43 protein-coding genes, 1 tRNA gene and 8 pseudogenes (1 of these 52 running past the window's edge) are annotated in these 57671 nt (G+C 69.6%); 26 read left to right on the forward strand and 26 right to left on the reverse strand.

Annotated features, from left to right (window positions below; translation table 11 throughout):
- Window positions 1-86: 86 nt before the first annotated feature.
- Genes FPZ47_RS03945 through FPZ47_RS03955 form a run of 3 tightly spaced genes read left to right on the forward strand, consistent with a single transcriptional unit; the run spans window position 87 to window position 2821 of the window.
- A complete protein-coding gene (locus FPZ47_RS03945) occupies window positions 87-1337 on the forward strand; it encodes an MlaD family protein (RefSeq protein ID WP_144947629.1) in 1251 nt (416 codons plus the stop codon).
- A 25-nt stretch (window positions 1338-1362) separates the two neighbouring features.
- Complete coding sequence (locus FPZ47_RS03950; protein WP_425461734.1) at window positions 1363-2037, forward strand: DUF3329 domain-containing protein; 675 nt, start codon at window positions 1363-1365, stop codon at window positions 2035-2037.
- A 16-nt stretch (window positions 2038-2053) separates the two neighbouring features.
- The gene (locus FPZ47_RS03955; RefSeq protein ID WP_144947624.1) at window positions 2054-2821 is read left to right on the forward strand and encodes a mannan-binding family protein; all 768 of its coding nucleotides are present in this window, start codon (window positions 2054-2056) and stop codon (window positions 2819-2821) included.
- Window position 2822: 1 nt separating this feature from the next.
- On the opposite strand, the gene FPZ47_RS03960 is transcribed toward FPZ47_RS03955, so the two are convergent.
- Window positions 2823-4019: a L,D-transpeptidase gene (locus FPZ47_RS03960; protein WP_144947621.1), complete on the reverse strand. Its 1197-nt coding sequence runs from the start codon at window positions 4017-4019 to the stop codon at window positions 2823-2825.
- Between the two features lie 262 nt (window positions 4020-4281).
- Between FPZ47_RS03960 and FPZ47_RS03965 the strand changes: the two genes are divergently transcribed.
- Both FPZ47_RS03965 and FPZ47_RS03970 read left to right on the forward strand, forming a co-directional pair.
- A tRNA-Lys gene (locus FPZ47_RS03965) sits at window positions 4282-4357 on the forward strand.
- A gap of 78 nt (window positions 4358-4435) precedes the next feature.
- Complete coding sequence (locus FPZ47_RS03970; RefSeq protein WP_144947619.1) at window positions 4436-4831, forward strand: DUF732 domain-containing protein; 396 nt, start codon at window positions 4436-4438, stop codon at window positions 4829-4831.
- Between the two features lie 38 nt (window positions 4832-4869).
- Here FPZ47_RS03970 and FPZ47_RS03975 read toward each other — a convergent pair whose 3' ends face one another.
- Window positions 4870-5097 carry a DUF3618 domain-containing protein gene (locus tag FPZ47_RS03975; RefSeq protein WP_144947697.1) on the reverse strand — a complete coding sequence of 76 codons (228 nt, stop codon included), beginning with the start codon at window positions 5095-5097 and terminating at the stop codon, window positions 4870-4872.
- Between the two features lie 96 nt (window positions 5098-5193).
- Here FPZ47_RS03975 and bcp point away from each other — a divergent pair, with 96 nt between their 5' ends.
- The gene (gene bcp / locus FPZ47_RS03980; protein WP_144947616.1) at window positions 5194-5667 is read left to right on the forward strand and encodes a thioredoxin-dependent thiol peroxidase; all 474 of its coding nucleotides are present in this window, start codon (window positions 5194-5196) and stop codon (window positions 5665-5667) included.
- Here the strand turns inward: bcp and FPZ47_RS03985 are convergent.
- The 5 genes and pseudogenes from FPZ47_RS03985 to FPZ47_RS04005 form a co-directional block, all read right to left on the reverse strand.
- Window positions 5618-7002, reverse strand: a pseudogene (locus FPZ47_RS03985) (M20/M25/M40 family metallo-hydrolase). The gene bcp and the pseudogene FPZ47_RS03985 sit on opposite strands and share 50 nt — an antisense overlap.
- 81 nt (window positions 7003-7083) lie before the next feature.
- On the reverse strand, window positions 7084-7476 hold the full coding sequence (acpS, locus tag FPZ47_RS03990) for a holo-ACP synthase AcpS (RefSeq protein ID WP_144947611.1): 393 nt from the start codon (window positions 7474-7476) through the stop codon (window positions 7084-7086).
- 28 nt (window positions 7477-7504) lie between these two features.
- A complete protein-coding gene (locus FPZ47_RS03995; RefSeq protein WP_144947608.1) occupies window positions 7505-16765 on the reverse strand; it encodes a type I polyketide synthase in 9261 nt (3086 codons plus the stop codon).
- A gap of 435 nt (window positions 16766-17200) precedes the next feature.
- Window positions 17201-17920, reverse strand: a complete 720-nt coding sequence (locus tag FPZ47_RS04000) for a DUF1906 domain-containing protein (RefSeq protein ID WP_144947606.1) — start codon at window positions 17918-17920, stop codon at window positions 17201-17203.
- 160 nt (window positions 17921-18080) lie between these two features.
- The gene (locus FPZ47_RS04005; RefSeq protein WP_144947604.1) at window positions 18081-19424 is read right to left on the reverse strand and encodes a lipocalin family protein; all 1344 of its coding nucleotides are present in this window, start codon (window positions 19422-19424) and stop codon (window positions 18081-18083) included.
- A gap of 52 nt (window positions 19425-19476) precedes the next feature.
- On the opposite strand from FPZ47_RS04005, the pseudogene FPZ47_RS04010 reads away from it, so the two are divergent.
- Window positions 19477-20948 (forward strand): annotated as a pseudogene (locus FPZ47_RS04010) (aldehyde dehydrogenase).
- 3 nt (window positions 20949-20951) lie between these two features.
- Here FPZ47_RS04010 and FPZ47_RS04015 read toward each other — a convergent pair.
- From FPZ47_RS04015 to FPZ47_RS04035, 5 genes are all read right to left on the reverse strand, one after another.
- Window positions 20952-21398 (reverse strand): MaoC family dehydratase, encoded by a 447-nt coding sequence (locus FPZ47_RS04015; RefSeq protein WP_144947602.1) that lies wholly within the window; start codon window positions 21396-21398, stop codon window positions 20952-20954.
- On the reverse strand, window positions 21395-21874 hold the full coding sequence (locus tag FPZ47_RS04020) for an FAS1-like dehydratase domain-containing protein (protein ID WP_144947694.1): 480 nt from the start codon (window positions 21872-21874) through the stop codon (window positions 21395-21397). The genes FPZ47_RS04015 and FPZ47_RS04020 overlap by 4 nt, the downstream gene beginning before the upstream one ends.
- 44 nt (window positions 21875-21918) lie before the next feature.
- Window positions 21919-22344 (reverse strand): nuclear transport factor 2 family protein, encoded by a 426-nt coding sequence (locus FPZ47_RS04025; protein ID WP_144947600.1) that lies wholly within the window; start codon window positions 22342-22344, stop codon window positions 21919-21921.
- A gap of 64 nt (window positions 22345-22408) precedes the next feature.
- Window positions 22409-23974: an AMP-binding protein gene (locus FPZ47_RS04030; RefSeq protein ID WP_144947598.1), complete on the reverse strand. Its 1566-nt coding sequence runs from the start codon at window positions 23972-23974 to the stop codon at window positions 22409-22411.
- Complete coding sequence (locus FPZ47_RS04035; RefSeq protein ID WP_210419829.1) at window positions 23974-25089, reverse strand: aromatic ring-hydroxylating oxygenase subunit alpha; 1116 nt, start codon at window positions 25087-25089, stop codon at window positions 23974-23976. The genes FPZ47_RS04030 and FPZ47_RS04035 overlap by 1 nt, the downstream gene beginning before the upstream one ends.
- A gap of 115 nt (window positions 25090-25204) precedes the next feature.
- On the opposite strand from FPZ47_RS04035, the gene FPZ47_RS04040 reads away from it, so the two are divergent.
- A complete protein-coding gene (locus tag FPZ47_RS04040) occupies window positions 25205-26455 on the forward strand; it encodes a cytochrome P450 (RefSeq protein WP_144947592.1) in 1251 nt (416 codons plus the stop codon).
- A gap of 1 nt (window position 26456) precedes the next feature.
- Here the strand turns inward: FPZ47_RS04040 and FPZ47_RS04045 are convergent, their stop codons facing one another.
- Window positions 26457-26648, reverse strand: a complete 192-nt coding sequence (locus FPZ47_RS04045; protein ID WP_144947589.1) for a ferredoxin — start codon at window positions 26646-26648, stop codon at window positions 26457-26459.
- A gap of 16 nt (window positions 26649-26664) precedes the next feature.
- Window positions 26665-29061: a CaiB/BaiF CoA-transferase family protein gene (locus tag FPZ47_RS04050; RefSeq protein WP_144947691.1), complete on the reverse strand. Its 2397-nt coding sequence runs from the start codon at window positions 29059-29061 to the stop codon at window positions 26665-26667.
- A gap of 55 nt (window positions 29062-29116) precedes the next feature.
- Between FPZ47_RS04050 and FPZ47_RS04055 the strand changes: the two genes are divergently transcribed.
- From FPZ47_RS04055 to FPZ47_RS04100, 10 genes and pseudogenes are all read left to right on the forward strand, one after another.
- Window positions 29117-29950 carry a FadR/GntR family transcriptional regulator gene (locus tag FPZ47_RS04055; protein WP_144947586.1) on the forward strand — a complete coding sequence of 278 codons (834 nt, stop codon included), beginning with the start codon at window positions 29117-29119 and terminating at the stop codon, window positions 29948-29950.
- Between the two features lie 11 nt (window positions 29951-29961).
- Complete coding sequence (locus FPZ47_RS04060) at window positions 29962-30690, forward strand: SDR family oxidoreductase (RefSeq protein ID WP_144947583.1); 729 nt, start codon at window positions 29962-29964, stop codon at window positions 30688-30690.
- A gap of 29 nt (window positions 30691-30719) precedes the next feature.
- Window positions 30720-31781, forward strand: a complete 1062-nt coding sequence (locus FPZ47_RS04065) for an acyl-CoA dehydrogenase family protein (RefSeq protein ID WP_144947580.1) — start codon at window positions 30720-30722, stop codon at window positions 31779-31781.
- Window positions 31778-32872, forward strand: a complete 1095-nt coding sequence (locus FPZ47_RS04070; protein WP_144947577.1) for an acyl-CoA dehydrogenase family protein — start codon at window positions 31778-31780, stop codon at window positions 32870-32872. Before FPZ47_RS04065 ends, FPZ47_RS04070 begins: the two co-directional genes overlap by 4 nt.
- Window positions 32869-34026 (forward strand): acyl-CoA dehydrogenase family protein, encoded by a 1158-nt coding sequence (locus FPZ47_RS04075; protein WP_210419830.1) that lies wholly within the window; start codon window positions 32869-32871, stop codon window positions 34024-34026. Before FPZ47_RS04070 ends, FPZ47_RS04075 begins: the two co-directional genes overlap by 4 nt.
- On the forward strand, window positions 34023-34958 hold the full coding sequence (locus FPZ47_RS04080) for an acyl-CoA dehydrogenase family protein (RefSeq protein WP_144947571.1): 936 nt from the start codon (window positions 34023-34025) through the stop codon (window positions 34956-34958). Before FPZ47_RS04075 ends, FPZ47_RS04080 begins: the two co-directional genes overlap by 4 nt.
- Window positions 34955-36454 carry a class I adenylate-forming enzyme family protein gene (locus tag FPZ47_RS04085; RefSeq protein WP_144947568.1) on the forward strand — a complete coding sequence of 500 codons (1500 nt, stop codon included), beginning with the start codon at window positions 34955-34957 and terminating at the stop codon, window positions 36452-36454. Before FPZ47_RS04080 ends, FPZ47_RS04085 begins: the two co-directional genes overlap by 4 nt.
- A gap of 50 nt (window positions 36455-36504) precedes the next feature.
- A pseudogene (locus tag FPZ47_RS04090) lies at window positions 36505-36723 on the forward strand (hypothetical protein); the annotation flags it as partial.
- Window positions 36724-36854: 131 nt separating this feature from the next.
- Window positions 36855-37892 (forward strand): hotdog fold thioesterase, encoded by a 1038-nt coding sequence (locus tag FPZ47_RS04095; protein ID WP_144947565.1) that lies wholly within the window; start codon window positions 36855-36857, stop codon window positions 37890-37892.
- Between the two features lie 89 nt (window positions 37893-37981).
- On the forward strand, window positions 37982-39190 hold the full coding sequence (locus FPZ47_RS04100; protein ID WP_144947562.1) for an amidohydrolase family protein: 1209 nt from the start codon (window positions 37982-37984) through the stop codon (window positions 39188-39190).
- 11 nt (window positions 39191-39201) lie between these two features.
- Here the strand turns inward: FPZ47_RS04100 and FPZ47_RS04105 are convergent, their stop codons facing one another.
- Complete coding sequence (locus FPZ47_RS04105; RefSeq protein WP_144947559.1) at window positions 39202-39723, reverse strand: DUF421 domain-containing protein; 522 nt, start codon at window positions 39721-39723, stop codon at window positions 39202-39204.
- 487 nt (window positions 39724-40210) lie between these two features.
- Here FPZ47_RS04105 and FPZ47_RS04110 point away from each other — a divergent pair, with 487 nt between their 5' ends.
- Both FPZ47_RS04110 and FPZ47_RS04115 read left to right on the forward strand, forming a co-directional pair.
- The gene (locus FPZ47_RS04110; protein ID WP_144947556.1) at window positions 40211-41155 is read left to right on the forward strand and encodes a nitrilase-related carbon-nitrogen hydrolase; all 945 of its coding nucleotides are present in this window, start codon (window positions 40211-40213) and stop codon (window positions 41153-41155) included.
- Window positions 41156-41426: 271 nt separating this feature from the next.
- Window positions 41427-43418 (forward strand): SpoIIE family protein phosphatase, encoded by a 1992-nt coding sequence (locus FPZ47_RS04115; protein WP_144947552.1) that lies wholly within the window; start codon window positions 41427-41429, stop codon window positions 43416-43418.
- On the opposite strand, the gene FPZ47_RS04120 is transcribed toward FPZ47_RS04115, so the two are convergent.
- A complete protein-coding gene (locus tag FPZ47_RS04120) occupies window positions 43415-44650 on the reverse strand; it encodes an acyl-CoA dehydrogenase family protein (RefSeq protein ID WP_144947549.1) in 1236 nt (411 codons plus the stop codon). The two genes, FPZ47_RS04115 and FPZ47_RS04120, sit on opposite strands and share 4 nt — an antisense overlap.
- Window positions 44647-45798 (reverse strand): acyl-CoA dehydrogenase family protein, encoded by a 1152-nt coding sequence (locus FPZ47_RS04125; RefSeq protein WP_144947546.1) that lies wholly within the window; start codon window positions 45796-45798, stop codon window positions 44647-44649. The genes FPZ47_RS04120 and FPZ47_RS04125 overlap by 4 nt, the downstream gene beginning before the upstream one ends.
- A 204-nt stretch (window positions 45799-46002) precedes the next feature.
- Between FPZ47_RS04125 and FPZ47_RS04130 the strand changes: the two genes are divergently transcribed.
- The 4 genes and pseudogenes from FPZ47_RS04130 to FPZ47_RS04150 form a co-directional block, all read left to right on the forward strand.
- Window positions 46003-46884, forward strand: coding sequence for a hypothetical protein (locus FPZ47_RS04130; RefSeq protein WP_246133244.1), 882 nt, complete (start codon window positions 46003-46005; stop codon window positions 46882-46884).
- Entirely contained in the window at window positions 46881-47525 is a 645-nt protein-coding gene (locus tag FPZ47_RS04135) for a hypothetical protein (RefSeq protein WP_425461733.1), read from the forward strand. The genes FPZ47_RS04130 and FPZ47_RS04135 overlap by 4 nt, the downstream gene beginning before the upstream one ends.
- Before the next feature lie 269 nt (window positions 47526-47794).
- Window positions 47795-49006: a cytochrome P450 gene (locus FPZ47_RS04145; protein WP_144947543.1), complete on the forward strand. Its 1212-nt coding sequence runs from the start codon at window positions 47795-47797 to the stop codon at window positions 49004-49006.
- Window positions 49003-49535, forward strand: a pseudogene (locus FPZ47_RS04150) (alcohol dehydrogenase catalytic domain-containing protein); the annotation flags it as partial. The gene FPZ47_RS04145 and the pseudogene FPZ47_RS04150, both read left to right, overlap by 4 nt.
- On the opposite strand, the gene FPZ47_RS04155 reads toward FPZ47_RS04150, so the two are convergent.
- From FPZ47_RS04155 to FPZ47_RS30575, 6 genes and pseudogenes are all read right to left on the reverse strand, one after another.
- Complete coding sequence (locus FPZ47_RS04155; protein WP_144947541.1) at window positions 49521-50255, reverse strand: SDR family NAD(P)-dependent oxidoreductase; 735 nt, start codon at window positions 50253-50255, stop codon at window positions 49521-49523. The pseudogene FPZ47_RS04150 and the gene FPZ47_RS04155 overlap by 15 nt on opposite strands.
- Window positions 50252-50623 carry a VOC family protein gene (locus FPZ47_RS04160; protein WP_144947539.1) on the reverse strand — a complete coding sequence of 124 codons (372 nt, stop codon included), beginning with the start codon at window positions 50621-50623 and terminating at the stop codon, window positions 50252-50254. Before FPZ47_RS04160 ends, FPZ47_RS04155 begins: the two co-directional genes overlap by 4 nt.
- 28 nt (window positions 50624-50651) lie before the next feature.
- Window positions 50652-50900: a dsRBD fold-containing protein gene (locus tag FPZ47_RS04165; protein WP_144947536.1), complete on the reverse strand. Its 249-nt coding sequence runs from the start codon at window positions 50898-50900 to the stop codon at window positions 50652-50654.
- 47 nt (window positions 50901-50947) lie between these two features.
- Window positions 50948-51516, reverse strand: a pseudogene (locus tag FPZ47_RS04170) (Rossmann-fold NAD(P)-binding domain-containing protein).
- Window positions 51476-52696, reverse strand: coding sequence for a cytochrome P450 (locus FPZ47_RS04175; protein ID WP_144947682.1), 1221 nt, complete (start codon window positions 52694-52696; stop codon window positions 51476-51478). The pseudogene FPZ47_RS04170 and the gene FPZ47_RS04175 overlap by 41 nt, the downstream one beginning before the upstream one ends.
- Window positions 52697-52887: 191 nt before the next feature.
- Window positions 52888-53177 (reverse strand): annotated as a pseudogene (locus FPZ47_RS30575) (LLM class flavin-dependent oxidoreductase); the annotation flags it as partial.
- 86 nt (window positions 53178-53263) lie between these two features.
- Here FPZ47_RS30575 and FPZ47_RS04185 point away from each other — a divergent pair.
- Window positions 53264-54760, forward strand: a complete 1497-nt coding sequence (locus tag FPZ47_RS04185) for an acyl-CoA carboxylase subunit beta (RefSeq protein WP_144947530.1) — start codon at window positions 53264-53266, stop codon at window positions 54758-54760.
- Between the two features lie 82 nt (window positions 54761-54842).
- On the opposite strand, the gene FPZ47_RS28865 is transcribed toward FPZ47_RS04185, so the two are convergent.
- The 3 genes and pseudogenes from FPZ47_RS28865 to FPZ47_RS04200 all read right to left on the reverse strand — a co-directional run bounded on the left by FPZ47_RS28865 (window position 54843) and on the right by FPZ47_RS04200 (window position 57380).
- Window positions 54843-55889 (reverse strand): TIGR03857 family LLM class F420-dependent oxidoreductase, encoded by a 1047-nt coding sequence (locus FPZ47_RS28865; protein WP_210419831.1) that lies wholly within the window; start codon window positions 55887-55889, stop codon window positions 54843-54845.
- Window positions 55888-56259: pseudogene (locus tag FPZ47_RS28870) on the reverse strand (nuclear transport factor 2 family protein); the annotation flags it as partial. The gene FPZ47_RS28865 and the pseudogene FPZ47_RS28870, both read right to left, overlap by 2 nt.
- Window positions 56259-57380 carry an alpha/beta fold hydrolase gene (locus tag FPZ47_RS04200; protein WP_144947524.1) on the reverse strand — a complete coding sequence of 374 codons (1122 nt, stop codon included), beginning with the start codon at window positions 57378-57380 and terminating at the stop codon, window positions 56259-56261. The pseudogene FPZ47_RS28870 and the gene FPZ47_RS04200, both read right to left, overlap by 1 nt.
- 239 nt (window positions 57381-57619) lie before the next feature.
- Here FPZ47_RS04200 and FPZ47_RS04205 point away from each other — a divergent pair.
- Window positions 57620-57671, forward strand: a pseudogene (locus tag FPZ47_RS04205) (PaaI family thioesterase) (its annotated part continues 116 nt past the right edge of the window); the annotation flags it as partial.

Here is a 57671-nt window from a genome sequence, read left to right on the forward strand (position 1 = left end):
GTCCCTGCCCCTGTCCCTGTCCCTGTCCCTGTCCCTGTCCCTGTCCCTGTCCCGGCCCTATCTGCCCCCGGCCCGGGACCACAGCGGTGATCGCCACGACCGCCGACGCCCTCGTCCGCCTGGTGCGGGCGGGGCACCGGCGGCAGACGTGGCTCTCGGTGGCCGGCCTGGCGCTGACCCTGGTCCTCGCGACCGCCTACCTGCTGGCCGGCGCACTGCGGGTGACGCCGTTCGCGTCGTCTTATCGGGTCACCGTGCAGTTGCCGGAATCCGGTGGGCTGCTGCCCAATCAGGACGTCGCGCTGCGCGGGGTGCGCATCGGGCACGTCCAGTCGCTGCAGCTCACCGACCGAGGCGCCGATGCCGTGGCCACCATCACCTCGGACGTGCAGATCCCGGCGTCCAGCGTCGTCCACGTGGCGGAGCTGTCCGCCGGCGGCGAGCAATCGCTGAACTTCGAGGCCGAATCCGACGCCGGACCGTATCTGCACGACGGCAGTGTCATCGGGCTGGACCGCACCACCGTTCCGCTGAGCATGGCGCGGTTGCTCGCCGACGCCGACGGCATGCTGGCGCAGGTCGATCCCCGCAAGATGGAGCTGATCAAGAAGGAACTCAGCCTGACCAAACAGGGCCCGCGCAAGTTGGCCGACATCGTCGACGGCGGCACGTTCCTGCTGTCGACGCTCGATTCCGTGCTGCCCGAAACCACCAGCATCATCAAGACCAGCCGGGTGGTGCTGACCCTGGCGGCCGACAAGAACGCCGGCCTGGCCGCGGCCACGACGGGCCTGGACCGCACACTGGCCGGCGTCGCCCGGATGCAGGGCGGATACCGCCGTTTGATCCAGCGGGCGCCGCACGCCCTCTCGGCCGTCGACAACCTGTTCGCCGACAACTCCGACACGATGGTGCAACTGCTGGCCAGCGCGGCCAGCAGTGCGCAGCTTCTCTACCTGCGGGTACCGGCGCTCAACGCGCTTTTCCCCGATTATCGCGGGTCGCTGCTGGACGCCCTGGCCAGCACGATGCACGACCACGGCATCTGGGCGACGGCCGACTGGTACCCCCGCTACGCGTGCGACTACGGCACGCCGGCGTTCGCGCCCTCCAACGCCGACTACCCCGAGCCGTTCATGTACACCTACTGCCGCGACGACGATCCCGCCGTCGAGATCCGCGGAGCCAAGAACGCGCCGCGGCCGGCCGGCGACGACACCGCGGGCCCGCCGCCGGGCGCGGACCTGGGTCGCAGAACCGATCCGACGCCGAAGGGCCGCTACACGATTCCCACCCCGTACGGCGGCCCGGTTCTGCCGATAGAGCCGCCGCACTGAGACCGACACCCGTCCAGCCAAGGAGATGACGATGGCCACGACGACCGAGAACGAACTCGACACCGATACCGGGGAGGAAAAGCCCGAGCCCGCAGCCGAAGACACCGAGCCGGGCAAGGCCGGAGCCGAGGCCGCCGAGCCCGGCGATGAGGGCGACGACGAGCCCGTCCCGCCCAAACGTGACGGCGCCAAACGTGACGGCGCCAACCGGCGCAGGCGACCGTGGCGCCACTACCTGCGCCGCGGCGCGCTCCCGCTGTTGCTCGTCGCCTCGCTTGCGATGTCCGGTTTCCTCGGCTGGAAACAATGGCAGGAGCACCAGGTGCACCAGGCCGGCCAGCAGGCCCTGCAGGCGGCTCTCAAGTACGCGCAGGTGTTGACGAGCATCGACTCCACCAACGTCGACCAGAACTTCAAGGACGTGCTCGACGGCGCCACCGGCGAGTTCAAGGACATGTACAGCCAGTCCAGCGTCCAGCTTCGGCAGCTGCTGATCGACAACAAGGCCACCGCACACGGCGTCGTGGTGGACTCCGCGATCCAGTCCGAATCCACCGGCAAGGTTGTGGTCCTGGTCTTCATCGACCAGACGGTCACCAACATGGCGGTACCCGATCCGCGGATCGACCGCAGCCGGATCAAGATGACCATGGAAAAGGTCGACGGTCGCTGGCGGGCAAGCAAAGTCCAGCTCCTCTGACCGGCCAGGCCGTCGAATGATCATCAGAACACTGATCGCGCTGTCCGCATTGGTCACCGCCGCAACGGTTCCCGGCGCGGCCACCGCGCGGGCCTCGGCGCCGTCCTTCTGCGGCGAGCTGGGCGGCGACTGGGACGGTCAGTACTGCCACACCACGGTCGTCTCCGAACGCCAGGCCGTCCGGGACATCAAGGTGGCCGTGCCCGGCGATCTCGTCGACAACCCCACCGCGGGTCCGGTGGTGCGCGACTATCTGCGCACCCTGGTCAACAACTGGAAGACCGTCGGCGCCCACATGGTCGCGGACAGCTACGGCGAGGAGAACTACCAGGTCTCCCGGCACGGCAACCTGCTCAGTGCGGTGTTCCACGAGGACTACCACGCCGACGGGCCCAAGCCCAACAACGCCTATCGGACGTTCACCTTCGACATGGCGCGCGGCCGGCGACTGGCGCTGTCGGACGTGGCATCCGATCCACTCACGACGATCCCTTCGCTGGGTCAGCCGTTCATCGAGGCCGCGCTCAATGCGGCCCCGCCGCCGCATGATCCGGGGACCTACCCGTTCACCGCCGACCGGTGGACCCCGGACAAGGTCTATTCCGGCGCCTACAAGGCGTGGGCGCTGACCCCCGACGAGTTGGTCCTCTACCTGCCCGACTACCCGGTGGGCCACGACGAACCGGTCAACTTCACGCCGGGCGCGTTGCAGTGGTTCATGGACGGCGGCACCGTCGAAGCCCACATCCCGCTGTCGGCGCTGGGATCGGTGCTGCGCGTCTGAGTCAGGTGTTGGCGTTGCCGGCCTTCCACACCGGCCAGGGAATGTTCCAGTCGCCCAGGCCCTCGGTGCCGGGCAGCGTCGGGCCCACGGTGTTGACGACCTCGACGATGTCGCCGCGCTTGATGTGGTCGTAGAACCACTCGGCGTTGGCGGGGCTCACGTTGAGGCAGCCGTGGCTGGTGTTGGTGTGGCCCTGGGCACCCACCGACCACGGCGCGGAGTGCACGAACACCCCGCTGTAGGACATCTGCGTGGCCCAGTCCACCTCGGTGCGATATCCGTTGGGCGAGTTGACGGGAACCCCGTAGGTCGAGGAGTCCATGATGATGTGCTTGAACCGCGAGCCGACGATGTAGATGCCGTTGGCCGTCGGAGCGCTGTCCTTGCCCATCGACGTCGGCATGGTCTTGACGACGTCGCCGTTGACCCGCACGGTGATCATCTTGGTGCTGTCGTCGGCGGTCGCGACCACCTCATCGCCGACGGTGAAGTGGGTCTTGACGTTGTCCTCGCCGAACATCCCGTCACCCAGGTCGACGCCGTAGGTGTTGACCGCCACGTCGATGGCCGTGCCGGGCTTCCAGAAATGCTCTGGGCGCCAACGCACCTCGCGGTTGTTCAGCCAGTAGAACGCGCCCTCCACGGGTGGGTCGGTGGTGATGGTGATGGCCTTCTGGGCCGCGGCGCGGTTGGCGATGTTCTCGTCGAAGCGGATCGCCACCGGCTCGCCGATGCCCACCACCTCGCCGTCGCCCGGGTAGACGTAGGGCATGGTCAGGTGAGCGGGCGAACTCGTCTGGAACGTCATCTGCCGGGTCGCCGCGCCGCCCAGGCCCAGCGCCCGGGCGGTCAGCGTGTAGCGCCGGTTGTACCCGAGCGGCTCGGTGGTCGACCAGCGCAGCCCGTCGGGGGTGAGCCGGCCGCTGATGGATCTGCCGTTCTCGTTGACCATGGTGACCGACGCCAGCACGCCGTCGGCGACGGTGACCGCCACCGGCGCGTCCACGGTCACACCGACCGCGCCGTCGGTCACCGAGGCGGTGAGCTTGGGGACCAGCAGATCGGCGAACGGCGTGCCCTTGTCGACGATGACGTTCGCCGGCGCAGCCCGGTGGCCGCCGCTGCAGCCGGCGCCGAACACAGCAATCGTAAGCGCCAGCGCGACCAGCCACGATCGGCGTATCCGCAAAGCCGCCATCGAGTGACCTTTCACATCATCCTGCCTGCTCCGGTCACCACTGACCCGCATGGTTGCAAGCATTCTAAGGGGTTCGCCGGCACCGCAGTGACGACCCGAAGGCGGCGATTTCGGGCACAAGTCGGTCACCTCCGGGACCCATCGCGGGTCCGCGCCGACACCGGGCGCCCGCCGCCGTTGCGCTAGCCTGGGAACATCCGGCAATTTCGCCCCGCGGCGGGATGCCTGTTATTGTCGCAAACGCGGTCGTGACCGACCGAAAGCGCCGTTAGCTCAGTTGGTAGAGCAGCTGACTCTTAATCAGCGGGTCCGGGGTTCGAAACCCTGACGGCGCACCACATCGCGTATCGCCTTCGGCGGGTTCGGCCGTCCCGCTTACCGGACACGTGCTCAACGCGTTCGCGTACAGTTCTCGCATGAGCAATCTCGGTCATCCGACCTTCGTCGGGCCGATATCCCGGTTCTCATGCCAGCCGCACGTCCCCGCCGGAAGCCTCCAGCCGCTGCTGAGGCGGATGCTACCGACGGCGATCGCCATCGTCGGCGCGGCGACGATCACCGCAGCCCCACCGGCGCACGCCGACGAGAGCAACTTCATCCCGGACCTGCAGGCGCGGGGCGTGCCGATCATCGGCTTCAACGCCCCCCAGGTCATGACCGGCCGGGGCTACACCATCTGCGCCCAGCTGCGCAACGGCGAGTCGCCAGAGACCGCCGCCGGCGAGTTCGGGCTCTATTTCTGGGGCCCGACGCTGGTCGAGGTGGCCCAGCAGGACCTGTGCCCGGACACATTGCATTCGACGTCTCACTGAAACAGATTCTGCTACAGCGTCTTTCGCTGGCTCCGCGGTCAGCGGTCCCTGATTCTGCGGATCACCACGACCATGACGACCGATGAGACACCAACCAGGGAAACGATCACCACCGGCTTCTTCACGAATTCGATCGCCCGGGCTTTGATGTCGTCGGCGAGGCGGCGGGGGTTGGCGCGCTCGGCGAGCGAATCGACGGTGGCCGCCAGCTGGTCGCGCGCGCGGTCGATCTCCTGCTTGATGACCTCGGGATCCCGATCCGCCACGTCTCTGTCCTCCACGTCCGCTTGGTGCACGTCAGGCACTACCCTAGATCAGCTGGCGCCGATGCCGACGCGGCGGTGAACAGAAAGGGAAGAACCTTGACCGAGACCACGCGGCTGGCGCCGGGTGACAAAGCGCCCGCCTTCAGCCTGCCCGATGCCGACGGCAACACGGTGTCGCTGTCCGACTACCAGGGACGGCGCGTCATCGTGTACTTCTACCCGGCCGCCTCCACACCGGGATGCACCAAAGAGGCCTGCGACTTCCGCGACAGCCTGCGCGAGCTGAACGAAGCGGGCCTCGACGTCGTCGGCGTCTCCCCCGACACCCCGGCCAAACTCGCGAAGTTCCGGGACGCCGAGAACCTGACGTTCCCGCTGCTGTCCGACCCCGACCGCACGGTGCTGACCGCCTGGGGCGCCTACGGCGAGAAGCAGATGTACGGCAAGACCGTCCGGGGCGTGATCCGGTCCACCTTCGTCGTCGACGAAAAGGGGAAGATCGCGGTCGCCCAGTACAACGTCAAGGCCACCGGCCACGTCGCCAAGCTGCGCCGCGACCTGTCGGTCTGATCAGGCCAGGCTCTCCAGCAGCAGCGCCTCGGCGATCGCCGCGCGTTCCAGCACACCCAGATGCAGGCTTTCGTTGATGCTGTGCGCCTGGGTGCCGGGATCCTCGACGCCGGTCACCAGGATCTTGGCCTGCGGGAACGCCGCGGCGAACTCGGCGATGAAGGGAATCGAGCCGCCCATGCCCATGTCGATCGGGTCGGCGCCCCAGGCCCGCCGGAACGCCGCTCGCGCGGCGTCATAGACCGCGCCGCTGGGCTCGATGGAGTAGGGCTGCCCGACGTCGCCGGGCGTGACGCTGACGTGTGCACCCCACGGGGCGTGCCGTCTCAGGTGCGCGGTCAACGCGTCCAGGTGCGCCGCGGCGTCGCCGCCGGGGGCGACGCGCATGCTGATCTTGGCCCGGGCCCGCGGGATCAGCGTGTTGGACGCGGCGGCCACCGGTGTGGTGTCGATGCCGATCACCGTGATGGCGGGTTTGGCCCACATCCGCTGCGGCACGGAGCCCGAGCCGATCTCACAGACACCGTCGAGCAGGCCGGAGTCGGCGCGGACCCGCTCGGCCGGGTACTCGGGGTAGTTCAGCGAGGCGACATCGGTCTGGTGCAGGCCTTGCACGGCCACGTTGCCGTCGTCGTCGTGCAGGCCGGCCAGCAGCCGCACCAGCACGCTGAGCGCGTCGGGAACCACCCCGCCCCACAGCCCCGAGTGCAGTCCGTGGTCCAGGGTGGCCACCTCCACCACGCAGTCGACGAGCCCGCGCAGCGACACCGTCAGCGACGGGATCTCGGTGCTCCAGTTGTCCGAATCCGCGATGACGATCACGTCGGCGGCCAGCGCGTCGCGGTGTGCGCCCAGCAACGCGCCCAGCGACGGCGAACCGGATTCCTCCTCGCCCTCGACGAAGACCGTCACCCCCACCGGCGGCCGCCCGCCGTGTGCCCGGAACGCTGCCAGATGCGTTGCGATACCGGCCTTGTCGTCGGCGCTGCCGCGGCCGTACAGGCGGCCATCGCGCTCGGTGGGCTCGAACGGCGGCGATGACCACTGGCCGCGGTCGCCCTCGGGCTGGACGTCGTGGTGGGCGTAGAGCAGCACGGTCGGTGCGCCCGGCGGCGCCGGATGCCGGGCGATGACCGCCGGCGCGCCGCCCTCGCTGACGATGCGCACGTCGCCGAAACCGGCCTGCGAAAACAGATCCGCGACCGCCCGGGCGCTGCGGTGCACCTCGGGCCGCCGCTCGGGATCGGCCCACACGGACTCGATGCGCACTAGGTCCTCGAGATCGCCCCGCACCGACGGCAACACGTCGCGCACGCGCTGAACCAGATCGCCCATGGTCTCCCCTTTCTTCGCGAGCAGACGGAAAGACCCCTCGTTCCCGGCGTGTCGCGGCACGTTTGCGTCTGCTCGCCGGGACTACGGCGCCTCCAGGATGGCGACCGCGGCCGCGGTGTCGCCCTCGTGGGTCAGCGACACGTGGATCGTCACGTCGGCCAGGTGCATGGCGATGTCGCCGGTCAACCGGACCCGCGGGCGTCCCCACATGTCGGTGACCACCTCGATGTCGCGGTGGATGGCCTCCGGCAACACCGGCCGCTGGGCGAACCGCGACCCCGACCAGGCCTTGATCACCGCTTCCTTCGCGGCCCAGCGGGCCGCCAGGTGCCGCGCCGCCGACGAACTCTTGTCCGAGGCGTCGCGGCGCTCACCGGGGGTGAAGGTCTCCGAGAAGATCGTTCCGGGCTGGTCGACCTGCTCGGCGAAATCAGGAATGGAAACCAGGTCGATCCCCACACCGACGATGCCCATGGATCGCCAGGCTAACGGATGGGCCGGGTCATCCCGCGGACACCTGGTACGCCCCGTCGTCACCCAGCCGGGCGGCCGGGTTCAGCAGCATCGCCGCCTCCTGGCGCTTCTCCGGCGCGTGCTGGTCGAAGCGGCGGTCCGGCGGCCGCTGGTACATCGGCTCGCCGCCGGCGATGGCCGAGACCAGCCGGCGCTGGCCGGCCAACAGGCGCGCGTCCGCGCGACGCTGGTAGTCGGCGCGCTGCCCGGGATCCAGCGACGCGATGAACGCCTGCGGGTGCACCAGCGCCACCAGGCCGGAGACGTGCCCGAAGCCCAGGCTGGTCAGCAAGCCCGCCTTGAGCGGGAACCTCTCGCCGAGCCGCAGCGTGTCGCGCACCCACACGAAGTGGGCCGAGCCGGCCAACTCGTCGTCGACGCAGTCCAGGCTGCGGTTGGGCGGGATCACCCCGTCGCGCAGCATCTGGCACAGGCCCATCATCTGGAACACGGCCGCACCGCCCTTGGCATGGCCCGTCAGGCTCTTCTGCGACACCACGAACAGCGGGGCGCCCGGGGAGCGGCCCAGCGCGTCCGCCAGCCGCTCGTGCAGCTCGGTTTCGTTGGGGTCGTTGGCCAGCGTCGAGGTGTCGTGCTTGGAGATCACCGCGACGTCGTCGGCGCCCACGCCCAGCTTGGCCAGCGCACGCGCCAGCGGCGAGTCCTTGCCGCCGCGGCCCGCGCCCAGCGCGCCCAGGCCCGGCGCCGGGATCGAGGTGTGCACGCCGTCGCCGAACGACTGCGCGTAGGCCACCACCGCCAGCACCGGCAGCCCCATCTTCAGGGCCAGGTCGCCGCGGGCGAGCAGGATGGTCCCGCCGCCCTGGGCCTCCACGAAGCCCAGCCGCCGCCGGTCGTTGGGGCGGGAGAACTTCGAGTCGGCGATACCGCGGCCGCGCATCATCGAGGTGTCGGCGGTGGCCGCCATGTCACCGAAGCCGATGATGGCCTCCAACGTCAGGTCGTCCAGGCCGCCGGCCACCACCAGTTCGGCCTTACCCAGCCGGATCTTGTCGACACCCTCCTCGACCGACACCGCGGCCGTCGCGCACGCGGCAACCGGATGGATCATCGCGCCGTAACTGCCGATGTAGGACTGAACTACATGTGCGGCAACAACATTCGGCAGAACTTCCTGCAAGATGTCGTTCGGCTTGCTGCGGCCCAACAGATTGCCGTGGTACATGGTCTGCATCGACGTCATGCCGCCCATGCCGGTGCCCTGGGTGCTGGCCACCAGGCCGGGGTGGACGTAGCGCATGACTTCGGCCGGGCTGAACCCGGCGCTCAGGAACGCGTCGACCGTCGCGACGATGTTCCACAACGCCACCCGGTCGATGGAACTGGCCATGTCGGGGCTGATTCCCCACACCGTCGGGTCGAACCCGGTCGGGATCTGCGCGCCGACGGTCCGCGACAGCTTGGTCTTTCGCGGTACCCGAATCTCGGTGCCCGCCTTGCGGATCACCTGCCAGTCGGTGGAGTCGGGAACGGGCCGGACGACCGTGTGCTCGGGGTCGAACTCGGCGAAGGCGCGGGCGTCGGCCTCCGAGGAGACCACGAAGGAGAAGTCCTTGTCCAGGAACACCGACACCAGCAGCGGCGAGGCGTGGTCGGGGTCGATCGCGCCGTCGTCGACGAACTCACGGATGCCGCAGCGCTGCACGACGGTGTCGTGGTAACGCTCGACCAACTCGGCCTCGTCGACCAGGTCGCCCGTTTGGGTGTCGTACCAGCCCGGCCGCGGGTCGTCTTCCCAGCGGATCAAGCCGGTCGTCCACGCCAGCTCCAGGACGCCGGCCGCCGACAGCTCGCCCGCGACCTCCATCTCGAAGCGGGTGCGCGACGAGCCGTACGGGCCCAGTTCGGCGCCGCCGACGATCACCACCAGGTCGGCCGGGTCGACGTCGAGGTCGTCCCAGCGCGGCGGCGGTGCCGGGGTGAATCCCCGCGGCGGGGACGGCAGCGCGGCAATGGCGTGTGCGGCCTCGCCGGTCTCGGCCTTCTCGGGCGGCGCGGCCTGTTCGCGCGCCTTGGCGGCCAGTTCGGCCATGTCCAGCTCCGCCTCGCCGAGCCCGCCGGTCAGGTCGACCTTCATCGGCGAATGCGCGGCCGCCACCTTGGATTCCACGTCGCACAGGTCCAGCAGCATCGCGGCCATCTCGTCGGTGGAGTACGTCGTGACGCCGGCCTCCTCGACCGCGCTGACGATGGCGTCGTTGTGGCCCATCAGCCCGGTGCCGCGGGTCCAGCCGATCAGCGCGTGCGCCAGGCTGACGCGCTGCGACCACGACGACTCCGCGTGCCACCGGGACACCACGGCGTCCAGCGCGGACTTGGCTTCGCCGTAGGCGCCGTCGCCGCCGAACATGCCGCGGTTGGGTGAGCCGGGCAGCACCACGTGCAGCCGCGACGCGATGTCACGCTCGGCGCCGATCTTCGACAGGCCACCGATCAGCCGCTGCACCGCCCACAGCAGCACCTTCATCTCCATCTCCGAGCGCGCACCGGCCTCGGACAGGTCGCCGGCCACCCGCGGCGCCGCGAACGGGAACAGCAGCGTCGGGGTCTGCGCATCCTTGATGTGAATAGACTGCGGCCCAAGGCTTTCCGTCTGCTCGGTACCGACCCATGCGACCAGCGCGTCGATGTCGGCGTAGGACCCCATGTTGGCCGCGACCACCCACAGCGCCGCGCCGTAGCGGGCGTGGTCGCGGTACAGCCCGCGGTAGAACGCCAGCCGTTCCTCGTCGAGCTTGGATGTCGTCGCGATGACGGTGGCACCGCCGTCGAGCAGGCGCGCGGTCACCGACGCGGCGATCGAGCCCTTCGAGGCGCCGGTCACCACGGCGGTCTCGCCGCTGTAGCGGCCGGGCTCCGGGTTCTCGGCGCCGGCGGCGATGCGGCCGTACAGTGCCGCGTGGATCTGGCGTCCGGCGGCCAGCGCCTTGCCCTGCCACCAGGTGGCCTGGGTGGCGACGACGTGCCCGGCGCCCTCGAACCTTTCCGACAGGCGCGGCCAGTCGGCGTCGATCTCGGCCTCGTCGGCCAGCCACAGCCTGACCAGATCCTCACGCGCGCTGGCCCAGCGGTCGTCGAAGACGACGGCCTTGCGGGCGTCGAACACCGGGGCCACCAGACGCGGCCAGTCCGCGCCCAGTTCGGCGGTGATCAGGTCGATGAGTTCGGCGTCCGTGGCCGCCGGCATCGCGCTGACCGGCTCGTCGTGGCCCAGCTGGCCCAGCACCAGGCGCGCCGCCGCGGCCAGCACGCCGTCGCGGCCGGTGATCTGCTCGGTGAACTCGCCCAGCGCGGCCGCGTCGACGGTCGCCCCGCCGCCACCGCCCGCCGACGGCAGCGCGACCGAAACGCCACGGCGCGCGGCCACGGCAGCGACCGCGGCGTCGATCACCCTGTCGACGGAGGCGGTGTCGGCCAGGGCGCCCTCGTGCAGGTGGCCTATGGCCCCCCCGCGGACGCTGGTGCCCTCACGGGTGCCCAGCGCCACCTCGACGGTGACGTGCTTGGCCCAGCCGTCGCCGAGCTCCCAGGTCTTCTTGACCCGCTCGGCGATCGCACCGGGCCGCTTGCCGGAGGGCCCCAGAACCGTGCGCAACTGGTCGTTGATCGCATCGGAAAGCACGGGGCCATAAGGCTTGTAGGTGCGCGCCAGCTTGGTCACCTGCGCGCGCAGCCCCGCCAGGTCGGCCTCGGCGGCACCGTCGATGGCGCCCAGGTTCAGCTCCGAACCCAGGTCCACCAGCAGCTGGTTGCGCCGCGACGACGCGCCGTCGGTGATGGACTCGATGGAGTCCAGCTCCTCGATCTGGTCGATGCGCATCTTGGCCGACAGCGCGATCAGCGCCAGCGTGGCATCGGCGGCGTCGAACGCGATGTCGTCCGGGCGGACCCCCCCCGAGGGCGCGGACGGTGCCGCGGCGGGGGCAGCCGGCGCCGCGTCGGCGGCGGCGGGCTCGGCCACCGGTTCCGGCGCGTCTTCGGGCTCCGGATCGGGGTCGGTGTCGTTGGCGAACAGCACCGCGGCGTCGCGCTCGGCGTTGAGGACTTCGACTGTGCTGTGGGCGTATTCGGGCAGCTTGAGGGTGTTGGCGGCCAACCCGGCGACGGTCGGCGCGGACTTCACGCCGATCTCGACGAACCGCTCGACACCGAGGCCACCGGCGGCCTCCTCGGTGAACAGCAGGTCCTGCGTCTCGATCCAGCGGACCGGGCTGGCGAACTGCCACGCCAGCAGCTCGATGACGATCTTGCGGGCCAGTTCGCGCGGCTTCTCGTTACGCCAGGTGTCGTAGTCGGCGAGGATCTCGTCGAGCGGCTCGGCGGGCACCAGGTCGCGGATCTCCTGGACGAAGTCGCGATCGAGCGTGAATGGACGGGGCACCAGGTTGGGGATGTAGCGCCCGATGATCACCTCGGGATCCGTGTCCCGGGGCATGACCCGTTCCAGCGAGCGACGGAAGTCGGCCACCCCGACCCGCAGCACCCGGGAGTGGAACGGGACGTCGATGCCGGGCACCATGATGAACGACCGCTTGCCGCCGGTGAGCTCGCGGCGCCGCTCCACCTCGGCCTCCAGCGCCTCGAGGCCGTGCACCGTGCCGGCGATCGCGTACTGCGAGCCGCGCAGGTTGAAGTTGACGATCTCCAGGAATTCACCCGTCCGCGCCGCGATATCGGCCACGAATGCCCGCACCTCGTCGTCGGGCAGGTCGATCTGGGAGGGCCGGATGGCCGCCAACCGGTAGTTCGAGCGGCCGAGCTCGTCGCGCGGCACGATGTCGTGCATCTTGGAGCCGCGGTGAAAGACCATCTCCAGCAACGCTTCCAGCTCGTAGACGCCGGTGACGCAGGCCAGTGCGGTGTACTCGCCGACGGAGTGGCCGCAGGCGATCGCGCCCTCGACGAACGCACCCTGCTCGCGCATCTCGGCGACCTGCGCGGCGGCCACCGTCGCCATGGCGACCTGGGTGAACTGCGTCAGGTAGAGCACGCCGTCGGGGTGGTGGTAGTGCACGCCGCTGGCGATGATGCTGGTCGGGTTGTCGCGCACCACGTTGAGCACCGAGAAGCCCAGGACGTCGCGGGTGAACTTGTCGGCCTTGTCCCACACCTTGCGGGCCGCCTTGGAGCGGGCCCGGACCTCCATGCCCATGCCCTTGTGCTGGATGCCCTGGCCGGGGAACGCGTAGACCGTCTTGGGGGCGGCCAGTCGCGCGGTCGCCGACATCACCAGGTCCGAGCCGATGCGGGCGGCGACCTCCACGATCTCGGCGCCCTGGTCGATGCCGACGCGGTCGACGCGGAAGTCGACCGCGTCGCCGGGGCGGACCATGCCCAGGAAGCGCGCGGTCCAGCCGAGGAGCCGGGCCGGCGGACGGGCCTGCCCGTCGGTGGCGGTGACCGCGTGCTGCGCGGCGGCCGACAACCACATGCCGTGCACGATCGGCCCACCTCCCCCGGCAGGCCCCGCCAGGCCCGCGAGCAGCGCGGCCGCACGGTCGGTGTGGATGGGGTTGTGGTCGCCGGACACCATCGCGAACGGGCGCATGTCAACCGGGGCGCTCAGCGTGACGTCGCGGCGGCGCCGGCGCGGCGTGTCGGTGGCGTTCTGCGACACCGCGCCACCGGCCCGGGCCGGGTCGGTGAGTTCGGCGGCCCCGGTGCGCCCGAGGATCGCGAATCGTTCCGCCAGGTGAGCGATCACCGCACCGCCGGCTCCGGCAATGGTGACCGAGACCGGGACGACGCGCCCCATGTCGGTGTCGAGTGCCGGCGAGGCCGTCGCGGTGACCACCAGCCGAGCCGGGGTCGTGGGCAGCGAACCGACCACATGGGCGGCGTGGTCCAGGTGCACCAGGCTCAGCAGCCCCTCGACCACCGGTACGCCGGCATCGGTCACCGCGGCGCCGATCGCCGCGAAAACGGCGGGCCAGCAAGGCCCGACGAGCGCGTCGGGCACGGTCGTGAGGCTGGGCGCCAGCGGCTCACCGAAGGTCGCCGTGACCCCCGTGTGGTCGGCGACCCGTTCGGGGTCCCAGTCCACCTCCACCGTGGCCGTCCCGTCGACGACCGAGGGCAGGAACTCCGGCCCGTCCACGCCGGCGGCGATCGCCAGCACCGCGCGCATCGCCTCGCTGGCGTCGGCGGTGGACACCACCGGAGCGCCACCGTCAACGGTGTTGGCGGGCAACGTGAATGGGATGTCGACCCAGACGCCGGACACCGGGACGCTCAGCACGACCCGCTCGGCACCTTCCGCCTGCAGCCGCGCTCCGGTGGAAGAGTTCGTGGCGCAGCGGCTCTCGGGCCCGTCGTGCACCTGCCAGTCCGCCGGCTCGGCGATGCGGTGCACCGGGTTGGCGACGATGCGCCCGGCCCACAGCACGTCCGGCGCGTCCAGGACGGTGGCCAGCGGACCGGTCACGTCGGGGCGGCCCAGCCGACGCGACGTGACGGCCTGCGGCTCGCCTCCCGATGATGCGAGCACCTCGAGCACTTCATCTACGGCGGCCTGCTCGAATCGATCGAGCAACTTGCCGACGGGTTCGTCCAGCCGGGTGATGCCGGAGACCGCCGCGATGCCCGGGATGATGCACACCTGGTCGGCGTCGTAGCGGGCGTCGTGCGCCTGCCACAGCGAGTCGCTGCGCCACCAGCGCCGCACGTCCTTGTCGATGACCGGCACGAAGTTGACCGGCTTGCCCGGCGTCTTGCACAGCGTGACGAAGAACGGCACGTCCGCCGGATGCAGCTGCACGGTGGCCGCGTCGGGGTAGCCGGCCAGCAGCAGGTCGATCGCGGCCTCCGGACTCTCCAGCAGCGCCGGGTCGGCGGAACGCGAAAACAGGGTCTCGATGGGGCCGTGATCCCGCGGATGCAGCCGCGCCTCGGCGCGCTGCAGCATCTGCTCGAACCGGTCGCGCCAGGTGTCGGCCAGCCACGGGCTGCCCGGTGCGGCGGTGTCGGCGGTCGAATCGCCGTCGCCGATCGCCAGCTCGACGTAGCGCCGCAGCCACTGCAGGTAGGTCATGTCCGCGACGTCGCCGAAATACGGCTTGGCGGTTCTGGCCATCGCCGCGATGATCTCGTCGCGCCGCTCGGCGACCGCCTCGGCGTCGCCGGCGACCTCGTCGAGCAACCGGCCGCAACGCGAGGCGCTGTTGTCGATCTCGTGGATGTCGGCACCGAGCTGGCTGCGGCTGGACGCCATGCCGCCCTGGGCTTTGCCGGCGCCGATCCACTGGTCGGTGCCCTGGGTTTCCACCAGCATCCGCTTGACCGACGGCGACGTGGTGGCCTCGAGCGTCGCCATCGCCGCGGTGCCGACCAGGATGCCGTCGACGGGCATCGACGGGAAGCCGTAGGCCTGGGCCCAGCGCCCGCACAGGTAGTCGGCGGCCCGCTCGGGGGTGCCGATGCCGCCGCCGACGCAGACGGTGATGTTGGGACGCGACCGCAGCTCCGAGTAGGTGGCCAGCAGCAGGTCGTCGAGGTCCTCCCAGGAGTGGTGGCCGCCGGCGCGACCGCCCTCGATGTGCACGATCACCGGCTTGGTGGACACCTCGGTCGCGATGCGGATGACCGAGCGGATCTGCTCGATCGTGCCGGGTTTGAACACGACGTGGCTGATGCCGGCGCCGCCCAGCTCGTCGATCAACTCGACGGCTTCCTCAAGCTCCGGGATGCCGGCGCTGATCACCAGCCCGTCGATCGCCGCGCCGGATTGGCGGGCCTTCTGCACCAGGCGTTTGCCACCCACTTGCAGCTTCCACAGGTAGGGGTCGAGGAAGAGCGCGTTGAACTGGTAGGTCCGGCCGGGTTCGAGCAGCCCGGAGAGCTCTTCGACGCGGTCGGCGAAGATCTCCTCGGTGACCTGCCCGCCACCGGCGAGTTCGGCCCAGTGCCCCGCGTTGGCGGCGGCAGCCACGATCTTGGCGTCGACGGTGGTCGGGGTCATGCCCGCCAGCAGGATCGGCGACCGGCCGGTCAGCCGGGTGAACTTCGTGGAGAGCTTGACGCGGCCGTCGGGCAGCCGCACCACGGTCGGGGCGTAGCTCGACCAGGCGCGGGCCACCTCGGGAACGGCCCCGACGGTGAACAGGTTGCGCTGGCCGCCGCGGGTGGCCGCGGCCACGATGCCGATGCCCAGCCCCCGGATCACCGGCGCGGTCAGCCGGGTCAGGATGTCCCCGGGTCCCAGGTCGAGGATCCAGCGGGCTCCGGCGCCGTGCACACGGGTGATCTCCTCGACCCAGTCGACGGGACTCACCAGGATCGCCTCGGTCAGCTGGCGGGCCAGCGCCACGTCGAGGCCGACCTTCTCGGCCCAGGCGCCGACGATGTCGATGCCGTCCGCCAGCCGCGGGGTGTGGAATCCGACCTCGACCTGCACCGGGTCGAAGACCGGCGCGAACACGTCGCCGCCGCGGATCTTGCTCTTGCGGTCGGCCTCTTCCTTCGCCGAGATCTGCCGGCAGTAGAGCTCGAAGCGCGACAGCTGCTCGGGGGTGCCGGTGATGACGACGGAACGCCGGCCGTTGCGGATGGACAGCGCGGGAGGCTGCACGGTGCGCACGTCCCGCGCGAACTCGTCGAGCAGGCGCTGGATGCGCTCGGGATCGGCGTTGCTGACCGACACCATGGGCGGGCGGTCGCCGAGGACGGAGATGCCGCGTCGCCGGGCGACCAGCGTGCCCGCCGCGCCGATCAGCTGCGCCATGGCCAGCAGCTCGGCGTCGCGGGTGCCGCCGGCCCTGAGGGCCTCGACGGCGAGCACGCCCTGGGAATGGCCCGCCAGGGCGACCGGCGGGGTGGCCGTCAAATCCATGCCCTGGCGCGCCAGCGCGCGCAGGGCCGCGATCTGGGTCAGCAGCACCCCGGGGACCGAGACGGCCGCCGACGTGAGGTGCTTGTCCGCGGGAACCGCGTCCTCGGCCGCCAGCGCACGCACCCACTGCAGCGGCTCGAAGCCGATCGGGCGCACCACGACCAGCTCTTTGGCCACCGGCTCGAGCAGCAGTTCCACCTCGCCGACCAGCGTGGAAAGCTCGGTCTCGATCCCGGCCGAGGACACCAGCTCCTCGAGCGTCTCCAGCCAGGCGCTGCCCTGCCCGCCGAACGCCACAGCGTAAGGCTCACCGGCCGTCAGACGGTCGACCAGAGCATGGGTGCCGTACGGGCCGTGCCCGTCGCGGTCGGCGGACGCCCGGTCGTGCTCGTGGATCGTCACCTTGTACGTCTCCCCTATTGCGTCTTCTGTCGGTTCGTCGGGTCGGCACCCTGGTCGTCGTCGACGGGCCGTCCCCTCAGCCGATCGGTGCGGCGGACTGCATCGGCTCTTATAAGAGTGTCATAAGGATCAGTGCCCTTTTCCGCAGCCGATTTGTTACTGGTGAGTTCTACGCACGGGTAACCGTGTCCTGGGTAACACCGGGTGAAACCGCGCGCGCGGGCGCGGCGACCAAACCTGCTGCATGCAGGTGGTTACGGTCGAGTAGCCATAACTTCGCTGTTCAAAGCGGTTTCGTTATGTAATCGTTATATTAAGAATTTCGGCCCTTGGTGGCGCCCCGCGCACGAGCAACCTCGCCGCCGCGCGGCCATGGGGCCTCTGCCGCACCTCGCAGTCAGCGACCGGTTGTTTGCTGGAGCAGTCGCCGACGGCCTAGATCCACTGCCCGAATTCGGGCTTGAGGATTTCGTTGATGTCCACCCCGACACCGCCGACGCTGCGCTTGTCGATCTCGACCTGGTGCAGATTGGCGGCCGGATGGGTGTAATCCCGGGGCGAACCCCAGTTGTGCTGCCAGAAGTAGGAGCCCAGACCGTCCTGCAGCGCCCAGTCGATCGTCTTGGCATTTGCGTACACACCGGTGCGCTGGTGTCCGATCACCGACTCCCAGGACCGCAGGTACGGAGCGACCTGCTGCTTGTACTGCTCGAAGGAAGGGTCGTCGTCGATCGAGGCGTAGATGGGAGCGTTGGGGGGGCCGCCGGCGGCGGCGTGCAACTGCATGCCGCGCCGGGCGTGCTGCACTCCGGCGGCGCCCCCGCCCAGCCAGTCGGCGGTGTTGCCCTTGCCGTACTGGTAGCAGGACACGATCTTGAGCCCATTGCCGGCGAGGTCACGCGCTTCGGTGATCTGGATCGGCTTGCCGAGCATCCAGTTACCACCGGGCCGCCGATCGGACACGTACCGGATCGATCCCACCGCCCCGGCCGCCCTGATCTGGCTGGCCGGGATGACGCCGGCCGCGTAGTCCAGCAGCGTGCCGAGCGCGGCCGACGCCGGCGCGGTACGCAGCGCTGCCGCCGCGACGCCGAAACCCGCCAGTCCCGGGGTCGCTGCGGCGAGCTTGAGCACGTCGCGCCGCGAAACCGACATGGGCTCAGGGTACGACACAAACCCCACCAGGCACATTGACCCCAAAGATCACATGTGCATCACATTGGCATCGACCCGCCCGGGCGCGCAATCCCCGCACCATCACCGGGTCGCGCCGCGGCGGCCGCCCCGGGCGAACCTCGGCGAAACTTTGAGTCGCCTAAAGATCCGCGGACAACGCAACGACGAGGTCGTCGAGAAGGGTTGCCAGCGCGTCGTTCTCAACCCGCTGCAGGCCGGTCAACAGCTCGCGCGCCTCGCCGCGGCGGTCGGCGGCCAGCAGCGCCGCGAGCCGGCCCGCGAGGCCTTGCAGGTGCGGGGCAACCGATTCGGTGCCGCCGACGGCGGCGGCCAGCACATCGACGAGTTCCCAGTCCCGGTACAGCGCGAGCGATCGTTCGTAGAACGCGAAGCCGGTCACCGGCTCGCCCCACAGCGTTCCGCGGTAGCGGAACGGGCCCTCCATGTATTCGATCGGCAGGCCGTGCGCCGGTGCCGCGACCAGCGGCTCCCCGATGAGATCGAGTTGCATTGTCGCGCTTGTGATCCGGTGCCGGTCGGGCAGGTAGCGGCCCGCGGCGGGCGGACGCACCAGCGGGCGCACCGCCTCCGGCCACCGGACGTAGCTGCTCACCGTGACCTCGACGTCCTCGGCGCACTGCGGTGGCAGCACGGGTGCCACGCCCGGGTCGGGCCAGCTTGTCGTCACACCCGAGAACGGCTGCAGCGCATTGCCGTTCGTGCGGTCGAACTGATGCCAGATGCTCAGGTCGACGCCGTTGTCGAGGGTGATGGTGCGCCACTCGTGCGACGCGGCCCGCGGGTCGCCGCCGGCATACTTCGGGAACCACTGCCGGTCCACGTGCCCGCCGCTGCCGAACACCTGCTCGATCACGTCGCCCCAGCGCAGGGTGCCGGTCATCGTCATCCCGCCCTGGAAATAGGAGTACGTGTCGTCTTGGCCGAAGCAGCAGATCTTCCCGTTGTAGGTCGAGGCACCCACCGGTGTCGGTGCGCGCGTCGGTGTCACCGCCAGGTCGAGCCGCATGGGCCGCCCGGACTGGTCCGCGCCCACCAGGCTGACCCGATAGGTGTAGGGCAGCAACCCGCCGTCGCCGTTACGGCACGTGGTCCACGACGCGGTGCCCGCGCCGCTGCGGTAGCTGACGTCGAGATAACCCGGCGCCATCGCCAGCTTGCGGCCGGCACCCGGTTGCAGGTTGGCCGGCGGCATGTCGTAGTCGGTGTAGGTGCCGTAGTCGCCGCTGTCCAGATCGAAAAGCGCCATCGTGTAGAAATCCGCGACCACCGTTGCGCCGGGCCGGTTCTTGTTGAAGATCGTCAAGAACGCATAGGACCGGTCACTGTCGGCCGAGTCGAGTTGGCCGGCGATGAACCAGCTGTCCGACTCCTGGTCGGGGTGCTCGCCTTCGGCGGCGGGAAATGCCAATTGGGTGTCGCCGGGCACCAACTGGAACGGGTACGTGCGCCAGTCGTCGTTCATTTCACGCCTCGTGACATGGTTCGCGTCCTATTCGGCCATGTTAGCGTCAACGATGGCGAAAAGCTCCGGCCATCGTTACTACGAAGAGGTTTTCGTCGGAGGTTGCTGGCGCAAGCCCGCTAATTCTTTTCGACTGGACGTCATTTCGCCGCACTCCGAAGAACGGATCGGGCACTGCCGGGCGGCCGGGCCCGAAGACGTCGCCGCGGCCGTCACCGCCGCCCGGCGCGCCTTCGACCACGGCCCGTGGCCACGCCTGGCCCCCGCCGAACGGATGGCCGCGATCGACGCGCTCGCGGCGATCTACTCCGGGCACCTCGACGAGATGGCCGACCTCATCACCGAGGAGATGGGGTCTCCGCGCAGCTTCAGCAGGCTGGGCCAGGCGGCGGGCGCGGCGGCGATGATGGACCGGGCGCTGAGGGTGGCGCGCGATCATCCCTGGGCGGAACGCCGCCGGGGCGTGCTGGGCGAGGTGCACCTGAACAGGGCTCCGGTCGGGGTGGTCGGCGCGATCGTGCCGTGGAACGTGCCGCAGTTCCTGATCATGCCCAAGCTCATCCCGGCCCTGATCGCCGGCTGCGCGGTGGTCGTCAAGCCGGCACCCGAAACGCCCCTGGACGCCTTGTGGATGGCCGAGATGATCGAGCGGATCGGCCTTCCCGACGGCGTGGTGTCGATACTGCCCGGCGGACCGGATGCCGGGAGGCGCTGGTACGCCACCGCGGTGTGGACAAGGTCGCGTTCACCGGCTCCAGCGCGACCGGGCGCCGGATCGCGGCCAGGTGTGGCGAGCAACTCAAGCGGGTGAGCCTGGAACTGGGCGGCAAGTCGGCGGCGATCGTTCTCGACGACGCCGACGTCGGCAAGACCGTGGCCGGGCTGAAGACCGCCGGGCTGATGAACAACGGGCAGGCCTGCGTCGCGCAGACCCGCATCCTCGTCAGCGAGCGCCGCCACGACGAGTTGGTCGACGCGCTGGCCGAGATGATGGCGGGACTGCACGTCGGGAATCCCGCGGACGAAACCACCGACATCGGACCCCTTGTCTCACAACGGCAACAGCATCGGGTGCGGGACTACATCCGGTCGGGGCGAGCGGAGGGCGCACGCATCGTCGTCGGCGGTGACGACGCTCCCGCCGAGCGGGGCTGGTATGTGCGGCCGACGCTGTTCACCGACGCGACCAACGACATGCGCATCGCCCGGGAGGAGATCTTCGGCCCGGTGTTGACGGTGCTGCGCTACCGCGACGAGCCCGACGCGATCCGGATCGCGAACGACAGCGACTACGGGCTGGCCGGCTCGGTGTGGACGGCCGACACCGCGCACGGTCTCGAAGTCGCCGCCCGGGTGCGCACCGGCACCTACGGCATCAACATGTACATGCTCGACACCGGGGCCCCGTTCGGCGGCTGCAAGCAGTCGGGCATCGGGCGCGAGTTCGGCCCCGAGGGCCTCGACGAGTACGTGGAGTTCCAGTCCGTGGTGTCGCGGGAAAAGTTGCCGCCGCTGACGCGTTGAGCGTCAACGACGTTCGGGCATCTCCAGGGTGAGTTCGACGGGGCAGCACAGCGCGCCGTGCTGATTGGTCACCTCGACCCGGACGTCGACGAGGCGGCGCGGGGGGTCCACCGAGGTATCGCGTCGCTTGGCCACCGCGCGGCCCCTGCCGATCATCGTGTCGCCGGCGAAGACCGGTCCGGCCAGCCGCATCGCGCGGCGCACCACGCGAGAGCCCGGGCCGGCCCAGTCGGTCGCCACGCGATCGGCGAAGCCGGCGAGGTGCATCGTGTTGACGTAGATCGTCGGGTTCCCCTGGCTGCGGGCGTAGTCGGGGTCGAAGTGGCCGGGAAAGTAGTCCCATGTCGCCCCCGCATTCTCGACCACCCGCTGGTAGCTGATGTGGTCGACGACCTCCGGCAACTCGACCGGAACGACGATGTCGTCCCAGTCCGGGTCACCCCCGGTCACCGGGCGTCTCCGGGCGTGAACCTGAACAGGGTATTGCGGCAGGTGGCCACCACCGTCGCGTCCTGGCGGCGATAGGTCTCCAGCGTCTGCACGAAATGGCCGGCGCCGAGCCGGGTCCGCTTCTCCGGGGACACCGACATCAGTTCCTCGACGACGGTGAGGACATCGCCCTCGAGGATGGGCCGCAGGAACTCGCAGTCGTTGGCCGCGTTGATGAAAGTGCTGCCCGGCAACGGCACTCGCAGCGCAAGCGATGCCGGCCGGGCGTTCCCCTGCTCGGCGGGCTGCCACGGTGGCGGTATCAGCCAGCCCATCAACAGCGCCGGCGGGGCCGGCACACCGCCCCACTGCCGGCGGGCGAACGCGGCGTCCCAGTACGAGCGGTTGCCGTCGTGCACCATGGCGGCGAACAACTGGATGCGCGCGCCGCTGACCGGTGTCGCCGCGGTCCGCGGTCCGCTCGTCGTGCCGACCATCCGCAGCGCATCCTCGTAGGTGCCGAAGGCCAGGTGGTGATCGCTCACATGACGAGCGGATGGCGGCTCGGCACCACGTCCCAGGTGAGTTCGCGGGCGGCGAAGTACCAGGCGCCCCGTTCGTAGATCAGCGCATCCCGGTAGCTCCCGGTCGCGCGCAGGGTGGTGTCGCCGTACATGGTGGCGAAAAGCACTGCGACACAGTGTTGGGTGGCGTCGACCCCGTCGACGTGGATCTCGTGGTCCAGCGTCACCAGGCGCTGCCCGTCACCGCCGTGGAAGGCCGGCCGGAGATCGGCGAACAACTCGCCGTCGCGGGTGTAGCTGGCGCCAGAGTGGCGGAAGGTCGCGATCCAGCGGTCGCGGTCGCCGCCGGTGAACGCCCGATTGTGCCGCGCGTTCAGGTTCAGGATGGCGGCCCGGCCCGTAGCGGCCGAGAGCAGCTGCTGTTCCTGGTAGCTCATGGTCATTTCCGGTCTCCAGCCTCCCTTGGGAATTACGGCCGCTTCGCTGCTGAGGCCACGGTAACGCACCTCAACGCCGGACGGTGTAACCGTGGGTCTCGCGATCCCACGCCCGCGCGGTCAGTCCGCGCGCGCGCAACACGTCTTTGCGGATCCGGCCGATCGCGTTCTTCGGCAGTTCGGCTACCGTCTCGACGTATCGGGGCACGCAGAAGTAGGGCATCCGGGCCCCGCAGAAGTCGAGCAGGTCGGCGCAATCCAGTGTGGCGCCGGGGCGTAACGTCACGACCACCAGGACGTCGTCCTCGCCGAGTTCACTGGGCACCCCGACCGCCGCGGCTTCGGCCACCGCGGGATGGCGCATGACGACGCCCTCCACCTCGACCGATGACACGTTCTCGCCGCGTCTGCGCAGCGCATCCTTGACGCGGTCCACATAGGTGAGGTTCTCGTCGGGTCCGAGCTTTCCGAGGTCGCCGGTGTGGAACCATTCCGGGTGCGGCTGCAGCCGCGAACCCTCACCCAGGTAGCCCTCGCTCATCACGTGCGGGCGCCTGGGCCGGCAGACGATCTCACCGACGGCCCCGGCCGGCAGCGGATTCCCGGAGGCGTCGACGATGCGCAGCTCGAAATCGGGGTTGGGCCGGCCCGACGTTCCCGGCACCCCGGCTTGCGTCACCGCCTTGACCGTGATCGGAAACGCCTCGGTCATCCCGTACATCGTGACAACGCGGCAGCCGTAACGCTTTTCGATGCCGCGGTAGGATCGCGCGTCGATGGGCGCGGCCGAGATGAACCGCAGCGGCAGTCGCGCGTCACGCGGGTCCGCGGGCAGGTTCTGCAGCATGGACACCATCGCGCCGGCACCGGCGAGGCCGATGGCGCCGTGGGCGCGCACCTCGTCCCACACCCGGGCCGGGTGAAACGCGGCCGCCAGCACGGTCGTGGCGCCCACCAGCATGGGCACCAGCACGCTGGGCGCCGCGCTCAGGTGGAACAGCGGCATCGCCGTCCACACCACCTCGCCCGGCGCCAGTGCCCAGGCCGACGCCACGGTCGCGGCCACGCAGAACAGGTAATGCCAGGTCGTGGCAACCGCTTTCGACGGGCCGGTGGTGCCCGAGGTGTAGAACAAACAGCCGATGTCCGCGATCCCGGCCTCGCCGCCGACCGGCGAGCGGTCCACGCCCCGGTTCAGGGCTTCGCTCAGCGAATCACCCTGCAGCACAACGTCGATCCCGGTCTCCAACGCACCGGCGACCTCGTCGACGCGCGGGCGTCGCTCGGCGTCGGTGAGGATCACCCTGGCGCCCGACAACCGCAACGTGTGCAGCAGGAAGTCACCCTTGTTGGCGGCGTTCACCGCGGCGCTGACCGCACCGATGCGCGCCGCGCCCAGCCAGAAGTACACCCATTCCGGGCAGGTGGCGGTGAACAGCGCCACGCAGTCACCTCGTGCGACACCGAGATCGGCCAGCATGGTCGCCGCGGCGCAAGACCGCTGCCGCATCTGGGCGAACGTCACCTCGGTGCCGGCGATGGTCATCATCACCCGGTCGGGATACTGCTCGGCGCGCCGATCCAGCACGGCGGGCACGGTGAAACGCTCGACTCCGAAATCGGGGGGCCGGTGCATCAGGCCCGCGCGGCGGCGGGGTCGGGTTCTCCTTCGGCGGTGTAGCCGAAGTCGGCGGTGCAGGGTCGCGGGCCCGGGTAGAACCGGTGCGCCCAGCGACGCAACGCGGCGTAGTCGTGCGCCTCCTCGGGAGCCAGGTTCGGCTTCTCGAGGTACTTCATGTTCTCCCAGGTGAAGAAGTCCTGTTTGATGACCTCTTGCTGCAGCGCCAGGAAGCGGGCCGCCCGGCCCGTGGGCACGTCGCCGGTGTCGCCGGGCTCGCGCACCGACGCCTGGGTGTAGAAGTAGTCGGTGTAGTCCTCGTCGACCGGTGTCTGCCCGGTGACCTGCACGGTGGCCACCAGTTCGCCGGGGAACCGGACCACTCCCAGGCCCAGCGAGTAGTTGTCGTAGATGATCTTGGCGTCGACGGGCCCGTTCGGGGTCAGCCAGGTCTGCGCGCGGCCGCCGCCGAAATGGGCGTTGACGGTGGCGTGCAGGTGGTATCCGGCCACCTCGAACGACGCGGTCGTGGCCGGATTGGCCGCCTTGTGCACGTACTGGACGTGGTAGGGGTCGGCGGCGTTTTCGATGATCATCTGCGGGTGCACCTTGACCCGGTTGAGCATCCGGGTGTGCGGGTGCAGCGGGTAGTACTCGCCGGTTTCCAGCTCGGGCAGCACCGGCGGCGTCCAGTACGGCGCCCGCCCGTGCCGTTCGTGCCAGGCCAGCACGAAGCCGTACCACACCATGCTCGGGTAGGTGCGGATGCGGACGTTGTTCTTGCAGCCGATCTTGCTGTAGGGAATGAGCGCGTTGCTGCCGTCACCGCGCCATTGCCAGCCGTGCCAGGGGCAGACGAGGTGCTCGCCCGCAACGGTGCCGCCGACGCCCAGGTTGGCGCCGAGGTGCTGGCAGTAGGCGTCCAGCACGTGCACCCGGCCCGAGGCGGTGCGGAACAGCACCAGCTCCTCGCCGAAGTAGTGCGCGCGCTTGACCTGGCCGGCGGCGAGATCGGAGGCGAAGGCGACGATGAACCAGCCCGTGGGAAACCGGTACGGCGAGAGCGCGATGCCGGCCTCGCCAAACGCACGTTCCGACGGGTCCGGGGCCGATTCTCCGATCGTATGCGTCACGAGCACTCCGCTCGTCTGGGGCCGGGACGGTTCGACGACCAGGTCTGTTTTTACTATTTTAAACATTGAACGTCAACGAGCGGCCCGGAACATTCCGGCCGGAACGAGGTTTCCCATGGCGGCTTTCGCAGTGGATCTCTCCGATTCCGCTTTGTGGCGCAACGGCTTTCCCGACGAGATCTTCACCGAACTGCGCCGCAGCCAACCGCTTTTCCGGCACGAGCCGACCCCGGGCGTCGCTCGTGTGTCCTCTGACACGGTCCGGCGGGTGTTCTGGGTGGCCACCAAACACCGGCACGCGGTGCGGTTGCACCGCGACGTCGACTCGTTCACCGCCGCCGAGGGCCCGCTGATCCAGCCGGTCGGCTTGTTCGCGTCGTATCCGTCGATCATCAACATGGACCCGCCGGCGCTGAACAAGCGCCGCAAGCTCATCTCCAACGCCTTCAACCCGCGCGCGATCGCCGGGCTGGAGGACGGCATCCGGGCCCGGGCGGCCCGGATGATCGACGGCCTGCTCGCCGGGGGCGGCGGCGACTGGATCGCCGACGTCGCCGACGCCCTGCCGATGACCGTGATCGGCGACATCATCGGCATCCCCGAGCAGGACCGCCCGAAGATCTTCGACTGCCTGGACCGCATCCTGAAAGCCCGCTCGCCGGAGGCACAACTGAGTCGGGACGAGGAAACCGACTTGTACGCAACGATCTTCGGCTACGCAACGGAGCTCACCGCGGAGAAGCGCCGCAACCCCGCCGACGACATCTGGAGCACACTGGCCTCCGCGGTGATCACCGGCGAGGACGGTGAGCACTTCAGGCTGCCGCCCAGCGAGCTGGAGTTCTTCTTCTTCGTGCTGGCGTTCGCCGGCAGCGACACCACCAAGAACGCGCTGGCCGACGGACTGCAGGCGTTCGTGGCGAATCCCGGACAGATCGAGCGCTATCGCGACGAGGAATCCGTGCGTTCCAGCGCCGTCGAGGAGGTGCTGCGCTGGGCCTCACCGGTGGCGTACTGGACCCGCACCACCAAGGTCGACGTCGAGATGGACGGGCAGCACATACCGCAGGGTGAGCGGGTGGTGTCGATGCTGCGATCGGCCAACCGCGACGAGGAGGTCTTCCCCGACCCGTTCGCCTTCGACATCGGCCGCCGGCCCAACCCGCAGGTGGCCTTCGGCGGCGGCGGGCCGCATCACTGCCTGGGCGCCATGCTGGCGCGCGCGGAACTTCGCGCGGTCTTAGACGAGCTGCTGTTGCGCTGCGACGACATCGCACTCGGGCCGGCCAAGGCGGCCCACCCGAACCTGACCACCAACATGTCGATCTACGACGAGATGCCGATCTCGCTGACCGAGCGCCGGTAGCTCACTCGCACAGCCGCAGCGCCGCCTTGGGGCACTGGTCCACCGCGGCGCGCACGTCGATCTCCAGTCGCGGCGGCACCGGGCCGTCGGCGATCTGCACCACGTCGGCGTCGCCGAGTTCGAACACCTCCGGGGCGAGCGATTCGCAGAAGCCGTTGGCCTCACACAGGGTCTCGTCGACGGTCACGCGCATCGGATGCCTCCTTCCATCACAGGCCCTTGGGCCGGGTCCCGATCACCCCGTTGCGTGCCAGGGTCGCCAGTTGTTCGTCGGTCAGCCCGCACCGCTCGCGCAGCACCTCCCCATTGTGCTCACCCAGCCGCGGCGGCGGACGCCGCAGCCACCTGTCCTGGCCGGCCAGCAAGGCGAACGGCGGGCAGGGATACAGGGCCCCACCGACGCTCGCGTGCTCGAGCCGCTCGAAGAACCCCCGCGCCAGCAGTTGCGGATTCTCGGTCACCAACGACGGCGACACCACGGGTGCCGCGGGGATGCCCGCACCGGCCAGCCGCTCCACCGCCGCGTCGCGCGGCTGCCCGGCGAACCACGCGGCCAGCCGGCGATCGATGTCGTCGGCGCTCTGGGCCCGGCCCGCGGCCGTGGACAGGGCTTCGTCGCACCAGTGCGGGTGTCCCATCAGGTCGATCAGCGCGCGCCACTGCCGGTCGTCGCGCACGGTGACCGCGATCCAATCGTCGTCCGGCCCGGCGCAGCGGTAGACGTTCTGGATCGACCCGCCGTGGCCGCGGTTGCCCCGCCGGCCCAATGTGACGCCGAAGACCTCGTGTTCGATCGCCTGGATCGCGGTGGCGTTGAGCACCGTTTCGAGCATCGGCAGTTCGACCAGCTGGCCCGTGCCCGTCCGCTCGGCGAAGCTCAGCGCGGCCAGCACGGCGAAGGCGGCGTGCACGCCGGCCAGCGGATCACAGGCGCCGCGCGGCGTGATCGGGGGCGTCTCGGGCAGTCCGGTCACCCAGGCCAGGCCGGCGATCTGCTCCATGGTCGGGGCGAAGCCGACCCGGTCTCGCCACGGGCCGTCCAGGCCGAACGCGGGCATCCGGGCGACGACGAGCCGGGGGTTGGCCTGCAGCAGCACCTCGGCGGTGAGGCCGAACTGGTCCATCACCCGCGGCGAGAAGTTCTCGATCACGACGTCGGCTCCGGCGGCCAGCGCAAGGAACGCCCCACGTCCCTCAGTGGAGCCCAAATCCAGTGTGACCGAACGCTTGTTGGTGTTCATCGCGTGGAACACCCAGCCGTATTCCCACCAGTCGTCCACGTCGGTGCGCATCCCGCCCGAATACCGGATGCCGTCGGGCCGCTGGATCGACTCCACCTTGACGACGTCGGCGCCGAACGCCGCCAGCAGATGGGTGGCGGCGGGACCGGCCCAGAACGCGGTCAGATCCACCACCCGCACCCCCTGCAGCGGCAGGTCCGGCGGCTGCACCTCCTGCGGATTTTCCCTGGGGGGCCAGGGCGGCCGGCCGTCGTCGGCGCCGGCGGCAGCGGTCGCCCGCGGCGGGGCGGGTGCGCACACCGACATCAGCCATGGCGGGCGGGGCTGGTGAAAACCGGCCGGGTTGGGGACGAAAGCCCCGCGCTCCCGCACGTATTCGGTGTCGCGAATCGTCGAGCCGTTGCCCAGCGCCGCGATCGGCAGCCGGAACAGCTGCCCGAGCTCGACGACCTCGGCCACGGTCCGTTCGGCCAGCCACGGACCGATCTGTGCGCGGATGAAGTCGCGGTGTTCCCACCGGCCGATCTGAAAACGCAGCTGCTCGTTCTCCTCGAGCTGCGGACACTCGACCATCGCGGCGAAGTCGAGCCACTGCTGGCCGGTGACCATGGTGATCCCGATGTAACCGTCCTTCGCCGGTTCGATCGAGGGCACCTCCAGGGTGCGCCGGATCGGCGGCCTCCGCAGCAGCTGCGAGTGCAACCATTCGCTGCTCTGCATCGCCGTCATCGCCTCGAGCATGGACAGGTCGAGGTGTTCACCGGGGCCGCCGCGCTCGACGCGGCGGCGCACGGCCAGCGCACCGAAGGCGGCGTACACCCCGCCCATGTACTCGCCCAGGTCGCCGCCGATCGAGATGGGCGGCCCGGCGGGGTCGCCGCGAAAGCCGGGCGAACCCGCCCAGGCCTGCAGCGTCAGTTCGCTGGCGGCGCGGCCGGCGTACGGCCCGCTCCAGCCGAAGTCGGAAATGGTGACGACGACCGCCCTCGGCGAGTCGGCCAGCAGCCGCCGCGGATCGATCCCCAGCGCCTCGGCGCGCGCCCGGTCGGCGGTGACGACCACGACGTCGGCGGCGGCCAGTTCGGCACGCCAGCGTTCGGAGTCCGGGGCGAAGGTCAGGCTCTGCTTGCCCGCGTTGAGATAGCTGAACAACGGTGCGTCACCCCCGGCGACCGGTGCGCAGCCGGCGGAGTAGCTCCGCAGCCAATCCCCTTGTGGCGGCTCGATTTTGCGCACCTGGGCGCCGGCGTCGGTCAGCAGTTTCCCGCAGTAGCCGCCGGCGATCCGGTCGCTGATCTCGACGACACGCAACTCGGGCAGCGGTGCCGGGCGGCAGTTGGACCCGCAGCTCACCCGGCCATTTATACCATTACTGCTAAAATAGCTAAGCCTGTGGAGTGGATTTGGTTGCGAGGATCGGATGACCGCCTTGGGAGTTGCACCTGCCGCCGGCCGCCGGCTGTCGGCGCCGCGGATCGCCGAGATCGTAGCCGACGAGTTGCGTCGCCAGATCGTCGACGGCGAGCTTGCCGACGGCGATCTGCTGCCGCGCCAAGAGGTGCTCGTCGAACAGTTCAACGTCAGCCTGGTGTCGCTGCGGGAAGCGCTGCGGATCCTGGAAACCGAAGGGCTGGTCTCGGTGCGGCGCGGCAACAGGGGCGGCGCCGTCGTGCATGCCCCCGCGAAAACCAGCGCGGCCTACATGCTGGGCCTGCTGCTGCAGAGCGAGTCCGTCGAGGTCGCCGACCTGGGCATGGCGCTGCAGGAGCTCGAGCCGGCCTGCGCCGCCCTGGCGGCCCAGCGGCCGGACCGGGCCGACACCTTGGTTCCCGACCTCAAGCAGGTCAACGATGCCATGGCCGAGCACCTCGACGACGGTCGGCGGTTCACCGAAATCGGCCGCCAGTTCCATGATCTCATCGTCCGCGGCTGCGGGAATCACACCATCATCGCGGTCGTGGGCAGCCTGGAGACGCTGTGGACCGGCCACGAACGACAGTGGGCCGACGAGAGCGCAGCGCGGGGCACCTACCCCTCGTTGGCCAAGCGCCGCGCGGTGCTGGGCACCCACGTCAAGCTGGCCGAGACGATCGCCGAGGGCGACGTCGACCGGGCCCGCCGGATCGCGGGCCGCCACCTCGCCGACACCCAGACCTACGTGCTGTCCGGGCGGCCGCGGCAGCGCATCTACGCGCTGTCCCCGCAGGCTTTTCCACGCTCGCGGTCGCGTCAGCGGGACGTGCGGCGTTCTTGAAGGGCGGACCCGTGCGAACGGCGTTGGTGACCGGCGGCAGCGGCGGGATCGGCAAGGAGTGCGGGCGCAGGCTGCGCGAGCTCGGCTACGACGTCGTGCTGGTGGCGCGGCGCGAGGCCCCGCTGCGGACGGCCGCCGCGGAGATCGGTGCGCGACACATCATGGCGGACGCCTCGGACGCTGACGGATTCGCTTCCGCGATAAGCGTTTTGAACTCGATCCACCTCGTGGTCCACGCGGCGGGCACCCTGGGCGGGACCTACGCGCGCAAGCAGACATTCGCACAGTGGCGCGACATCATGTCGGCGAACCTGGACTCGTGCTTCGTGGTGACCGCCGCGGTCCTGCCCCGGATGCGCGCCGGTTCGCGGCTGGTGTTCGTCTCGTCGTCGGCGGCGCACGAGCCGATGCCGGGCCGCACCGCCTACTCGGCGTCGAAGGCCGGCGTGAACGCGTTCGCCCGGGCCCTGGCGCTCGAAGTCGACCGTGACGGCATCGGCGTCCACCTCGTCACGCCGGGTCCGGTGGAAACCGAGATGCTCCAGGACGTTCCGTTCGAGATGCACGCGATCCAGGCGTCCGACGTCGCGGCGGCGGTCGCCTGGCTCGACACCGTCGGCCCGTCGGTCGACCTGCCGGAGATCCGGCTCGCCGCAGTGCGGCGCGGCCCCTTCGCGCGACCGCCCGTCGTCCCCACCGAGGCCCGGAGGCGCGCGAGAGCGGCAGACCCGTCGCCTTAGATTGCTATCTTTAGTAAGTTAGAGGTCTTATGGACGTCGGCCTGAACTCGGACCAGCTGTCGCTGCGCGACGCCGTGCGCGACATCCTGCGCACCGAGTGCCCACCCGACGCCGTCCGCCGGGTCCTGACGGACCCCGACCGCTGGCGCAGCCTGTGGAAGACGGTCGTCGGCCTGGGCTGGACCGAGTTGGCGGCCGGCGCCGGCGACTACGGCCCCGTCGAGTTGGCGGTGGTCCTCGAGGAATGCGGCGCCGCGATCGCGCCGATCCCGTTGCTGAGCAGCGTCGGTCTGGCCGCGGGCGCGCTGCGGGCCACCGGCCTCGACGCCGTGCTCGCCGAGATCGCCGCCGGCACCGCCGCGACCCTGGCGGTCCACTCCCCCGGCGCGCGGCTGCCCGGGGCCCCGATGGTGCTGCACCAGGGCCGCCTGCGCGGACGCGCGGTCGCGGTCCCCAACCTGCCGCGGGCCGAGTTGCTCGTCACGCTGGCCGCTTGCGAAGGCCGGTTCGTGGCGGCGGTGGCACGCTGCGGTGACGGGGTGACCGTGCAGGTCGGCGAGTCCACCGATCCCGTGCAGCCGGTCGCCGACGTCGAAGTCGACGTCGAGCCGCTGGCCACCGCGCCCGTCCACGTCGAATCGGCGCTGGCGACACCGCTGTTGGCCGCGGCCGCCGACCTGGTCGGGGTGGCGGGCGCCGCGTTGCACCGCGCCGTCGGGCACGCGAAGACGCGCCGCCAGTTCGGCGCGCCGATCGGCGCGTTCCAGGGGATCAAGCACGCGCTGGCCGACAACTACGTCGCCGTCGAGCGGGCCCGCAGCCTGACCTACGCGGCGGCGGCCCGGCTGGCAGACCCGAACACCGCACCCGCGGATGCCTGGACCGCCACGGCGCTGGCCAAGGCGGCTGCCGGCGACGCGGCGGCGCGCTGTGCGCGCACCGCGGTCCAGGTGCACGGCGCCCTGGGACAGACCTGGGAACACGACATCCACCTCTACGTTCGGCACGCCTGGCAGGGCGCCGCGCTGCTCGGCGACAGTCGCGCCCTGTACCACGAGGTGGGCCGCCGTTTCGCGGGAGGCGCGAAATGAGCTCTGTGGTAGAGGAATTCGGCGGCTGGTTGACGGATTTTCTGCCCGGCGACTACTACGAGAACTACCGCACCTACCGCTGGGATCTGGCGCTGCGTCGTGACTACCAGCGGGCCGCCTACGAGGCCGGATGGCTACAACCCACCTGGCCGCGCGAGCACGGCGGCCGTTTGTTGGGTCTGCGCGATGCGATGGAAGTCCGCCTCGAGGCGGCCCTGCGGTCGGCACCCAAGCTGCCCAACATCGCCGGGCCCAACGTCGCCGCGCCCGGCATTCGTTGGTTCGGCACCGCCGAACAGGTCGACCGACTGCTGGTTCCCCTGCTGCGCGGCGACGAATGGTGGGCACTGGGCATGTCCGAGCCGGAGGCCGGATCCGACTTCGCCGGGCTGCGCACGCGGGCCGAGCGGGACGGGGACGTGTTCCGGGTCACCGGTCACAAGATCTGGACCACGCAGGCGCACCAGTCATACTGGTGCACCCTCTACGTGCGCACCGACCCCGAAGCGCCCAAACACCGCGGCATTTCCTGCCTGATCCTCGACCTGCACTCCCCCGGGGTGCGAATCGAGCCCATCCGGATGGCGTCGATCTCCGACGAGACGTTCTGCGAGGTGTTCCTCGACGACGTCGAGGTGCCGGCCACGAACCTGCTGGGGCCGCTACACGGCGGGTGGAACGTCGCGATGTCGTCGTTACACCATGAGCGGCAGATGATCTGGATCATGAACTGGGTCGAGATCCAGCGCGGGCTCGAGGCGGCGCGGGGCGCCCGCGACCCGGACGTCTACGCCGAACTCGGTTCGTTGCTCGCCGACGCCGAGGCGCTGCGCGCCACCGGATACCGCGCCCTGAACAACGAGCTGGCCGGGCGCCCCAGCCCCGAGGCCGACATTTCCAAGCTGCTCGGATCCGTGACCCTGCAGCGGGTGTGGGAACTGGCCGCCGCCGCCCGCGGGCCCGGCTCGGCCGAGGATCCCGATCTGCTGTTCGAGCGCCAGGACGCGCTGGCCGCAACCATCTACGGCGGAACGTCGGAGATCCAGCGCAACATCATCGCCGAGCGGCTGCTCGGATTGCCGAAGGGATGACGACGATGGACTACGACCTCGGCGACGACGCCGAGCAACTCCGAACCCGGTTGCGCGGGCTGATATCCGACCACATCCCGGCGGACTTTTTGGGGGCGTGCACCGACGACCCGCAGGATCTGGCCACCACGGAGACGTTCTGCAAGCTGCTGGCCGCCGAAGGGCTGCTGGCCCTTGCCTGGCCGAAAGAGCATGGTGGCGGAGGCGGTTCGGTCTGGCAGCAGACGGTGTTGCGTGAGGAGATGTGGGCCCGACACGAACCGCGTGGCCCGCAGTACATGGGCATCAACTGGGTCGGCCCGGCCCTGATGCGGTACGGCACGGCCGAGCAGAAGGCCAAGCACCTGCCGGCCATCGCGTCCGGCGACGTGATCTGGTGTCAGGGTTTTTCCGAGCCGGAGGCCGGATCGGACCTCGCGTCGCTGCGCACCCGCGCCGTACCCGACGGGGACGGCTGGCGAATCACCGGCCAGAAGGTCTGGACGTCGTACGCGCAGATGGCGTCCTGGTGCGTGCTGGCCGCCTGCACTCACCCCGACGCCCCGAAGCCCAAGCGGCTCAGCCTCTTTCTGATCCCGATGGACCGGCCCGGCTTCACCGTCCGCCCGATCCCCTCGATGCTGGGACCTCACCACCTCAACGAGATGTTCCTCGACGACGTCGCGGCCTATCCCGAGGACGTCCTCGGCGAGCCCGGCGACGGCTGGCGGGTGATGCGCGAAGCGCTGGCATTCGAGCGGGTCGGCATCGCGCGGTATGCGCGCTGCGAGTCGCTGCTCGACCGCCTGCGCACCCAACTCGGCGACGCGTGGGACACGCTGCCCGAGGCGATCCGCGTCCGCTGGGTACGGGCGCTGGTCGACCTGCGGGTGGCCAGGCTGCTGGCCTACCGGGCCGTGTCGCTGCAGGACGACCCGGCGGCCGGCGCGGCGGCCAGTGCCGCGCGCATCGCCACCACGACCTGCGACCAGCAGGTCGCCGAGCTGCTTTTCGACGCGCTCGGCCCGACGGCGCTGGACAGCGGCCCCTCGGCTCCGCTGCACGGGGCCGTCGAAGACCACTGGCGCTACGCGCAGGCGGCCACCGTGGCGTCGGGAACCATCGAAGTCCAGCGGATGCTGGTAGCCCGGGAAGTGTTGGGAGAACATCGGTGAAAACCGCTCTGCCACAAGATATCGGCGACTTCGCCGCGGTCGCCGCCAAGCGGCTGGGCCGGCTGGGCGGACCGCCGGCCGCGCTGCGCGCCGAGACCGATCAGAGCGTCCGGGACGCGGCGCGCGTGGCGCTGACCGAGGTCGGCGCCTTCGACCTCGACGTGCGGTCGTCATCCGACGACCTGCTGGCCGCCGCCGTGCTGTGCCGCGCCGCCGGCGCGGCGGCCCTGCCCTACCCCGTCGTCGAAGAACTGCTCGCGCTGGACGGCGCGCGGCTGGCCCTGGTCAATCCGGAAGCGCCCCGCATCGACCACGGCGACCTGCCCGGCGCCTGGATCGCCGCGGACCTCGACGGCAACCCCTACCGCCTCCGGCCGGGGGCGCGCACGAACGCCAAGCTGGGGCCGTTCCTGGTGCCGGCCTTACTCGACGCATCCGATGGCGCGGTGCCGGCGACCGACGTCAACCTTCATCTCGTGCTGGGGTCGTGGCGGATTCTGGGAGCGCTGCAGCAGGCGCTGCACATCGTGACCGAACACGTCCGCGCCCGGGTCCAGTTCGGCAAGCCGTTGGCGGACTTCCAGGCGGTCAGGTTCGCCGTCGCGGACGCCTCGGTCGCGGTACGCGGGCTCGAGGAGCTCGCGAAATACACGGTGTCGCGCGCCGAAAGTCTTTCGCCGCCAGCGTGTTCGGCCGACGCACTGGTGCTGCGGCTCAAGGCCGCCGACACCGCGCGGCAGGTACTGCGCACCGCGCACCAGTTGCTCGGCGCTCTGGGCTTCTGCGACGAGTCCGACATCAGCGTGCTCGACCGGCACACCCAACCGCTGATCCGGCTGCCGCTGGGCGCCGAGGCGCTGGCGCTGCGCCTGATCCCCGACGTTCGCGACGGCCACCTCGAGACCCTGTTCACCGGGGCGGTGACGGCATGAGCACCGAACAGGTCGCGGCCCGGACGCCCGAGCACCCGCCGGCGGAGGGCATCCCCTTCGGCGTCAGGCTGACCCAGCTTGCCGAACAACGCACCGATGACACGGCCGTGACGGTAGTCGCGTTGGACGGCACCGCGCAGTCGCTGACCTTCGGCGAGCTCGACGCCCGCGCCAACCAATGGGGCCGCGCCCTGGCCGCCGCCGGCGCGGAGACGGGATCCTTCGTCGCACTGGCGATCCCGAACTCGCTGCATTTGGTGCTGGCCACAATGGGCTGCTGGAAAATCGGTGCGGTCCCCATCCCCATGCACTGGGATCTGCCCGAATGGGAACGGGAGCGGGTGCGGGCGGTGATCGGGCCCGCCGTGGTCGTCGACGACACGAGCCGGTGGGTGCTCGAGGCGCAAGCGGCGGGTGAGTCCGAAAGTCCGCTGCCCGCCGCCGTTTCCCCCACCGCCAACGGAATCTGCAGCAGCGGTTCCACCGGCGTGCCGAAGGTGATCCTCAACCTGGCGCCGTCGCTGTGGACGCCCCAGCACGGCGAACCGTTCCTGTCGAACTGGACGCCGGTGGCCCAGCCGCAGACGGTCATGGTGCCCGCGCCCATGTATCACACCAACGGCTTTGCGACCTTCCTCATGCTGCTGGCCGGCGACCACCTGGTGATCCTGGAAAAATTCGACGCCGCATTGGTCGTCGATGTGATCGAACGCTTCCGGGTCAGCAACTTCACGGCGACGCCCACGATGCTGGCCCGCATCGCGGCCCTGCCCGACGTCCGGCGACGGGACTTCTCCAGCGTCGTCTTCGTCCTGCAGGGCGCCGCCGTGATGCCCCCGTCGCTGATGCACACGTGGTTCGAGCTGCTGGGCCCGGAGCGGTTCGTGACGGCCTACGGCATGACCGAGAACCTCGGGCTCACGGCGCTGCGCGGCGACGAATGGCTGGCCCATCCGGGCAGCGTCGGCCGCGGCTTCCGGGACACCGAAATCCGCATCGTGGACGCCGCGGGCACACCGCTCGGCCCCGGCGAACACGGCGACGTGTACCTGCGCGCCCCGATGAGCGCGGGCTACCGCTACCTGGGCGGGGCGCCGCCGCTGCCGTCGACCGACGACGGTTTCCGCTCCGCCGGCGACATCGGATACCTCGACGAGGACGGCTATCTCTACATCGTCGACCGCCGCGTCGACATGATCGTCACCGGCGGCGCCAATGTCTTTCCCGCAGAGGTCGAGTCGGCGCTCGCGGGCCACCCCGGCATCGCCGACGTCGTGGTCATCGGGCTCGCCGACCCGCAGTGGGGACGCCGCGTGCACGCGGTGGTGCAGCCGGCCGACCGCGCGCCGCTGACCGCGCAGCAGGTGATCGAGTACGCCAAGAGCCGGCTGGCCCACTACAAGGCGCCCAAGACCGTCGAGTTCGTCGACGCGATCCCGCGCACCGCGGCCACGAAGGTGAACCGCTCGGCGATGATCGCGGCCCGGGGCGGGTAGGAACCGCACCGCGCCGCTCGGAGCCGGCGGCGCGGCTGCCGGCGGAGTCGATCGCGGCGCCAGAGGAGTGTTTGGAGCGGTGTCGTCCGTCGGCGGCGGCCGAGTCGGGTGCACTGGTGGAGCGGATTTGTGCGGCCACCCGGGTCGAGAATTGGGCCGCGGCCGCGCAGTTGGTAGCGATCGGGGAGTTGTTCGCCTATCGGCTCGCCCGCTGTTCGCAGGACGAGGACCGGGCGATCGACACGATGGCGGCGGTGGCCGCCGAGGTGGGATGCACCGGGCCCGCCCCACCCGAAGACGAGGACGACCCACCACCGTTCTGAGCGGGTACGAGACTGCGCGCGGTAACCTCATTCTCGAAACGCAGGCACCTGCGCAGCGGAAGGGGACGAAGTAGCACATGACCCGCTCCGGCGACGACGCCGACGTCGCGCGCGGCGACCGCTTCATCAAGACGGCCGTGGCGATACTGGGCGAAACGGGACGCACGGACTTCACCGTGCAGGAGGTCGTCACCCGCTCGAAAACCTCACTACGGGCCTTTTACCAGCATTTCAGCAGCAAGGACGAACTTCTGCTCGCGCTGTTCGAGCGGACCATCGCGCAGTCGGTGCTGTCGTGGCGTGCCGAGACCGCCGCACTGGACAGCACCGCCGCGCTGAAACTCGTCCTCGACCGCATCAGCCGGCAGCCGGAGTCGACCACCCAGGACAGCCTCAACCGGGCGCTGACCCTCTACAACCAGCATCTGGCCGAGACGCGCCCGCGCGAATACGCCCGTGTGCTGTCCCCCCTGCATCAGCTGATCCGCGACATCGTGGGGCAGGGCATCACCGAGGGAGTGTTCCACCCGGGACTCGACGTCGGGGCCGCGGCCGCGATCGTGATGCAGACCGTGATGGGTGCGCAGCGGTTGCATTGGCTGGGCGCCGAATTGAACGGAACGCCGATCGACGCGGGCCAGCTGTACGACTTCTGCAGCCGGGCCCTGGGCATCCGGGACGCCGACGACGCGCCCGCCGCACCGTCGCTGCGCGAGTTGTTCGCGCAGGTCGGCATGCGGCCCGGCACCCGCGACGGCGAGTTCGCGATGACGATGCCGGTCAGCCCCCAGGTGGTCAACACCTCCGGGGCCCTGCAGGGCGGCCTGATCGCCACGCTGGTGGACGTGGCGGGCGGGCAGTTCGGCCTGGACTATCTGCGGCCGGGCACCACGATGACCACCGCCGACCTGTTCGTCCGCTATCTGCGGCCGATCCGCAGCGGCTCGGCCGTGGCGGTGCCGCGCATGTTGCGGACCGGCCGGCGGGCGATGGTCATGCAGGTCGACATCTACGGCGACGGCCGAGACGATGGAGACGAGCTCGCCGCGACGGCGACCGTGAACTTCGCGATCATCAACGGCGCGACACCGACGGTGGGCCCGCCGGAGACATAAATCCCGGTACACCCGATTTCGCAAAGGTGGTAACGTCATTACCGCACGATGAGAATCACGATGAGAATCCAGCCCTCAAGGAGATCGCCATGCCGTCTCGCGAGCTTCCCTTCCCCGTGTTCGACGCGGACAACCACATGTACGAACCGCAGGAGGCGCTGACCAAGTTCCTTCCGGAGAAGCGCAAGAACGTCATCGACTACGTGCAGGTTCGCGGTCGCACCAAGATCGTGGTGCGCGGCCACATCAGCGACTACATCCCCAACCCGACGTTCGAGGTGGTGGCGCGCCCCGGCGCGCAGGAGGAGTACTTTCGCAACGGCAGCGGCGGCAAGAGCTACCGCGAGATCCTGGGCGAGCCGATGAAGGCCATCCCCGCCTTCCGCGAGCCGGCCGCGCGTCTGGAGATGATGGACGAGCTCGGCCTCGACTTCGCCCTGATGTTCCCCACGCTGGCCAGCCTCGTCGAGGAGCGGATGAAGGACGACCCGGAGATGACCCACGACGTCATCCACGCGCTCAACGAGTGGATGTACGAGCAGTGGTCGTTCAACTACTCCGACCGCATCTTCGCCACCCCGGTGATCACGCTGCCGATCGTCGAGCGCGCACTCGAGGAACTCGAGTGGTGCCTGGAGCGCGGCGCCCGCACCGTCCTGGTCCGCCCGGCACCGGTGCCCGGTTACCGCGGCAGCCGCTCGTTCGGCCTCGCGGAGTTCGACCCGTTCTGGCAGGCCTGCGTGCGCGCCGAGATCCCGGTCTCGATGCACGCCTCGGACAGCGGCTATTCCGAGTTGCTCAACATCTGGGAGCCCGGCGACGAATTCCTGCCGTTCAAGCCGACCGCGTTCCGCAGCCTGGCCATGGGCCACCGGCCCATCGAGGACGCGTTCGGCGCGCTGATCTGCCACGGCGCGCTGTCCCGCAACCCCGACCTGCGGATCCTGTCGATCGAGAACGGCGCCGACTGGGTCCCGAACCTGTTCAGGGGGCTCAAGAGCGTCTACAAGAAGATGCCGCAGGCATTCAGCGAGGACCCGATCGACACCTTCAAGCGCTGCGTGTACGTCAGCCCGTTCTGGGAGGACCGGTTCACCGAGATCGTCAACATGGTGGGCACCGACCGGGTGGTCTTCGGCTCCGACTGGCCGCACCCCGAAGGCCTGAAGGACCCGATCTCCTTCGTCGACGAGCTCAAGGATTTCGGCCGGGAGGACGTCGAGAAGATCATGGGCGGCAACCTGATGAAGCTGATGAAGGTTTCGGCGCCCGCCTCCAAGAATCCGGTGTCCGCCTGACCGGCGCCGCCTTACGGGGCCGGTGCGTTTCGCCCCGTTTCGCCCGCGGGTCTGGCGGCGGCGCGCAGCCAGACCACGCCCCTGGACTCCCACAGCGCCAGGCTGATGTCCGCGGGGCTTTGGTGACCGTGTTCACGCAGGATCGCGTCGAGGTCGGACCGCGTGATCCTGCAGCGTCTCAGATTCTCGAGTTGCGGTTGGCCGTCGCGGATCAGCACCCGCACCGGCGGGTCGACGAGGCGGCGTATCCGGGGGACGAAGCGCAGGCGCGCCACGACGTCGTGTGCGGCGATCAACGTCAGCAAGGCGGCGGCCCCGGTGATCCAGGACGTGCCGGCGGCGGTAGCGGTGCGGCCGATGACGGCCCCCACCGCGACGCCGGTGATCCAGTCGAACGGCGTCAACTCGGAGATGGTGCGGCGCAGGGTGAGCCGGAAAGCCGCTGCGGCCGTGGCGAACAACGCGGCCGCCTTCACGGCGGCGTACAGCGCGGGTCGCCACCCGTCGTACAGCTCGAGCAGTAGACCGCTCATCGCAGCACCCGCCGGTCAGGGGGCCAGGGGCCGGCAGCGGGCGATGGGCGTGCCGTAAAGGCGGTACGGCTCGCCGGTGTCGACCTCCGGGGCGGCCCTCTCCTGGAACAGGATGACGATGTCCGAGCCGCCGAACTGGAAGTAGCCGGTTTTGCAGACCCACGTGCATGCAGACCGTCCCGGCGTTCCGGCCAGTCAAGCGCCCCGAAAAGGTCGGGGTTCAAATCGGCTTCGGCCAGGCCCTCTTCCTTTGCGAGAACGCCTCGCAAAGCTTTGATGATCGCCTCCTGCTGGCTCACTGTGGGCCGCTCCTCGTGTGTGCACGTCGCGCAAAATGACATTCAGCAGGGCGGTTACCCGCAAAAAGCGGGCAGTTAATCGTGCGCCTTGCGGGATTGCGGCCGGCGGAGACGGGTACTCGTAGACGGATGAGAACTCACGCCGGATCGATTCGCCTGTCCCCGCCCGCCCTCGCGGAGGTGCGCCGATGATCACCCTCACCGCTGCCGCGCCGGAGTCGCTGACGCGTACGACGCCGTCGCAACGCCCGCCACTGCGGATCGCACTGGTGCAGCATCGCTGGCGCGCCGACCACGCCGAACTCACCCGCGTCCTCGGCGACGGGATCGCGCGGGCCGCCGCCGGCGGCGCGCGCGTGGTGTTCCTGCCCGAGTTGACCCTGATCCGGTACCCGGGCGACCTGGTCCCGCCAGCCCCCCCGGTCAGCGCCGCCGAAGATCTGCTGGGCGGGCCGACATTCGCGTTCGCCGCCGAATGCGCGCGCGCGAACGAGGTTTTCGTGCAGGCCTCGCTCTACGAGAAGGCGGCAAACGAAGACGGCCAGGACGACGGACTGGGTTACAACACAGCCATTTTGGTGTCGCCGGCCGGTGACCTCGTCGCGCGGGTCCGCAAAATGCACATCCCCGATTCCGAGTGTTACCGCGAAGCCGCGTACTTTCGGCCCGGCCCCGCCGACGGGGACCCGTATCCGGTGCTGACCCCGCAGGGGCTCGACGCCCGTATCGGCCTGCCGACGTGCTGGGACGAATGGTTTCCGGAAGTGGCCCGGACCTATTCGCTGCACGGCGCCGAAATGGTGGTCTACCCCAGCGCCATCGGCTCGGAACCGGCCTTCCCCGACTTCAACAGCGAACCGCTGTGGCAGCACGTCATCGTCGGCAACGGCATCGCCAACGGCTTGTTCATGATCGTGGCGAACCGCACCGGCGACGAGGGCAAGCTGACGTTCTATGGCTCGTCGTTCATCTCCGACCCGTACGGCCGCGTGTTGGCGCAGGCGCCGCGGGACGAGGAGGCGATTCTGATCGCCGACCTGGACCTCGACCAGCGCCGGGACTGGCTGGACGCGTTCCCGTTTCTTCGCACCCGCCGTCCCGACAGCTACGGTGCGCTCGTCGACCGGAAGTAGCCGCCCAACGCCCCACCCCTGCACGAATCACGTTGCGCGCCTGAGGATAACGAGCGACGTAGGCGGGGCGGTCCGGCAATCGGCCGAATGCATTCGCAGCAAAGCCGATTGGGCGCTGCCGTACCGTTCCCGGCCGGCCGTTACCGATCTGTGCCCCGGCCGCCCCGTAGCAGTTGATAGTGTGATTGTCACTATTTAACGGATACGTCGACACATTCGGCCTGGCGAGCCCGCGTGAATCCGCAGCCAGGCCGGTGGGAGGGTCCGCCCTATGGTGGCCGAAAAGGACCGGGACAAATCCGTGGACGCGGTCGACAACGTGCGCCGTGTCTTCGAAAACGTCCCCGTGATGCTGGTCGGGCTCGAGGGGCCCGACCATCGGTTCGTGGCGGTCAACGCGGCGTACCGCGCATTCCATCCCGCCTTCGATCCGATCGGGCTGCCCGCGCGCGAGGTCTATCCCGAGCTGGAAAGTCAGCAGATCTACCAGATGTTCGACCGCGTCTACGAGACCGGTGAGCCGCAGTCGGGAAAAGAGTGGCGGCTGCAGGCGGACTTCGACGGCACCGGAGTCCACGAGCGGTTCTTCGACTTTCTCGTCACCGCCCGGCGCGGCGAGGACGGGTCGATCGAGGGCGTGCAGCTGCTGTTCGACGACGTGACAACCCGCGTACGGGCCCGGCAGGCCGCCGAGACGCGCATGGACGAGCTCTCGGAGCGCTACCGCAATGCGCGCGACTCCGCCATCGTCATGCAGCAGGCCCTGCTGGCCTCGTCGGTCCCCGTGGTGCCCGGCGCCGACGTCGCCGCCCAGTACCTCGTCGCCGCGGAGGACACGGCAGCCGGCGGCGACTGGTTCGAGGCGATCCCGCTGGGGGACCGCCTCGTTCTCGCCGTCGGCGACGTGGTGGGCCACGGTGTCGAAGCCGCCGCCGTGATGGCGCAACTGCGCACCGCGCTGAGAATGCAGATCTTGGCGAGGCGGTCGATCGCCGAAGCGCTCGAGGCCGTCGACCGCTTCCACCGGTATGTGCCCGGGTCGAAGTCGGCCACCGTGTGCGTCGGTTCCCTCGACTTCGGCACCGGTGAATTCCGGTACTGCACCGCCGGGCACCCACCGCCGTTGCTGGTGACCGCCGGCGCGAAGTCACGGTACCTCGCGCCCTCGGGCGCGGGCCCGCTCGGAAGCGGCACCGGCTTCCCGGTGTGCACCGAGGTGCTCGGCCTGGGCGATGTGATCCTGCTCTTCACCGACGGCCTGATCGAACGGCCGGGCCGGCCGCCGGGAGCCAGCACCGCCGAGTTCGCCGAGCTGGCCGCCAGCATCGCCGCCGGCCACCGCGGATTCGTCCTCGACAGCCCCGCACGGCCCATCGATCGCATCTGCTCGGAGACCCTTGAACTGCTGCTCCGGTCGACCGGCTACAACGACGACGTCACCTTGCTCGCCGCGCAGCGGCGCACGCCGCCGGCTCCGCTGCGGCTGACGCTGGACGCCAACCTCCACACCGCGCGCACGGTTCGCGCCCATCTGCGCACCTGGTTGTCGGAGATCGGCGCGGACCCCGACGAGACATCCGACGTCGTGCACGCGGTCTCGGAGTTCGTGGAGAACGCCGTCGAGCACGGCTACGGCACCGCGGCGTCGCACGAACCCCAAGAAATCGTCGTCGAAGCCGCACTGGCCGGCGACGGCAACCTGTACGCCTCGGTGGCCGACTATGGCACGTGGAAGGATTACCGCGCGGGCGAGAAGGGCCGCGGCCGCGGACTTGCGATGGCCGAAGCGTTGGTGTCACAGGCGCAGATCACCCACCGCGCCGGCGGGACGACTGCCAGCCTGGTCCATCGCCTGTCCCGGCCGGTGGACTTTGTCGCCGACACACTGGTCACCCGGGTACCTCACCGGCGGGCGACCGGATCCGAGTTCGTCTCGGTGATCGGCGACGACGGCCGCATCGTCGTCAGCGGGGACGTCGACTCGGAGACCGCGTCCATTCTGGACCGCCAGATTGCCGTCGAAAGCCGTTCGGGCATAGCGTCTTTGACGATCGACCTCAGTGCCGTCACCCATTTGGGGTCGGCGGGCGTCAGCGCGTTGGCCGACGCCCGAGACCGGGCCCGCAGGCAGGGCGGCGAATGTGTCCTGGTGGCCCCGCCCGGTAGCCCGGCCCACCACGTGTTGTCGCTCGTCCACATCCCCGTGGTCGCCGGCCGCGCCGGCGACATCTTCGCCGGAGAGGCCGAGTCCGACCGCGGCTAGCGCGGCCCGCCGTGCCGGACTTCGCTGAACGGCACCCCGCGGTCCGCGGCGTATTCCCGGGGGAAGCCCAGCACCCGCTCGCCGATGACGTTGCGGGCCATCTCGGTGGTGCCGCCACCGATGGCGACCGTCTGGCGGGACAGGTAGCGCAATCCGGCCTCCAGGCCACCGCCGGGCTCACCCACGACACCGGCGGCACCCGCGATCGCCAGCGCCGTGTCCACATCCAGGGTCACGGTTTCGGAGTGGAACAGCCTGATCAGCGTTCCGGCCGCGGGCGGCAGGTCGCCGTCGCGGACGCTGCGGTACACGTGCCCGATCAACTGCTCGGCGACCGCGCGGTGCACCAGTGCGCGACCCGCCATTTCGTGCACGCGCTCGTCGCCGGCCCGGCCGGTCCTGGCCGCCAGGTCGACGTAGTCGACGGGATTGGCGTTCCCACCCTCGCTGCCGCTGCCACTGGCGAATTCCGAGCCCTGCCCCACCGCCCGACGCTCGTGGTACAGCTGCCGCGACGCCACCGCCCAGCCGCCGTCGACCTCGCCCACGACGGCGTCGTCACCGACGTCCACCCCGTCCAGGAACTCCTCACAGAACTCGGTGGAACCGCTCAACATGGTGATGCGCCGCAACGTGATACCCGGATGGGCGATGGGCACCAGGAACATGGTCAGGCCTTCGTGTTTGGGCACATCCCAGTTGGTGCGGGTCAGACACAAACCGTAGTCGGCGGCGAACGCGCTTGTGCTCCAAGTTTTGGCGCCGTTGATCATCCATCGGTCGCCATGACGTTCGGCGCGGGTGACGACACCGGCCAGATCCGATCCGCCGCTGGGTTCGCTCAGCAACTGCACCAGGACCTCTTCGCCGCGCAAAGCCGCGGCGATGTGCTGCTTCTTCTGGGCCTCGGTGCCGGTGTCGAGCAGCGTGGCGCAGCAGATGGTGAACGTCGGGGTGTTGAGGATCAACGGCATCTCGTAGCCGAGCGATTCCGCGTCGAACGCCTTCTGGTATTCGTAGCCCAGCCCCAGGCCGCCGTACTCGCGGGGAAAGCAGATGCCGGCGAACCCTCCTTCGTAGAGCCGCTTTTGCAGCTCGCGCGCCCTTTTCCAGGCACGCTCTTCGTCACGCGGGGCCGGCGGCGGGCAAGCGGGGTCGATCGCGGGCATGTTCTCGGCCAACCACGCCCTGGCCCGGGCGGCGAAGGCCGCCACGGATTCGGTCGGCGTCATTGGGCGGCGCCGCCGGTCTTGGCGCCCGCGTGCCACGCATACACGAGCTGATTGTGTTCCTCGGGCGTCCCGAACATGCAGCGATACAACGTAACTCGCCGAAGGTACAGGTGCAGGTCGTGTTCCCAGGTCACGCCGATGCCGCCGTGCATCTGCACGCACGCCTGAACGATCTGGCCGGCCATCTCACCGACGTAGGACTTGGCGACGCTTGCCGACAGCCCCGCTGCCGGTGCCCCGGCGGCGACGTCGGCGACCGCCGCGGCCGTGGTGGCCCGGCACGCTTCCAGCCACAGCTTCATGTCGGCGAATTTGTGTTTCAGCGCCTGGTAGGACGCCAGCGGGCGGCCGAACGTGTGCCGATCCAGCGCCCACTGGACGGTGAAGTCGAAAACCGTCTGCAGGACGCCGACCACCTCTGCGCACTGCAGGACCTGGGCGATCTGGCTCTGCCGGCCGATCAGCGCGGCGCTCTCGTCCGCGGTGCCGACGGTCGCCGATCCCGCGACGACGACACCGTCGAAATGCACTCGCGCGTAGTGCTTGACCAGGTCCACCGACTGTTGGGGCTCGATGCGGACCCCCGGCGCGTCCGTCGGGACCAGGAACTGGCGGATGCCGTCGCCGCACCGCGCCACCACCAGCAGCAGGGCGCTCTGGGCGCCGGCCTCGACACGGTCCTTGGTGCCGTCGATGCGGTAGCCCGAGCCGGTTTCGGTGGCCTTCACCGAAGGTTGCAGTGGCGACCACCCGCGGCCGGGCTCGGCAACCGCCCACGACGCCACCAGTTCCCCGGACATCAGCGAGTCGATCGTGGCGGCGTGCGTGTGGCGCTCGGCGCACCCGGCGAGACCGGCCAGCACGACGCTGACCGGATACAGCGGCCCGGGCGCCACCGTCTTGCCGAGTTGCTCGGCGACCACGGCCAGATCCGCGAGGCCGCTGTCCGAGACGCTGCCGCCGCCCAGATCCTCGGGAACCAGCAAGCTCGTCCAGCCGAGTTCTGCGGCGCGCCGCCACCAGGACGCGTCGAAGGACGCCCCCGCGGCATGCAGTTCACGGACGCGACTCAGCGGCGCTTCTTTGTGCAGAAAGGCTTGGGTCGTGGAGGTGAAGAGTATCTTTTCGGGAGAGTCGACAGCGGTCATGATGCCGGCAGGACCTTCCTTGGCAATTGATGGGGCAACCGATCGCCGCCGCACACGATGCAGAGGAGAAACGTTGGGTGGGTGGTGGTCATCCGCCTACTCGGTCCTCGTCGGAGTTCGCTGGCGACTCGATGTTAGCAATGGGCAATACAGTAAGAGATACCGGAGTTCAGTCGATAATGATGGTGACGAGCGGCAGGCGCGATGACTGAGGCGGACGAACCGTTCGAGGCCTCTGCCGCGTCGGAGGCCATGGCGCAGGCCACGTCGAGGGCCGAGGCGATGGCCCTGGCCGAAGAGGCCGAAGCCGAAGCAGCCGAAGCCGAGGCGATGGCCGCCGCGGCGCGCGCCCGCGCCCGCGCCGCCCGGTTGCGCCGCGAGGCGATGACTCTGGCCGAGGCTGCCGAGGACTACGGTGACGCGGCCGCCGCGGCCGCCGACGCGGATTACGACGACGAGGACTACGAGACGGCCGACGAGGACTACGACGAGGAGTACGACGAGGAGTACGAGGAGGAGTACGAGGAGGCCGTCGCCGAGGGTCAAGGTGAGGCGGCACCGCCACCGGCAACCCGGCTGGACGGATGGCGGCGTCGGTTGCCGTCGTCGACCGCGACTGCCAAAGTGGCCGCGGTCCTTCTCATCATCGGCTTCGCCGCGTTCAGCACCTACGCGGTGCTTCATCATCGCGACACCGTCCGCTACCAGCAGCGTCAGGCCGCGTTCATCGCCGGAGCCAAACAGGGCGTGACCAACATGATCTCCCTCGACTACACGAAGGCTCAGGCTGACGTCCAACGTGTAATCGACAGCTCCACAGGAGAATTCAAGGACGATTTCAAGAACCGGGCCAAAGATTTCATCGCGGTGGTCGAACAGTCCAAGGCCGTGACCGATGGAACCATCAACGGGGCCGCCGTCGAGTCCATGAAAGGGGGTTCGGCGGTGGTGCTGGTGTCGGCGACCTCGCGGGTCACCAATTCCCCACCGGGAAAGGACCAACCACCACGAATGTGGCGGCTCAGGGTGACCATTGCCGACGTCGGCGGGCAGTACAAGATGTCGAAAGTTGAGTACGTACCGTGACCGACCATCTGCACGAACTCTCCGCTGATGCCGAGAGCGATTCGCCTGGAACAGACTTCGACGATCCGGACGGCGACCCGTTCGGCGACGACGCGGCAGGGGTTGACTCCACCGCCCCGGCCAGACGACCGCGACTGGCCCGGACGCGCGCGGTGCTCGACTCGAAAGCCCTTTCCGTGGTCCTGGTTGTGCTGCTGGTGGTCTCGGGCGGCGTGGCGACATGGCTGTACTTCAAGCAGTTCCGGCCCGATCAGCAGACCGATCCCGACGTCGCCCGCGCCGTCGCCGGTACGGCGTCCGACGGGACCGTCGCGTTGCTGTCCTATTCATCGGACACCCTCGACCAGGACTTCGCCACCGCCAGGTCGTACCTGGGCGGGGACTTCCTTTCGTATTACAACGATTTCACCAAGCAGATCGTGACTCCCGCGGCCAAACAGAAGTCGCTGAAAACCACGGCCCACGTGACCGGCGCCGCGGTGTCGGAGCTGCAGCCGTATTCGGCCGTCGTCCTGGTCTTCGTCGATCAAACCACCAAGATCAAGGACAACCCGCAACCGTCGCTGGCGCTCAGCAGCGCGATAGTGCACATGAGCCGGATCAACGGTAAGTGGCTGATCACCAAGTTCACCCCAGTCTAAGAGTTCGCCGTCACATCGCGAACACGCGTCGCAGCGTGCAAGGCCCGGTACTCTCGGGAGACGACCCAGTCCGAAAGTTGCTGCGACAAACTCTAATTCAGAGTGCACGAAGGCATGTAGCGGCCGGTTGACATAGCCGATGGCCTCGTCTCGGCACGAAACCGGCACTACCAATACGGAGCGCGTCCGGGCGGCGACGCCGACCCGAGGAGTTTGTTGCTATCTATACTATGATAGCGATATTCCACTCGAGTCAGGGAGAAGCGCCGATGACGTTGCGTACCGACCCCGACGACCAGCCCGCCCTCGATACCACCGGCGAAACCAGTCCCTATCCGTTCTTCGACTACATGAGGCGCACGGATCCGGTCTGGCACGGCTCGCTGAACGACCACTCCCAGCTGCCGGAGGAGCTTCGGCCCGACGACGAGTGGGTGTTGTTCGGGTACGACGGCGTATTCCAGGCCTTCCGCGACGACCGGGTCTTCACCTCGGCCGGTTACGACAAGACGATCGGACTGGTGATGGGCCACACCATCCTCGCGATGGGCGGCAAAGAGCACCATGACCACCGCAACCTGGTGGCCAAGGCCTTCCGCGCCACCGCGCTGCAACGCTGGGAGCCGTCGGTCATCGGACCGGTCTGCGACCGACTGGTCGACGAGATCAAGGCGGACGGCCGGGCCGACCTGGTACAGGCGCTCACCTTCGAGTTCCCGACCCGGATCATCGCGACGCTGCTCGGTCTCCCCCCCGAAGACTTCGACCTCTTTCGGCGCCTGTCGCTGGATCTCATCTCGATCCCGACCGACATCGTCGCCGGCCTGACCGCGGCGGCGGAGTTGCAGGGATACTTCCTCGAACAGGTCGAGCAGCGGCGGCGCACACCCACCGCCGACATCATCGGCGACCTGGTCGCCGCCGAGATCGACGGCGCGAAGCTGACCGACGAGGCGATCATCGCGTTCCTGCGGCTGCTGCTGCCCGCGGGGCTGGAGACGACGTATCGGTCCTCCGGCAACCTGCTGTCCCTGTTGCTGACCCACCCCGACCAGCTGGCCGCCGTCTGCCGGGACCGGTCGTTGATCCCCGCCGCCATCGAGGAGGGCCTGCGGTTCGAAACTCCCCTCACCATGGTCACGCGGACCACCACCGACGACGTCGAAATCGGCGGCAAGACGATCCCCGCAGGCGCGCAGGTCGGCCTGTGCATGGGTTCGGCCAACCGCGACGAGGGCCGCTGGACCAACGCGGACACGTTCGACATCCGCCGGCCCCGCCAATCGCACATCGCGTTCGCCGGCGGCATCCACATGTGCCTCGGCATGCATCTGGCCCGGCTGGAGACGAGGGTCATGTTGAACAGCCTGTTCGACCGCGTGACGGACCTGGCGCTCGCGGCCGATGACGACACCGGGATCGTCGGCCTCACGTTCCGGTCGCCCAACAAGCTTCCGGTGAGGTTCGCCCCGGCCGCATGAGAAGCCGCGCGGCAATCCTGCACGACGTCGGGGGACCCTGGTCCGTCGAGGAATTCGAACCGGACCCGCGGCGCACCGGCGAAGTGCTGGTCGAGATGGCCGCCGCCGGCCTGTGCCACTCCGACGACCAGATCCTCAAGGGAGACATGTCGGCACCCAACGAGGTGCTGCGGTCGCTGGGGCTGCCGACCACGTTCCCGACGAGCGGCGGGCACGAGGGTTCGAGAGTCGTGCGTGAGATCGGCTACGGTGTCGGCGATTTCGCCGTCGGCGACCATGTGGTGATGTCATTCGTCCCCGTATGCGGGCGGTGCCGCTGGTGTGCGAGCGGGATGGAGTACATCTGCGACGCGGGCATCGGCACCCTGACCCCGGGCATGCCGACCGACGGTACGTTCCGGCACCACACCGTCGGTGCAGCGCACCTGGGCACCTGTCCAAGATCGGCGCCTTCGCCGAACACACGGTGGTGGCGACGAATTCGCTCGTCAAGATCAAGCCGCATCTCCCGGGATCAGCTAGGGCTTTGGCGGATCACCTTCTGCAGTTGACCGTATGCGTCGATCGGGCTGTGCAGCGCCAGGCCGCCGTCGGCGTGCACGATTTGGCCGGTCACCCAGGGCAGTTCGAGGACGCCGATGATGGCGCCCGCCACATCGGTTGCCTCCCCCACGCCGCCCAGTGCCGTGCGCTCGGACAGCGCGTCCACCCAGCCGGGAAGCTGTTCGGGTTTCGCCAGCATCGGTGTCCGGGTGACACCGGGCCCCACCGCGTTGACCCGGATGCCGTAGCAACCCCACTCCGTGGCGGCGACCTTCACCAGCATGTCGACCCCGGCCTTGGACACGCAGTAGGCACCCATGTCCCGGTCGGCGAGGGTGCCGCTGATGCTCGAGACGGCGACGATCGAGCCCCCCGCCCCGGCGTCGACCATGGCCCGCGCCGCGGCGCGAATGGTCAGCCACGTGCCGGTGAGATTCACCGACAGCACCCGCTGCCATTCCTCGGGCGACTGCTCCAGCAACATCCCCGAGGCGCCGATTCCCGCGCAGGTCACCACCCGGGCGGGCGCGCCGCGCTCGCGTACGGTGCGCTCCATCGCCGCCGACACCGCGTCGGGATCGCTGACGTCACAGACGATGTCGGCATCGGAAAGATCCCACACCACGACGTCGTGGCCCGCACCGCGCAGCAGTCCGGCGACCTCGCGCCCGATGCCCGACGCGCCGCCGGTGACCACGGCCGTCATTGCGCAGCACCGATCAACTCGACCAGCACGCCGTCGGGCGCGGTGACAACGGCCATCGCGACGGTCTTTCCGGCCGGCGCCGCCACGTCGATCCGGCGAACACCGTCGGTGAAACCCAATTCGGCCAGCACGGAAAGCGTCTCGTCGACGTCACGCTGCAGGGAGAGCAAGAAGAATCCGTGCCCCGGTGTCCGCGGGTCGCCCAGGAAGATCGACCGCAACCGGTCGCTGTTTGTTGCGAACAATGCCGGCCAATCGCCGGTGAACTCGTGATCGAGCAACGTGCTCAGGCCGAGGCCGTCGCGCCAGAATCGCAGCGAACGTTCGACGTCGGCGGTGCAGATCGCCGGGTGGTGAACTCCTGACACGAGTCCGCAGTCTAGTACTCCGGGCTGGTCAGTTCATGATCCGGCTGAGCGCGGTGACCTGATCCGCCAGATCCGACAGCGCACGCGCGGTGGCGAGTTCCTGGCCGGCTTCGCGGGCCAAGCAGTCCGACGGGTGGCGATAGGCGACCCCGTGCCCGTAGATATACGAACTCCCCCAGCGCAATTGAGCCTTCGCAAGGGTGCGGCCGCCGCGCTCGTCGATCGCCAAGGTGACCATGGGCCCGGTAGCGGCAGTCGGGCGGCTGTCGTAGGGCATGGCGGTGCCTCTTTCGAATCATGCTGCGGGACCGGCTGACTCCAACCCTAGGCACTGCCGTGGCGCATCCTAGGGTCATTGGTCCCCATCGGTGTCGCCAATGGACACTTCCAGCCGACGGCGGCCGCCCAGTCGACACCGGGCGTGCTCGACGCCAGCCGGAACAACTGGTCGGCTCCCCGGTCCGGGGTCGAGATGCGCCGCCTGACCGGGGAACGCCCCGCGGCGCCGTGACGCCGGTGCAACTCCGGGGTGAACAGGACGTTCGCGAGCTTCGCGAACGCGTGGGCGGTGCCGGCCCGGCGCCGGCGGGTGGTGTGGAAATCGGCCACGGTGACGTGGCGCAGCAGTCGCTGTGACGAGCGGGAGGTGTTGACGACCGTGGCGCGCGAATCGACGAGCACGTCGATCAGCCGGGCGAGTGTGGCGGCCGGGGCGCGCACCTGGGACAGATCGGCGAAGTCGGCCACCAAGTGATCCGCGCCCAATTCCGCCGCTACCGCAGCGGTCTTGGCTCCGAGCGTCCCACCAGGACGACGTCGTCGCCACCGCGGTGCAGGCGCCGGGCCGGCGGGTCACGCCAGGGTGTAGCGGACCGGCAGGTGCTTGAGCCCACCGACGAAGGTGGTGGCAACGAGTTCCGGATCTCCGTTCAGCTCAATGGATTCGATGCGGGGCAGCAGTTCGGAGAAGAAGCTGCTGACTTCCATGCGCGCCAGCGCCGCGCCCATGCAGAAGTGCACGCCGTAGCCGAACGCCAGGTGCTTGTTGGGATCGCGTCCGACGTCGAAGCGGAACGGGTCGTCGAAGACGTCTTCGTCGCGGTTGCCCGATACATACGACAACAGCACCGCGTCGCCCGCGGCGATCGGCACCCCACGCACGACGGTGTCCCGGGCGGCGGTGCGCATGAATTCCTTGACGGGGGTGACCCAGCGGATCATCTCCTCGGTGGCCAGGGGCAGCAGGCCGGGGTCGTCGCGCAGCCGCCGGAGCTGCTCGGGGTTCTCGATGAGCGCCTGCAGCCCGCCGGAAATGGTGGCGCTGGTGGTGTCGTGCCCGGCGGTGGCGACGATCAGGTAATACGACACGGTGTCGATGTCCGACAGGGGTTCGCCGTCGACGCGGGCGTTGGCGATCGCCGACGCGAGGTCGTCGGTCGGGTGCTCGCGGCGGGCTGCGGTGACCGCGTTGAAGTAACCGAACATGTCCAGCAGCGCCGGTAGTTGATCCTCGTTGGTGGTTCCCCGTTTGAATTCGGAGTCGTCGCTGCCGAACAGTTCCTGGGTGAGCTTGAGCATGCGCGGGAAGTCGTCCTCGGGAATCCCCAGCAGCGACATGATCACGTACAGCGGGTAGTTCACCGCGACTTCCTGGACGAAGTCGCACTCGGGGCCGGTGGCCACCATCTTGTCGACATAGCCCTTGGCCAGTTCGTCGACGCGAACCTTGAGCGCCCGCATGGCCTTCGGGCGGAACCAGTCCGAGCCGATCGCGCGCACCACCCGGTGCTGTGGGTCGTCGAGGTGGATCAGCGTGCGGACGCCGGCGGCCGCCTGCATTTCGTCGCCCTCCGCGGTGGTCAGCACGGGGCGTGGCCAGTTGGTGAACAGCGCGTTGTCGCGCTCGATGTCCATGATGTCGGCGTGTTTGGTGACGGCCCAGAACGGCCGATAGCCGGGCACCTCCACCCACGACACCGGTGCGCTGGCCCGCAGGTGGGTCAGCGCCGCGTGCAGCCTCGGCTCGTCGGTGTAGGCCAACGGGTCGGCCAAGAGGCCGCCGGCCTCGTCCAGGGTCGTGCTCATTCGCGAAACTCTTTCAGTATGGCGACAACACAGGACGCGGAAGCTGTCGGAAAGATCGGCAGGACACGGTCGACGGCACCGTCGCGGCGGCGCCGCAGCGCGGCTGCGACCGTGTCGGCCGGGCCGACCACGGCGAACGACGCGAGCATCTCGTCGTCGCACAGCGCTCCCATGGCGTCGTGCGGCCGGATCTTGGTGCCCAGGCCGAGCAGAAAGCGGCCCTTCGCATACGCCTGCAGGTCACGGTGTTGGCGACGGTCACCGGGTTGCGCGCGAAGGCGACTGCGATGTTGGTGCCCAGTTCGAGGCGCGGGGTGTGCTCGGCGGCCAGCAGCAGCGGCAGAAACGGGTCGTGACCGGTTTCGGCGGTCCAGCCGCCGCCATAGCCCTGGCGCGCGAGGTCAGCGCCGGCCCGGTCGAGACGATTGGGAATGCCCCCGGCAATCCTCAAGCGGGGGCTGCTGGCCATGCCGGTGACTTTACCGTAAGCAATCCAGTAAGTGACCCTGCTCATCTGGCTGCGCGACGAATCTCCCGTGAGGTAGGACTGACTGCATGACAACACCCCAGGGTTGGGAGGAGACGCTCGGCGATCTCGACCGTCGCCGCCGGCACGCGCGGGGCATGGGCGGGCCGGAGCGGCTCGACAAGCACCGCGGCAAGGGCAAGCTCGACGCGCGGGCGCGGATCGAGCGGCTGCTGGACCCGGGGACATTCCGCGAGTTCGGCACTCTGGCCGGGGGCGAGATCGCCGCCGACGGGATCGTCGTCGGCTCCGGATCGATCAACGGCTCGCCGGTGATGCTGGGCGCCGAGGACTTCACCACCATGGCGGGCACCATCGGGCCGGGGGGCAACTCCAAGCGCTATCGCATCGCCGAACTGGCGCTGCGCGACAAGATCCCGCTGGTGATGCTGCTCGAGGGCGCCGGCTTTCGTCCCACCGGGGGCCACTACGGGCGCACCCCGACCGACCTGCTCGCCCAGGCGCAGTGCTCGGGCCGCGTCCCGACCGTCGCCGCGGTGCTCGGTCCCTCGGCCGGCCACGGCGCCCTGGTCGCCCCGGTGTGCGACTTCCGGATCATGAGCCGCCAGGGCGCGATCTTCACCGCCGGGCCTCCCGTCGTCAAAGAGTCGACCGGCGAGGATATTTCGAAGGAAGACCTCGGCGGGCCGGACGTCGCCCTGCCCAGCGGCGTGATCCACAACGTCGCCGAGGACGACGAAGATGTGCTCGACGACATCCGCCGCTACCTGTCGTATTTCCCCCCGAGCGCATGGTCCTATCCGGCCGCGCTGCCCGACTCGGACACGGCCCGGCCACGGCCGACCCCGGAACTGCTCGACATCGTCTCGCGCGACAACCGCCGCGTCTACGACATGCGGGCGGTCCTCGACGTGGTGTTCGATCGGCCGGACTGGTTCGAGGTCCAGCCGCAGTACGGCAAGGCGGTCATCTGCGCGCTGGCCCATCTCGGCGGCCACCCGGTCGCGATCGTGGCCAACCAGCCGCGGGTGCTGGCCGGTTCCATCGACGCCGACGCCGCGGACAAGGCGGCGCACTTCATCATGGTCGCCGACTCGTTCCACCTGCCGATCGCCTTCCTCGCCGACAACCCCGGCATGCTGCCCGGCAGCCGGTCCGAGCGCAGCGGGGTGCTGCGCGCCGGCGGGCGCATGTTCGCCGCCCAGACCGCGGCCACCACGGTGAAGCTGCACCTGACGCTGCGCAAGGCGTACGGCTTCGGGTCCATGGTCATGTCGCTGCTGGGCTTCGACCACCAGTCCGCGACCTTCGCCTATCCCGGCGCGACCATGGGGGCGATGGGCGCGGCGGCGCTGAGCAGGGCCTCGCACGCCGGTGAGGACCTCACGGCGAAGCTGCGCGACGCCGAGTTGCAGGCGTCCTACCGGTCGGCCGAGCGCCTGGGGTTCGACGAGCTCATCGATCCCCGCGAGACCCGCGACGCCCTGCTCGCCGCCCTGCAGCGCGGCATCCGCAGCCGGCAGGCCGCCGCCGAACCGGTGTCCCGCACCGCCATCCTGCCCTGAGGCTTCCGGCGGCCCTCAGCCGCGAGAGTGCGCCTGCCGACGGCCTCTCTCGACAAATGCTTCGCCAGTTGCACTTTCGCGGTCAGGAACGGTATTCCGCGACCACGGGTTCGAGCTCGTCAGGCGTGGCGCCATGCATGATCACCGCGTCGGCGCCGTAGTCGAATTCCCTGCGGATGCGGTCCACGCACTGCCGGGCCGAACCGGTCGCCGACGGTTCCAGCCACTCGTCGGGGATCAGTGTCGCGATGTGCTCGATCTGCTCGGCGGAGGCCTTGTGGTCGATCCCGCCGGCGATCGAGGTGACCACCGGGTCTTCGCGGAAGCGTTGCAGCACGGCGGGATCCCAGTCGTTGGTCCGCACCAGCAGGTCACCGTAGCCCTGCAGGTAGGTGGCCAGCCGGGCGATCGTCTTCTTCAGCCGCAACTGTTCGGGGAGGTGGTCGCCGACCGTGGCGAAGCACGACCAGACCCGCACGGCGTCGGGGTCGCGGCCCGACTTCTCCGCGGCGGTCTTGACGGTCTTGACGCAGCGCTGCAACGTCTCCGGGGTGAAATAGGTGTGCAGGATGACGTCGTCGAAAGCGCGGCCACCCAGCGCGAGCGTGTTGGGCCCGAAAGCCACCAGCGCCAGGCGGATGTCCTCGTCGAAGTCCGGGTCGAGAAACAGGACGGGGTATTTGCCCAGCGGGCCGTCGTGGTTGAGGATCAACTCGCCGTGCCACAGCCGCCGCATGACCTGGGCGAAATCCTCCATCTGCGCGGTCGTGACCGCCGGGACGCCGAACGCCCCGTAGATGGCGGCGATGCCGCGGCCGATGCCCAGGGTGAACCGGCCCCCGGACAGCCGGTGCATCGTGGTCGCCCACGACGCGGTGATCAGCGGGTGGCGAGTGTTGTGATTGGTTGCCGCGGTGGCGATCTGCATGCAACTGGTCACCGCGCACGCGGCGCCGACGAGCGACGACGCCTCCTTGACGTTCCAGCGTTCGGAGATGAATGCCGTCCCGAAGCCCAACTCCTCGCCGCGGCGCGCCTCGTCCATCAGACCCGCCGGCCCCTCCCCGCCGGCGCCGGCCAGCAGGTAGTAGCCCAACTCGTCGAGTGTGCGATCGGTGCTCAATTCCAACCCCTTGCTGGTAGCGGTAGTTCCAGACCTCGGTGATCCGGCCGTCGACGACGCGGAACACCTCGATGCCGGCGATGTTGGTGTCGGTGCCGTCCTTGGTCGTTATCGTCGAGTCGTAGACGATCGCGACGTGCTCACCATCGTCGCCGGCGATCACGATGTTGAGGTCGAAGCGCAACTTGCCCAACGCGTTCCACGTGTCCTTGACCCTGTTGACCGCCTGTTCGCGGGTCAAGGTGTGCAGCTCACCGACCTCATGCCGGATGACGTTGTCGGCGAACAACTCCCCGGCCGTCTCGATGTCGCATTCGTTCCAGACCACGAGGTTGTAGCGTTCGACCACGTCCCGGGCGGTCCACGTGACCGCCATCAGCGGGACGCCGCTTCGCCGGCCACGTCGCGCAGGAAACGCGCGGTGACCTCCTGCATCCGCCGGGAGAACACCTGGCCGACGTGGCTGCCGTCATACCAGTGCAACTGCCCGCCCCAGCGTTCCTGTAAGGCGATGGCGGGCTCGCGCATCGCCATCCGGTCGTGCCACGCCCCCACGATGAGCCGGCGGTGCGGCGGCGGCGCCGGCTCGGTCCTGAGCGGGTCGATGACGGAGGTCAGCTGTGCAACCTCGCTGGATGCCAACAGTTCCCGGAATCCGTCGCGGGATGCCCCCCAGCGCCCCAAGTGGCGGGCGATCATCGCGTTCAGACCCAGTATCGGGGTGTACAGCGCGACCGCGTCGACCTCCCGCTCCAGGTGGGAGACCAGTGCCGCCACCGGGCTGCCCATCGATATCCCCGCCACCACAACGGCGGTGGCCTGCGGCCGCACCCAGCGCACGACGGCGCGCACCTCCGACACGGCCCGCATCATGCCCGCGACATTGCTCAGGGGATCCATGTCCGGGTACGACGGCCACTCGCGGCGCCGGCACCCGTGGCCCGGCTGCACCGGCAGCGCGACGTTGAACCCCAGCGAGCGATGGATCCGGCCGGCGCGGGTCAGCAACAGGTCTTCCGTGCCGCCCTGACCGGCGCCGTGCACCCAGACGAGCCACGGCCTCGGGCCGTCGCGATGCCGGCACAGGTGGACCACCGCCCCGGCCGGGCCGCCCAGACCGTCGGCCTCCAGCGCGGCTGGCAGCGCCGGATCGTGGTCGAACGTCAGCCGCTCGTAGGCCAGGCCCGCGACCCGGCGCCGTCGTGTTGAGGCCGGCCGCATGGGTGCCGGGTCGGCATGGGCACCGTCGATGCCGAGCGCGGCCAACTGCCGGGCGGCTTCGGTGCAGGCGGTGAGCGGCCGCATGGCCGCGGGAGCTCCGCCCAGCACCGAAAAGGCGCTCAGCACAACCTCATCCAGCATGACCTCGCCGAACTGGCGCACGCCGCGCGGCGACAACGGATTCCAGCCGGTGGACTCGCGCAGTCCCGCCACCGTCCGCGGCAGCACCATCGCCAGCTCACGCGCGGCGTCCGGACCCCTGCTCACCCACGACATGATGCTCACCCTAAACCAGCTGTGCCGGCTTGAAGCCGATGTATCCGGCGGCCGCGATCTCGTCGCAGCGAGCAACGACCGTGGGAGGCCTCGGCGTGAAAGTTCCCGTCACCTGAAGCCGATGGACTGCTTCGGCGAGGCCCTGGTCACCTACCGCGACCAGGCTGGCGGGCTGCCCGGGCCGGGCCACCCCTGCTGCCCCCATGGACCGTCAGGCACTCCGAGCCCGACGGTGTCACGACGTCCGCAACGTCACCCCGATCGACCAGCCGTCGACCGCTCACGGGCGCA

It is taken from the genome of Mycobacterium helveticum (genome assembly GCF_007714205.1).
In the GTDB taxonomy this organism is placed as follows: Bacteria; Actinomycetota; Actinomycetes; order Mycobacteriales; family Mycobacteriaceae; genus Mycobacterium; species Mycobacterium helveticum.

Excerpts from the sequence above, each read along its gene's own strand:
- FPZ47_RS03955 (WP_144947624.1), top strand. The coding sequence starts at position 2,054 with ATGATCATCAGAACACTGATCGCGCTGTCCGCATTGGTCACCGCCGCA.
- FPZ47_RS04105 (WP_144947559.1), bottom strand. The coding sequence starts at position 39,723 with ATGAGCGGTCTACTGCTCGAGCTGTACGACGGGTGGCGACCCGCGCTG.
- FPZ47_RS04085 (WP_144947568.1), top strand. The coding sequence starts at position 34,955 with ATGAGCACCGAACAGGTCGCGGCCCGGACGCCCGAGCACCCGCCGGCG.
- FPZ47_RS04125 (WP_144947546.1), bottom strand. The coding sequence starts at position 45,798 with ATGACCGCTGTCGACTCTCCCGAAAAGATACTCTTCACCTCCACGACC.
- FPZ47_RS04020 (WP_144947694.1), bottom strand. The coding sequence starts at position 21,874 with ATGGTCGGCACGACGAGCGGACCGCGGACCGCGGCGACACCGGTCAGC.
- FPZ47_RS04120 (WP_144947549.1), bottom strand. The coding sequence starts at position 44,650 with ATGACGCCGACCGAATCCGTGGCGGCCTTCGCCGCCCGGGCCAGGGCG.
- FPZ47_RS04045 (WP_144947589.1), bottom strand. The coding sequence starts at position 26,648 with ATGCGCGTGACCGTCGACGAGACCCTGTGTGAGGCCAACGGCTTCTGC.
- FPZ47_RS04005 (WP_144947604.1), bottom strand. The coding sequence starts at position 19,424 with ATGAACGACGACTGGCGCACGTACCCGTTCCAGTTGGTGCCCGGCGAC.
- FPZ47_RS04115 (WP_144947552.1), top strand. The coding sequence starts at position 41,427 with ATGGTGGCCGAAAAGGACCGGGACAAATCCGTGGACGCGGTCGACAAC.
- FPZ47_RS03960 (WP_144947621.1), bottom strand. The coding sequence starts at position 4,019 with ATGGCGGCTTTGCGGATACGCCGATCGTGGCTGGTCGCGCTGGCGCTT.
- FPZ47_RS04030 (WP_144947598.1), bottom strand. The coding sequence starts at position 23,974 with ATGCACCGGCCCCCCGATTTCGGAGTCGAGCGTTTCACCGTGCCCGCC.
- FPZ47_RS04075 (WP_210419830.1), top strand. The coding sequence starts at position 32,869 with ATGACGACGATGGACTACGACCTCGGCGACGACGCCGAGCAACTCCGA.
- FPZ47_RS04095 (WP_144947565.1), top strand. The coding sequence starts at position 36,855 with ATGACCCGCTCCGGCGACGACGCCGACGTCGCGCGCGGCGACCGCTTC.
- FPZ47_RS04100 (WP_144947562.1), top strand. The coding sequence starts at position 37,982 with ATGCCGTCTCGCGAGCTTCCCTTCCCCGTGTTCGACGCGGACAACCAC.
- FPZ47_RS04040 (WP_144947592.1), top strand. The coding sequence starts at position 25,205 with ATGGCGGCTTTCGCAGTGGATCTCTCCGATTCCGCTTTGTGGCGCAAC.
- FPZ47_RS04165 (WP_144947536.1), bottom strand. The coding sequence starts at position 50,900 with ATGCCCTACGACAGCCGCCCGACTGCCGCTACCGGGCCCATGGTCACC.
- FPZ47_RS04110 (WP_144947556.1), top strand. The coding sequence starts at position 40,211 with ATGATCACCCTCACCGCTGCCGCGCCGGAGTCGCTGACGCGTACGACG.
- FPZ47_RS04055 (WP_144947586.1), top strand. The coding sequence starts at position 29,117 with ATGACCGCCTTGGGAGTTGCACCTGCCGCCGGCCGCCGGCTGTCGGCG.
- FPZ47_RS04155 (WP_144947541.1), bottom strand. The coding sequence starts at position 50,255 with ATGACGGCCGTGGTCACCGGCGGCGCGTCGGGCATCGGGCGCGAGGTC.
- FPZ47_RS04070 (WP_144947577.1), top strand. The coding sequence starts at position 31,778 with ATGAGCTCTGTGGTAGAGGAATTCGGCGGCTGGTTGACGGATTTTCTG.
- FPZ47_RS04130 (WP_246133244.1), top strand. The coding sequence starts at position 46,003 with ATGACTGAGGCGGACGAACCGTTCGAGGCCTCTGCCGCGTCGGAGGCC.
- FPZ47_RS04065 (WP_144947580.1), top strand. The coding sequence starts at position 30,720 with ATGGACGTCGGCCTGAACTCGGACCAGCTGTCGCTGCGCGACGCCGTG.
- FPZ47_RS03950 (WP_425461734.1), top strand. The coding sequence starts at position 1,363 with ATGACGATGGCCACGACGACCGAGAACGAACTCGACACCGATACCGGG.
- FPZ47_RS04185 (WP_144947530.1), top strand. The coding sequence starts at position 53,264 with ATGACAACACCCCAGGGTTGGGAGGAGACGCTCGGCGATCTCGACCGT.
- FPZ47_RS04200 (WP_144947524.1), bottom strand. The coding sequence starts at position 57,380 with ATGTCGTGGGTGAGCAGGGGTCCGGACGCCGCGCGTGAGCTGGCGATG.
- FPZ47_RS04025 (WP_144947600.1), bottom strand. The coding sequence starts at position 22,344 with ATGACCATGAGCTACCAGGAACAGCAGCTGCTCTCGGCCGCTACGGGC.
- FPZ47_RS04000 (WP_144947606.1), bottom strand. The coding sequence starts at position 17,920 with ATGTCGGTTTCGCGGCGCGACGTGCTCAAGCTCGCCGCAGCGACCCCG.
- acpS (WP_144947611.1), bottom strand. The coding sequence starts at position 7,476 with ATGGGCATCGTCGGTGTGGGGATCGACCTGGTTTCCATTCCTGATTTC.
- FPZ47_RS03970 (WP_144947619.1), top strand. The coding sequence starts at position 4,436 with ATGAGCAATCTCGGTCATCCGACCTTCGTCGGGCCGATATCCCGGTTC.
- FPZ47_RS04145 (WP_144947543.1), top strand. The coding sequence starts at position 47,795 with ATGACGTTGCGTACCGACCCCGACGACCAGCCCGCCCTCGATACCACC.